General features: G+C 57.0%; 56 protein-coding genes, 1 tRNA gene and 1 pseudogene (2 of these 58 only partly in view). 18 read left to right on the top strand and 40 right to left on the bottom strand.

Annotated features, from left to right (window positions below; translation table 11 throughout):
• From DLM_RS00595 to DLM_RS00580, 4 genes are all read right to left on the bottom strand, one after another.
• Positions 1-401: the beginning of an arginine deiminase gene (locus DLM_RS00595; protein ID WP_119313179.1), read on the bottom strand. The gene continues 835 nt to the left of window position 1, outside the view; the window shows 401 of its 1,236 coding nt (coding positions 1-401); its start codon is at positions 399-401; its stop codon lies off the left edge, out of view.
• A gap of 73 nt (positions 402-474) precedes the next feature.
• Positions 475-1,914 (bottom strand): arginine-ornithine antiporter, encoded by a 1,440-nt coding sequence (arcD, locus tag DLM_RS00590; protein WP_089083136.1) that lies wholly within the window; start codon positions 1,912-1,914, stop codon positions 475-477.
• 381 nt (positions 1,915-2,295) lie between these two features.
• The gene (locus tag DLM_RS00585) at positions 2,296-2,433 is read right to left on the bottom strand and encodes a DUF3149 domain-containing protein (RefSeq protein WP_082086308.1); all 138 of its coding nucleotides are present in this window, start codon (positions 2,431-2,433) and stop codon (positions 2,296-2,298) included.
• Positions 2,434-2,684: 251 nt separating this feature from the next.
• Positions 2,685-3,719, bottom strand: coding sequence for a CDP-6-deoxy-delta-3,4-glucoseen reductase (locus tag DLM_RS00580; protein ID WP_089083137.1), 1,035 nt, complete (start codon positions 3,717-3,719; stop codon positions 2,685-2,687).
• Positions 3,720-3,760: 41 nt separating this feature from the next.
• Here DLM_RS00580 and DLM_RS00575 point away from each other — a divergent pair, with 41 nt between their 5' ends.
• Entirely contained in the window at positions 3,761-4,678 is a 918-nt protein-coding gene (locus tag DLM_RS00575; protein WP_089083138.1) for an NAD(P)-dependent oxidoreductase, read from the top strand.
• Between the two features lie 36 nt (positions 4,679-4,714).
• A complete protein-coding gene (gene trmB, locus DLM_RS00570) occupies positions 4,715-5,395 on the top strand; it encodes a tRNA (guanosine(46)-N7)-methyltransferase TrmB (RefSeq protein ID WP_089083139.1) in 681 nt (226 codons plus the stop codon).
• A gap of 127 nt (positions 5,396-5,522) precedes the next feature.
• On the opposite strand, the gene DLM_RS00565 is transcribed toward trmB, so the two are convergent.
• Positions 5,523-6,017, bottom strand: a complete 495-nt coding sequence (locus tag DLM_RS00565; RefSeq protein ID WP_089083140.1) for a glutathione peroxidase — start codon at positions 6,015-6,017, stop codon at positions 5,523-5,525.
• Between the two features lie 58 nt (positions 6,018-6,075).
• Between DLM_RS00565 and DLM_RS00560 the strand changes: the two genes are divergently transcribed.
• Positions 6,076-6,555 carry a DUF1841 family protein gene (locus DLM_RS00560; protein ID WP_197715478.1) on the top strand — a complete coding sequence of 160 codons (480 nt, stop codon included), beginning with the start codon at positions 6,076-6,078 and terminating at the stop codon, positions 6,553-6,555.
• Positions 6,556-6,625: 70 nt separating this feature from the next.
• On the opposite strand, the gene DLM_RS00555 is transcribed toward DLM_RS00560, so the two are convergent.
• Positions 6,626-7,579, bottom strand: coding sequence for a D-2-hydroxyacid dehydrogenase (locus tag DLM_RS00555; protein WP_089083141.1), 954 nt, complete (start codon positions 7,577-7,579; stop codon positions 6,626-6,628).
• A gap of 10 nt (positions 7,580-7,589) precedes the next feature.
• Positions 7,590-8,372 (bottom strand): DUF2189 domain-containing protein, encoded by a 783-nt coding sequence (locus DLM_RS00550; RefSeq protein ID WP_089083142.1) that lies wholly within the window; start codon positions 8,370-8,372, stop codon positions 7,590-7,592.
• A gap of 159 nt (positions 8,373-8,531) precedes the next feature.
• Here DLM_RS00550 and DLM_RS00545 point away from each other — a divergent pair, with 159 nt between their 5' ends.
• On the top strand, positions 8,532-8,858 hold the full coding sequence (locus tag DLM_RS00545; protein WP_089083143.1) for an FKBP-type peptidyl-prolyl cis-trans isomerase: 327 nt from the start codon (positions 8,532-8,534) through the stop codon (positions 8,856-8,858).
• Positions 8,859-8,918: 60 nt separating this feature from the next.
• Here the strand turns inward: DLM_RS00545 and DLM_RS00540 are convergent, their stop codons facing one another.
• The gene (locus tag DLM_RS00540) at positions 8,919-9,548 is read right to left on the bottom strand and encodes a DedA family protein (RefSeq protein ID WP_089083144.1); all 630 of its coding nucleotides are present in this window, start codon (positions 9,546-9,548) and stop codon (positions 8,919-8,921) included.
• A 116-nt stretch (positions 9,549-9,664) separates the two neighbouring features.
• Between DLM_RS00540 and alr the strand changes: the two genes are divergently transcribed.
• Positions 9,665-10,732 carry an alanine racemase gene (gene alr / locus DLM_RS00535; RefSeq protein WP_089083145.1) on the top strand — a complete coding sequence of 356 codons (1,068 nt, stop codon included), beginning with the start codon at positions 9,665-9,667 and terminating at the stop codon, positions 10,730-10,732.
• 66 nt (positions 10,733-10,798) lie between these two features.
• Here alr and glmM read toward each other — a convergent pair whose 3' ends face one another.
• From glmM to DLM_RS00515, 4 genes are all read right to left on the bottom strand, one after another.
• Positions 10,799-12,133 carry a phosphoglucosamine mutase gene (glmM, locus tag DLM_RS00530; protein WP_089083146.1) on the bottom strand — a complete coding sequence of 445 codons (1,335 nt, stop codon included), beginning with the start codon at positions 12,131-12,133 and terminating at the stop codon, positions 10,799-10,801.
• A 149-nt stretch (positions 12,134-12,282) separates the two neighbouring features.
• Positions 12,283-13,125 carry a dihydropteroate synthase gene (folP, locus tag DLM_RS00525; protein WP_089083155.1) on the bottom strand — a complete coding sequence of 281 codons (843 nt, stop codon included), beginning with the start codon at positions 13,123-13,125 and terminating at the stop codon, positions 12,283-12,285.
• Between the two features lie 68 nt (positions 13,126-13,193).
• Positions 13,194-15,104, bottom strand: coding sequence for an ATP-dependent zinc metalloprotease FtsH (gene ftsH / locus DLM_RS00520; protein WP_089083147.1), 1,911 nt, complete (start codon positions 15,102-15,104; stop codon positions 13,194-13,196).
• An 80-nt stretch (positions 15,105-15,184) separates the two neighbouring features.
• Positions 15,185-15,820 (bottom strand): RlmE family RNA methyltransferase, encoded by a 636-nt coding sequence (locus DLM_RS00515; protein ID WP_231960310.1) that lies wholly within the window; start codon positions 15,818-15,820, stop codon positions 15,185-15,187.
• Positions 15,821-15,939: 119 nt separating this feature from the next.
• Here DLM_RS00515 and DLM_RS00510 point away from each other — a divergent pair, with 119 nt between their 5' ends.
• Positions 15,940-16,272, top strand: coding sequence for a YhbY family RNA-binding protein (locus tag DLM_RS00510; RefSeq protein WP_089083149.1), 333 nt, complete (start codon positions 15,940-15,942; stop codon positions 16,270-16,272).
• A gap of 97 nt (positions 16,273-16,369) precedes the next feature.
• Here the strand turns inward: DLM_RS00510 and DLM_RS00505 are convergent, their stop codons facing one another.
• The 8 genes from DLM_RS00505 to DLM_RS00470 all read right to left on the bottom strand — a co-directional run bounded on the left by DLM_RS00505 (position 16,370) and on the right by DLM_RS00470 (position 26,473).
• Positions 16,370-16,798 carry a DUF4149 domain-containing protein gene (locus tag DLM_RS00505; protein ID WP_045845401.1) on the bottom strand — a complete coding sequence of 143 codons (429 nt, stop codon included), beginning with the start codon at positions 16,796-16,798 and terminating at the stop codon, positions 16,370-16,372.
• 57 nt (positions 16,799-16,855) lie between these two features.
• Positions 16,856-17,332, bottom strand: a complete 477-nt coding sequence (gene greA, locus DLM_RS00500; protein WP_045845402.1) for a transcription elongation factor GreA — start codon at positions 17,330-17,332, stop codon at positions 16,856-16,858.
• Positions 17,333-17,499: 167 nt separating this feature from the next.
• A complete protein-coding gene (gene carB / locus DLM_RS00495; protein WP_089083150.1) occupies positions 17,500-20,709 on the bottom strand; it encodes a carbamoyl-phosphate synthase large subunit in 3,210 nt (1,069 codons plus the stop codon).
• 26 nt (positions 20,710-20,735) lie between these two features.
• On the bottom strand, positions 20,736-21,392 hold the full coding sequence (gene leuE / locus DLM_RS00490) for a leucine efflux protein LeuE (protein ID WP_089083151.1): 657 nt from the start codon (positions 21,390-21,392) through the stop codon (positions 20,736-20,738).
• Positions 21,393-21,415: 23 nt separating this feature from the next.
• On the bottom strand, positions 21,416-22,546 hold the full coding sequence (gene carA, locus DLM_RS00485; RefSeq protein WP_089083152.1) for a glutamine-hydrolyzing carbamoyl-phosphate synthase small subunit: 1,131 nt from the start codon (positions 22,544-22,546) through the stop codon (positions 21,416-21,418).
• Between the two features lie 244 nt (positions 22,547-22,790).
• The gene (locus DLM_RS00480; protein WP_089083153.1) at positions 22,791-24,572 is read right to left on the bottom strand and encodes an acyl-CoA dehydrogenase; all 1,782 of its coding nucleotides are present in this window, start codon (positions 24,570-24,572) and stop codon (positions 22,791-22,793) included.
• A 215-nt stretch (positions 24,573-24,787) separates the two neighbouring features.
• Positions 24,788-25,720, bottom strand: coding sequence for an electron transfer flavoprotein subunit alpha/FixB family protein (locus DLM_RS00475; protein WP_119313178.1), 933 nt, complete (start codon positions 25,718-25,720; stop codon positions 24,788-24,790).
• A gap of 3 nt (positions 25,721-25,723) precedes the next feature.
• The gene (locus DLM_RS00470; RefSeq protein WP_119313177.1) at positions 25,724-26,473 is read right to left on the bottom strand and encodes an electron transfer flavoprotein subunit beta/FixA family protein; all 750 of its coding nucleotides are present in this window, start codon (positions 26,471-26,473) and stop codon (positions 25,724-25,726) included.
• Between the two features lie 241 nt (positions 26,474-26,714).
• Here DLM_RS00470 and DLM_RS00465 point away from each other — a divergent pair, with 241 nt between their 5' ends.
• The gene (locus DLM_RS00465; protein ID WP_089083780.1) at positions 26,715-27,134 is read left to right on the top strand and encodes a MaoC family dehydratase; all 420 of its coding nucleotides are present in this window, start codon (positions 26,715-26,717) and stop codon (positions 27,132-27,134) included.
• Positions 27,135-27,136: 2 nt separating this feature from the next.
• Positions 27,137-27,601 carry a GNAT family N-acetyltransferase gene (locus tag DLM_RS00460; protein WP_089083826.1) on the top strand — a complete coding sequence of 155 codons (465 nt, stop codon included), beginning with the start codon at positions 27,137-27,139 and terminating at the stop codon, positions 27,599-27,601.
• A gap of 66 nt (positions 27,602-27,667) precedes the next feature.
• On the opposite strand, the gene queG is transcribed toward DLM_RS00460, so the two are convergent.
• Positions 27,668-28,756 carry a tRNA epoxyqueuosine(34) reductase QueG gene (gene queG / locus DLM_RS00455; protein WP_089083781.1) on the bottom strand — a complete coding sequence of 363 codons (1,089 nt, stop codon included), beginning with the start codon at positions 28,754-28,756 and terminating at the stop codon, positions 27,668-27,670.
• 6 nt (positions 28,757-28,762) lie between these two features.
• Between queG and tsaE the strand changes: the two genes are divergently transcribed.
• Complete coding sequence (gene tsaE / locus DLM_RS00450) at positions 28,763-29,251, top strand: tRNA (adenosine(37)-N6)-threonylcarbamoyltransferase complex ATPase subunit type 1 TsaE (RefSeq protein WP_089083827.1); 489 nt, start codon at positions 28,763-28,765, stop codon at positions 29,249-29,251.
• Complete coding sequence (locus DLM_RS00445) at positions 29,209-30,450, top strand: N-acetylmuramoyl-L-alanine amidase (protein WP_089083782.1); 1,242 nt, start codon at positions 29,209-29,211, stop codon at positions 30,448-30,450. Before tsaE ends, DLM_RS00445 begins: the two co-directional genes overlap by 43 nt.
• Positions 30,451-30,505: 55 nt before the next feature.
• Here DLM_RS00445 and yacG read toward each other — a convergent pair whose 3' ends face one another.
• The 7 genes and pseudogenes from yacG to DLM_RS00410 form a co-directional block, all read right to left on the bottom strand.
• Positions 30,506-30,703, bottom strand: a complete 198-nt coding sequence (gene yacG / locus DLM_RS00440) for a DNA gyrase inhibitor YacG (protein WP_089083783.1) — start codon at positions 30,701-30,703, stop codon at positions 30,506-30,508.
• A gap of 5 nt (positions 30,704-30,708) precedes the next feature.
• Positions 30,709-31,467, bottom strand: coding sequence for a cell division protein ZapD (gene zapD / locus DLM_RS00435; protein WP_089083784.1), 759 nt, complete (start codon positions 31,465-31,467; stop codon positions 30,709-30,711).
• Between the two features lie 39 nt (positions 31,468-31,506).
• Positions 31,507-32,118, bottom strand: coding sequence for a dephospho-CoA kinase (gene coaE / locus DLM_RS00430; RefSeq protein WP_089083785.1), 612 nt, complete (start codon positions 32,116-32,118; stop codon positions 31,507-31,509).
• A pseudogene (locus DLM_RS00425) lies at positions 32,108-32,976 on the bottom strand (prepilin peptidase). Before DLM_RS00425 ends, coaE begins: the two are co-directional and overlap by 11 nt.
• A gap of 2 nt (positions 32,977-32,978) precedes the next feature.
• Positions 32,979-34,199 carry a type II secretion system F family protein gene (locus tag DLM_RS00420; RefSeq protein WP_089083787.1) on the bottom strand — a complete coding sequence of 407 codons (1,221 nt, stop codon included), beginning with the start codon at positions 34,197-34,199 and terminating at the stop codon, positions 32,979-32,981.
• A 20-nt stretch (positions 34,200-34,219) separates the two neighbouring features.
• A complete protein-coding gene (gene pilB, locus DLM_RS00415) occupies positions 34,220-35,932 on the bottom strand; it encodes a type IV-A pilus assembly ATPase PilB (protein WP_089083788.1) in 1,713 nt (570 codons plus the stop codon).
• 197 nt (positions 35,933-36,129) lie between these two features.
• A complete protein-coding gene (locus DLM_RS00410) occupies positions 36,130-37,212 on the bottom strand; it encodes a porin (protein ID WP_089083789.1) in 1,083 nt (360 codons plus the stop codon).
• A 341-nt stretch (positions 37,213-37,553) separates the two neighbouring features.
• On the opposite strand from DLM_RS00410, the gene DLM_RS00405 reads away from it, so the two are divergent.
• Entirely contained in the window at positions 37,554-38,945 is a 1,392-nt protein-coding gene (locus tag DLM_RS00405) for a cryptochrome/photolyase family protein (RefSeq protein ID WP_089083790.1), read from the top strand.
• A gap of 56 nt (positions 38,946-39,001) precedes the next feature.
• Here the strand turns inward: DLM_RS00405 and DLM_RS00400 are convergent, their stop codons facing one another.
• Positions 39,002-39,361, bottom strand: coding sequence for a ComEA family DNA-binding protein (locus DLM_RS00400; protein ID WP_089083791.1), 360 nt, complete (start codon positions 39,359-39,361; stop codon positions 39,002-39,004).
• Between the two features lie 48 nt (positions 39,362-39,409).
• Positions 39,410-40,261, bottom strand: coding sequence for a cytochrome C assembly family protein (locus DLM_RS00395; RefSeq protein WP_231959958.1), 852 nt, complete (start codon positions 40,259-40,261; stop codon positions 39,410-39,412).
• A 78-nt stretch (positions 40,262-40,339) separates the two neighbouring features.
• On the opposite strand from DLM_RS00395, the gene ffh reads away from it, so the two are divergent.
• From ffh to purB, 3 genes are all read left to right on the top strand, one after another.
• Positions 40,340-41,695 carry a signal recognition particle protein gene (gene ffh / locus DLM_RS00390; RefSeq protein ID WP_089083793.1) on the top strand — a complete coding sequence of 452 codons (1,356 nt, stop codon included), beginning with the start codon at positions 40,340-40,342 and terminating at the stop codon, positions 41,693-41,695.
• Positions 41,696-41,742: 47 nt separating this feature from the next.
• On the top strand, positions 41,743-42,645 hold the full coding sequence (locus tag DLM_RS00385) for an ATP-grasp domain-containing protein (RefSeq protein ID WP_089083794.1): 903 nt from the start codon (positions 41,743-41,745) through the stop codon (positions 42,643-42,645).
• 66 nt (positions 42,646-42,711) lie between these two features.
• Positions 42,712-44,082, top strand: a complete 1,371-nt coding sequence (purB, locus tag DLM_RS00380; RefSeq protein WP_089083795.1) for an adenylosuccinate lyase — start codon at positions 42,712-42,714, stop codon at positions 44,080-44,082.
• Between the two features lie 227 nt (positions 44,083-44,309).
• Here the strand turns inward: purB and DLM_RS00375 are convergent.
• From DLM_RS00375 to DLM_RS00355, 5 genes are all read right to left on the bottom strand, one after another.
• Positions 44,310-44,386, bottom strand: a tRNA-Met gene (locus DLM_RS00375).
• 99 nt (positions 44,387-44,485) lie between these two features.
• Entirely contained in the window at positions 44,486-45,103 is a 618-nt protein-coding gene (locus DLM_RS00370) for a thiol:disulfide interchange protein DsbA/DsbL (RefSeq protein ID WP_089083828.1), read from the bottom strand.
• A gap of 26 nt (positions 45,104-45,129) precedes the next feature.
• Positions 45,130-45,882: an SPOR domain-containing protein gene (locus DLM_RS00365; RefSeq protein WP_089083796.1), complete on the bottom strand. Its 753-nt coding sequence runs from the start codon at positions 45,880-45,882 to the stop codon at positions 45,130-45,132.
• A gap of 73 nt (positions 45,883-45,955) precedes the next feature.
• Positions 45,956-47,455, bottom strand: a complete 1,500-nt coding sequence (locus DLM_RS00360) for a YifB family Mg chelatase-like AAA ATPase (RefSeq protein WP_089083797.1) — start codon at positions 47,453-47,455, stop codon at positions 45,956-45,958.
• A gap of 6 nt (positions 47,456-47,461) precedes the next feature.
• A complete protein-coding gene (locus tag DLM_RS00355; protein WP_089083798.1) occupies positions 47,462-47,749 on the bottom strand; it encodes an accessory factor UbiK family protein in 288 nt (95 codons plus the stop codon).
• Between the two features lie 268 nt (positions 47,750-48,017).
• Here DLM_RS00355 and glnK point away from each other — a divergent pair, with 268 nt between their 5' ends.
• Together glnK and DLM_RS00345 are read left to right on the top strand one after the other, a co-directional pair.
• Entirely contained in the window at positions 48,018-48,356 is a 339-nt protein-coding gene (gene glnK / locus DLM_RS00350; RefSeq protein ID WP_089083799.1) for a P-II family nitrogen regulator, read from the top strand.
• A gap of 30 nt (positions 48,357-48,386) precedes the next feature.
• Positions 48,387-49,697, top strand: a complete 1,311-nt coding sequence (locus DLM_RS00345; protein WP_089083800.1) for an ammonium transporter — start codon at positions 48,387-48,389, stop codon at positions 49,695-49,697.
• A 147-nt stretch (positions 49,698-49,844) separates the two neighbouring features.
• Here DLM_RS00345 and metK read toward each other — a convergent pair whose 3' ends face one another.
• Positions 49,845-51,014, bottom strand: coding sequence for a methionine adenosyltransferase (gene metK, locus DLM_RS00340; RefSeq protein ID WP_089083801.1), 1,170 nt, complete (start codon positions 51,012-51,014; stop codon positions 49,845-49,847).
• A gap of 77 nt (positions 51,015-51,091) precedes the next feature.
• Here metK and DLM_RS00335 point away from each other — a divergent pair, with 77 nt between their 5' ends.
• Together DLM_RS00335 and DLM_RS00330 are read left to right on the top strand one after the other, a co-directional pair.
• A complete protein-coding gene (locus tag DLM_RS00335; RefSeq protein WP_089083802.1) occupies positions 51,092-51,985 on the top strand; it encodes a lysophospholipid acyltransferase family protein in 894 nt (297 codons plus the stop codon).
• Entirely contained in the window at positions 51,982-52,848 is an 867-nt protein-coding gene (locus tag DLM_RS00330; RefSeq protein ID WP_089083803.1) for a lipid A biosynthesis lauroyl acyltransferase, read from the top strand. The genes DLM_RS00335 and DLM_RS00330 overlap by 4 nt, the downstream gene beginning before the upstream one ends.
• A 222-nt stretch (positions 52,849-53,070) precedes the next feature.
• Here DLM_RS00330 and DLM_RS00325 read toward each other — a convergent pair whose 3' ends face one another.
• The 4 genes in view from DLM_RS00325 to nuoL are tightly spaced (at most 43 nt apart) and all read right to left on the bottom strand, a layout consistent with a single transcriptional unit that may run on beyond the window.
• Positions 53,071-53,367 carry a DUF2818 family protein gene (locus DLM_RS00325; protein ID WP_089083804.1) on the bottom strand — a complete coding sequence of 99 codons (297 nt, stop codon included), beginning with the start codon at positions 53,365-53,367 and terminating at the stop codon, positions 53,071-53,073.
• A 15-nt stretch (positions 53,368-53,382) separates the two neighbouring features.
• Entirely contained in the window at positions 53,383-54,837 is a 1,455-nt protein-coding gene (gene nuoN, locus DLM_RS00320) for an NADH-quinone oxidoreductase subunit NuoN (RefSeq protein WP_089083805.1), read from the bottom strand.
• A gap of 23 nt (positions 54,838-54,860) precedes the next feature.
• Positions 54,861-56,357, bottom strand: coding sequence for an NADH-quinone oxidoreductase subunit M (locus tag DLM_RS00315; RefSeq protein WP_089083806.1), 1,497 nt, complete (start codon positions 56,355-56,357; stop codon positions 54,861-54,863).
• Between the two features lie 43 nt (positions 56,358-56,400).
• A protein-coding gene (gene nuoL / locus DLM_RS00310; RefSeq protein ID WP_089083807.1) for an NADH-quinone oxidoreductase subunit L crosses the window boundary here: on the bottom strand, positions 56,401-56,557 show its end. The gene runs 1,874 nt beyond the window's last position; only the last 157 of its 2,031 coding nucleotides appear in the window; the start codon falls outside the window, past its right edge — the gene reads right to left on this strand; the stop codon is at positions 56,401-56,403.

The following is a 56,557-nucleotide window of genomic DNA, read 5'->3' as shown; positions in this document are numbered from 1 at the left end:
TTGGGGTCGAACGGCAGTTCGAACTTGGCGATGCCGCCGATCAGGTGCTCGGCCAGTTGGGTGGACGGCATTTCGTCCAGCCAGCTGCGCAGGTCGGTCAGCATGCCGATACCGACGTTGTCAGCCTTGACCTTGCGGTCCAGCAGCCAGCTGCGGGCGGCCTTGTCGTCCAGCACCTGGGCCAGTGCGTCGTGGGCTTCGATCACATGGATGCCACGGGCGCGCATCTGCTCAACCATGTAGGCGTGGTCTTTCTGGGCGCGTTCCACCCAGATCACGTCATCAAACAGCAGGTCGTGGCAGTTGTCGGGGGTGAGGCGTTTGTGGGCCAGGCCCGGACGGCACACCATCACGCTACGCAGCTTGCCACATTCGGAATGAACACCAAATTTGTTGGTCATGATCAAACTCCTGCAATTGAGGTAAGGGAGTCGGGGAGCGCCCTTGAGACGCTCCTCAGGAATTGTTGTTGTCTTAGAGGGTGAGCTGGCCGGTGATCAGCTCGTAGGCTGCAATCACACCCAGTACCACGATGATGGCGGCCAGTGCGGCTTCTGCACCCTTGAACGGCTTCTCGCCATGTTCTTTCTTGGCCCACAGGTAGAACAGCAGGCCCGGGGCATACAACACCATCGACAGGAACAGGTACTTCAAACCAGCGGCATAGATCAGCCATACACCGTACACACTGGCAATACCGGCAATACTCAGTTCACGGCCCTTGCTTTCACCAGCCTGGTAGCCTTCACCACGCTGAGCCACCATGAAGGAGTACACGGCACACAGCAGGTAAGGAATCAGGATCATCGACGTGGCCAGCGACAGCAGTGCCAGGTAACCGGCCGAGCTGAACAGGGTGATGATCAGGAACAGCTGGATCAGACCGTTGGTCAGCCACAGCGAAGCTGCCGGAGAACCGTTGGCATTGGTGGTGCCGAAGATGCGCGGCATCACACCGTCTTTACCGGCCAGGTAAGGCGCTTCAGCAGCCAGCAGCGTCCAGGCCAGCAGCGCACCACCCACCGAGATCACCAGACCGGCATTCATGATGTTGGCACCCCAGGGGCCAATGGCCTTTTCCAGCACATAGGCGGTGGAAGGGTTCTTCAGTGCGGCCAGTTCGGGTTGCGTCATCACACCCAGCGCCAGTACCGATACCGCTACCAGCAGGGCAATGGTCAGCAGGAAACCGACTACAGTGGCCTTGCCCACATCACTCATTTTTTCGGCACGGCCAGAGAACATCGACGCACCTTCGATACCGATGAACACCCACACAGTCACCAGCATGGTGCTCTTCACCTGGTCGACAATGGAGCCCAGCTTCGGATTACCCCAGAAGTCCAGATTGAAGGTATCGATCTTGAAGGCAAACACCACCAGTACGATGAACAGCGCCAGCGGAACCAGCTTGGCAATGGTGGTGATGGTGTTGATGAATGCCGCACCATGCACGCCACGCAGTACCAGGAAATGCAGGCCCCACAGCAAGATGGATGCGCAGATGATGGCCGTCGGCGTGTTGCCATCGCCAAAAGCGTGGAACCAGAAACCCAGTGCCGAGAACATCACCACAAAGTAGGAAACGTTGCCGATCCAGGCCGAAATCCAGTAACCCCAGGCTGAGTTGAAGCCCATGTAGTCACCGAAACCAGCGCGGGCATAACCATATACACCGCCTTCTACTTCCGGCTTGCGGTTGGCCAGCATCTGGAAGGCAAATGCCAGTGTCAGCATGCCCAAAAAGGTGATGGCCCAACCAATGATGATGGCGCCGGCACCGGCACCTGCCGCCATGTTTTGCGGTAGCGAGAAGATGCCGCCGCCAATCATGGAACCCACTACCAGTGCGGTGAGCGCACCCAGTTTCAGTTTGGGTGCTCCCCCACCTTGTACTTCCGTTTCAGTGGACATTTTCGTTCTCCGTGAAATACATTAACCTGAAAACTATCTGTATATTATTAATTTCTAATTCGTTGATGTGATGATAGTAGCGGATGTAAAAGGCTTCCAGAATCTACAAGCAGATGTTTGACCAGGATCAAATGGAAAAATGGGAGGATGGAACGGCAGAAAATGAAGATGGCTGGGTTATAGGCGGGAAGCTACTGATATCCCAATTGAATTTATAAATTTATCGCCACGGCTTATTAGCAATAAATAAGTACAAATTATTAAATTAAAAGTTACAGATAAAAACAGGCAAAAAAAATGGATACGGCCCACCACCGTATCCACCAACACACACATCAAGAGGAAATCTACACCTACACCTACACCACAATAAAACCGTTATCAGTCATTCGGCCCGGCGTTTTTCACCTTGCGACTGATGACAAAAATCACACCGCATACCACCACGGTAGCAAAGACAATGGTTGCCAAACCCAGAACACCGACATCGTCGGAAAGAAGTTGACCCAGCAGTTCCATCTCCCACTCCTTAGCTGGCGGTTTGCCGCCTTGATTGATTAGTCGATGGTCATAATAACCCTACAAAAAATGTGGATGTTGACGCAAATCAACAATCCGTTCACCACGCATCGCCGCATGGAAAGTTCCAAAAAAACAAAACCATGCTGGCACATTATTCATTTCGGGTAGGGGTGTGCCGGTATCTGCCGATACCGGCAAAGAAAAAGCCCCTGCATGGCAGGGGCTTTGGAATACGGCAGATCTGAGGCTCAGGGCTGCTTGTTGCCGCCCATATCCTTGGACAGGAAGAAGGCATCGGAGAAGAACTCGTCTTCCGGCAGCTTGCGCTCGGTAATGAAGCTGCGATGGGCGGATTCCACCATGACCGGCGCGCCACAGGCATATACCTGATAGCCGGACAGGTCGGCAAAGTCATCCAGCACCGCCTGGTGTACAAAGCCGGTACGGCCTTGCCATGCATCTTCCGGCAGCGCTTCGGACAATACCGGAATCACGCTGATGTTGGCATGCGCAGCCTGCCAGCTGGCGGCCAGTTCGGCCATGTACAGGTCGGCCTTGGTACGTGCGCCCCAGTACAGCACCATCTGGCGCTGGATGCCGTGATGGATGGCGTGCTCAATAATGCCCTTGACCGGCGCAAAGCCGGTACCGCTGGCCACGAAAATGATGGGCTTGTCCGAATCCTCACGCAGGAAAAAAGAACCCATCGGGCCTTTGAAGCGCATGATTTCGCGCTCTTTCATCTGGGTGAAGACATAGTCGGAAAAACTGCCACCGGGCTGATGACGGATATGCAGCTCCAGGAAGGCATCATCATGCGGGGCGTTGGCAATGGAAAAACTGCGTTTCTTGCCATCCTTCATCAGGATATCGATGTACTGACCGGCGCGGAATTGCAGGCGCTCGGACACCGGCAGCTTGAGCTTGAGCACGGCCACATCGTGCATCTTGACCATGCTTTCCACGCGGCACGGCAGGGTCTTGATCTGGATGTCACCAGCACCGGCCACTTCACGGGCTTCAATGGTGATATCACCTTGCGGGCGGGCACAGCAGAACAGGGTCATGCCCTGAACGCGTTCGCTTTCTGGCAGGGCTTTTTCCTGATAGCCATCCTGGCTAACCTCACCCTCTACTACCTTGCCCTTGCAGGCGCCACAGGCACCGTCACGGCAGCCATAAGGCAGGCCGACATTCTGGCGCAAAGCCGCTTCCAGAATGGTTTCATGCGCTTCAACACTGAACGTATGCCCGCTCGGGAGCACTTTGACCTGGGAAGTCATTGGGTACCTTTATTATTCCAAATCTCGGTAAGATGCAGCCTATGCGTACTTTATTGATTGCAGGTATGGGTGATGTCGCCCGGCGGGCCCTGCCCCGACTCGTGCAGCACTGGAAAGTGCTGGTTCTGGCACATCACGCGCAAGCGGCAGAAACCGCCCGCGCGGGCGCTGCCATCCCGATCATGGCCAATCTGGACGATGCCGCCAGCCTGGAACGGCTGGCTGGTTTGGCCGATGAGCTGTGGATAACCGCACCACCACCCAACCACGGACTGCGCGACAGCCGCACGCGCAAGTTGTTGTACGCACTGGCAAAAGCCGACAGGATACCACAGCGAATTAGCTATATCAGCACTACTGGCGTGTATGGAAATAGCGCCGGCAACTGGCTGGATGAATGTTCGCCGCCCATGCCGCAAACCGAGCGCGCCTGGCGCCGGCTGGATGCAGAAAACACCCTGCGTGCCTTTGCCCGCCGCCATGGCAGCCAGCTGAGCATTCTGCGTGCGCCGGGAATTTATGCGCTGGAACGCCTGCCGCTGACCCGTCTTGTGCAAAACACGCCCTTGATCCGCCCCGAGGAAGACAGCTTCAGCAACCATATCCATGCCGACGACCTGGCCAGCCTGTGTATTGCCAGCCTGCAGCAAAACCGTGGCGGCATCCGTGTGTACAATGCCTGCGATCAGGAACCGCTCACCATTACCGACTGGTACGCCATGCTGGCTGATGCGCTGTCTCTGCCACTGCCGCCACGGCTGAGCCGGGCCGAGGTGCAGGCCGCCGTCAGCCCGGCTTTATGGTCTTATATGGCCGAGTCTCGCCGCTTTCGCCACCAGCGCCTGGCAGAGCTGGGCGTGACGCTGCGCTACCCCACGGCACGCGGATTTGTCGCACAACTGGCGGCAAATCCGGCCTGGCAGAGCGTGGCACTCGCTAAGGCCGGCAAGATTCGGTAACATGCGCGTCTTCTTGCAATTATCTGTTTGAATCACATGGAAAATCCGGCATTCGGGCGCGCCATCAGAAGCTTTGTGCTGCGTCAGGGACATCTGTCTGCAGCTCAGCAACGCGCAATGGACGAGGGCATGCCCAAATGGGGCATTGCATATCAGCCCAGCGTCATCAACCTGGAGCAGGCTTTTGGCCGCCAGGCCCCCAAGGTACTGGAAATCGGCTTTGGCATGGGCGGCGCAACCGCCGAAATTGCCGCGGCCAATCCCGACATCGATTATCTGGGCGTGGAAGTACACTCTCCGGGGGTGGGCAATCTGTGCAAGCTGATTGCTGAAAAAGAGCTGAGCAATCTGCGCATCATCCGTCACGATGCGGTGGAAGTGCTGGACAATATGCTGGCCGATGGCAGCCTGGACGGCGTACACATTTTCTTCCCCGACCCATGGCACAAGAAGCGCCACAACAAGCGCCGCCTGATTCAGGCCCCGCTGGTGGAAAAACTGGTGAAAAAGCTGAAGCCGGGCGGCTATCTGCACGCCGCTACCGACTGGGAAGACTACGCCATCCAGATCATGGAAGTGTTCAGCGCCAACAACGATCTGGCCAATAGCGCCGATGGCTATGCGCCGCGCCCGGACTACCGCCCGCTGACCAAGTTTGAAGCCCGTGGCATCAAGCTGGGCCACGGGGTGTGGGACATCATCTTCCGCCGCAAGTAAGCCCCGCAAACAAAACCCCCGCTCCAGCGTTGCGCCTCCTTGCCGTACACCATGTACTGTCTGCGGCGGCGCGCCTTGGTCCGGGTTCTCTACGAGGTTTTGTTAGCGGTTCTAAGCCAGACCGCTTTCAATCGGCAGCAGCACGCCTGCCCAGCAAGACTTCGATGTCCGGCAGCAGCTCATGCGGTGCCACTGCCGGCTCGAAGCGTTTTACCACCCTGCCCTTTCCATCCAGCAGAAACTTGGTGAAATTCCACTTTACCGGGTGCGGGTGCGCGCTATCCGCCTGGGTCAGCCAACGCCACAAGGGATGTGCCTGCGGGCCATTGACCTCCACCTTGGCCGACAACGGCAGGGTCAGTTGAAAGCGGCTGGCACAGAAACTGGCGATCTGGGCATCCGTGCCGGGCTCCTGCCCGCCAAACTGGTTGCAGGGAAAGGCCAGCACCCGCAAACCTTGGCCAGACAGGCTGTCATGCAATTCCTGCAAACCCGCATACTGCCGGGTATAGCCACACTCGCTGGCCGTATTCACCAGTAGTACCACCTGGCCTTGCAGGGTGCTTAGCGCCATGGAGCTGCCATCAGGCAAGGGCATGGAAAAATCGTAAAGCGTGGTCATGGTGGGTTCCCTTCCGTATAATCCGGACTTATCCGAGAAACGTACTCAGGTATTGCGCATGTTGTTTTCACCCAGCCGCCAGGATGCGCGCGGCTTCTTCTTCGACACCTGGAAAAAACACCAGAACGGCAGCGTGCTGACCGATCTGGAAAAGATTGTGCTTTCCATTCTTATAGACCACCCTGAGTACCACTCCATCCTGAATCATCCAGAAAAATACCTGGAACAGGAATGGACGCCGGAAATGGGAGAAACCAATCCTTTCCTGCATCTGGGCTTGCACGTAGCCATTGAGGAACAGCGCTCCATCGACCAGCCTTTTGGCATTCGTTCACTCTACGCCCAACTGGCCCTGCGTCATGGCAACGAGCATCGCGCACAGCACGAGATGATGGAATGCCTGGGAGAGATGATCTGGTATGCGCAGCGCTATGGCGGCGGCCCGGACGTGAACCGCTACATTTCCTGTGTGCGCGGCAAACTGGGCATGGGCGAAGAGGAAACGCCGCGCATCAATCCCAACGATATCCCGGACTGAGCATCTGCAGGCTGGAAACAAAAAAGCAGGCCCACGAGCCTGCTTTTTGCATGTCGGCATCACCAAGCGCTCACACCAGGCGGTTTGCCTCCTGGCCGGCGACAAAAGCTGCAATATTGTCCACCACTTGCTGTGCCAGGCGCTGCATGGCCTGCTGGCTGGCCCAACCGATATGCGGTGTGACGATCAGGTGCGGCAAGCGAGCCTTGAGCAGCGGATTGCCAGCCGTCGGCGGTTCGGTGCTCAGCACATCAAAACCGGCACCGCCCAATTGGCCGAATTTGAGCGCCGCCACCAGCGCTTCTTCATCCACCAGTCCACCACGCGCGGTGTTGATCAGGATGGCACCGGGCTTCATGGCCATCAATTCGGGTTGGGCAATCATGTTGCGGGTTTCTTCGTTCAGCGGGCAATGCAAGGACAGTACATCCGAACTGGCCAGTAGCTGATCAAAGCTGACATAGCCATCGCGCACGGTGGCGACGCCCTTGCGCTCACCAAACTGCACCCGCATGCCAAAGGCGCGAGCACGCTCGGCCAGCGCCTGGCCAATGCCGCCAGCGCCCAGAATACCCAGCGTGGCACCCTTGAGGTCGCGAATGGGCGCGCCAAAATGGCAGAACTGCTTGGCCTGCTCCCATACCCCGGCAGCGACATCGCGCTGATAGGCCGGCAGATTCTTCACCAGTGCCAGCATCAGGGTAAACGCATGTTCAGCCACGGTTTCATCCCCGTAATGGCGGATGTTCGCCACCGCAATGCCTTGCTCGCGGCAGGTGGCAATGTCGATATGGTTATAGCCGGTGGCCGCCACCGCCAGCATCTTCACCCCGGGCAGTTGCCGCAGGGTTTCCCGGCTGAACGGCACCTTGTTGGTGATCACGATGTCGGCATTGCCCACATGCTGGACAATCTGCTCCGGCGTGGTGGCGGAAATTTCGCGATAGGCATGGGCAAAGGGAAAAGCAGGAAGCGGGACAGGCAGGCTGTCCCGGTCGAGGAATACGATGGAAGGTTGGCTCATCGGTCTGGCGTCAGCTTTCGTAAGAAATCATGGCGCGGTAGGCATGCCAACTGGCCAGCCCGAGCACGGGTATGATGACGATGAGGCCAATGAAATAAGTGGCAAAACCCACTGCAGTAAGAGCCACAATCATAGCGGCCCATACCGCCATCGTCAGCAGATTCTTGTATACCGCCTGCACGCTGTTGATCATGGCGGTAACGGTGTCCACATCCCGGTCCAGCATCATCGGAATGGCCACCACGCTGAGCGCGAACACCGCCACGGCAAACAGGAAGCCAACACCAAAATAGGCCAGCAAAAAGGTGATGTTTTCCGGAAGCAGTGCATTGACCAGCAGGCTGTCCAATGACGGCAGCGCAGCGGTATCAAAAAACAGCGCAAACATCAGCAGGGAAACGCGAAACCAGCCAAACACCATCAGCGCCAGCAAGGCTGCGTACAGGGTAAAGCCGGGCAGGTTCACCCGCCACGCGGTCATGCTATGCCACAGGCTGATTCGCTGCTGAGCAAACACATTTTCATGCTGGCGCGCCAGATCATACAGACCGATAGCCAGAAACGGTCCGGCCAGCAGAAACAAGGTGGACAAGGTAAGCACAAACTGCGGTGCGCTGTCGAAGTAGGCAATCAGCAGATAGCCCATCAGCACAAAGACAGCGCCATAGAACATGGCATCGGCTGGGGCGCGGCGCAGGTCTTTCATGCCCTGCAGCAGCCAGACCATGGTTTGGGAAACTTCAACATGATGAACAACCGGGTGCTCCCGGGACGTGCCGTGGGTAATGTCCATGACGAATCCCCTTCTGGTGGTGGGTGGGTAAACCAGACAGTTAATTCTTTATATGTCATTGATTGTAAAATACAAATAAGGAAAAACTATCCGTACACCGCGCGCTACTGGCTGCTGCTACAATGTCGCCTTGCTTGAACCAGATACAAGGAACACAGGATGAGCGAATTGATCATTGAAGATCTGACCGTGGGCGAAGGCGCAGAGGCCGTTGCCGGTCAGGAAGTCACCGTGCACTACACCGGCTGGCTGACCAATGGCAGCAAGTTCGACTCCAGCAAGGATCGCTTCCAGCCCTTCAGCTTTCCGCTGGGTGCCGGCCATGTGATCAAGGGCTGGGATCAGGGCGTGGTAGGCATGAAGGTGGGTGGCAAGCGCAAGCTGACTATTCCTGCCGAACTCGGTTATGGCGCACGTGGTGCCGGTGGCGTGATTCCGCCCAATGCCACCCTGGTATTTGAAGTGGAACTGCTGCAAGTAGGTTAAGCAGCCAGCACCATGAAAAAAGCCACTCATGCGAGTGGCTTTTTCATTTGGACCTTAGGCTCATTTTTTCAGGCCGGAATCCGCACAACACTTTTTGCGCTTGCGCAGGTACAAAATAGCCAGCACGGCCAGCAGTACGCCCACCGCAGAAAGAATGCCCACCTGGCCGCGATGTACCATGTGCATCAGCCATTCGCGCTGGGTGGCTCCGTAATGGCCAAGATAAACCCAGACCGGAACCGAAATGAGAGCGGCAAAGCCATCCATCAGCAGGAAGCGCCAGTAAGGAACACGGCGGGTCATGCCGGCGGTAATGAAAATGGGAGAGCGCAAGCCGGGCAGGAAGCGGGCGACAAACAACACCCAGGTGCCGTATTTTTCAAACTTTTCCTGTACCGCCTCAAAACGCTCTGGCGTCAGAATGCGGGCAATCGGACGAAAGCGCTGCACCTTGTGGCCATAAAAGCGTCCGGCAGCAAACATGATGCCGTCGCCAGCCAGCACGCCTGCCATGCCCACCAGAAACATGATGTCCACATCAGCATAGCCAAGGCCGGAAATGATGCCGCCGGCCACCAGCGTGATGTCTTCCGGAATCGGCACACCAAAACCACATACCAGCAATACGGTGAAGACTGCCACATAACCGTAACCGGTAAAAAAATCGAGAAGTATCTGCAGTATGTCCATAGTGCTCCGCCGACCGGCACAGTCTTGTCCTGTCACAAGATTTGGCCACGGGCTGATTGTCCGAGTGCATGATCGGGCGCTTATAATAGCACACCTCGACCTTATCCTTTCTTGACATGACACGCCCTATACGGGTGGAAATCAATCATTCCGCCCTGCGCCATAACTATCTGCAATCCCGTCAACAAGCCGGACGTCCCGCACTCGCCGTGATCAAGGCCGATGCCTATGGCCATGGAGCCCTTGGCTGTGCCGCAGCACTGGCCGATATTGCCGACGGATTTGCCCTACTGAATATCGAAGATGCCGTTGCACTGCGCCAGGCGGGCATCCAGCAGCCAATTACCCTGCTGGAAGGCCCATTCGACCGGGCTGAAGTGCAAGCCATGGCGGAATACAACATTGCCGGTGCCATTCATTCCTCTGAGCAGATTGCCTGGCTGCAGGAAGGTTCCCTGCCCCGCGCTGTCGAGGTGTGGCTCAAGATCAACAGCGGCATGAACCGGCTGGGTTTCCATCCCGAGCAGGCCGCAGCGGTGATCCAGCAGTTGCACGCCCTGCCTCAGGCGCGGCTGAGCACCATCATGACTCACTTTGCCACCGCCGATGATGCCCGCGGGGTTAGCGCGCAATGGCAGCGCTTCGCCCCGGTGGCGCAAGCCAGTGGCCTGGCGATCAGCGCGGCCAACTCTGCCGCCGTGTTCCGCCATCCGCATACCCACGGTACGGTGGTACGCCCGGGCATTACCCTCTACGGCTGCTCGCCGTTTGCCGACTGCCATGCAGCCGGGCTGGGATTGCAAACCACCATGACGCTGAGCGCCGACATCATTGCGATCCAGCATCTGCAAGCGGGTGATACCGTGGGGTACGGCTTGAACTTCCAGGCCGGCAAGCCCATGCGCATCGGTATTGTCGCCTGTGGCTATGCCGACGGTTATCCGCGCATTGCGGCCAACGGCACCCCGGTGATGGTGGCAGGCCAGCGCAGCGGCACCGTGGGCCGGGTTTCCATGGACATGCTGGTGGTGAACTTGACTCACATTCCAGCAGCCACCATCGGTAGCCGGGTGGAGCTGTGGGGGCCGAACGTGGCCATCGAAGAAGTGGCTGCCGCAGCCGGTACCATTGGCTACGAGCTGATGTGCGCCATTGCCCCGCGCGTGCCACGCCGTTTGATCTGAGCCGGTCGCTTGCACCAATCAAAAAAGCCGCTGGTTTCAGCGGCTTTTTCTTGCGCCAGGACTGAATCAGGCCACGCGCTCAATGGTGGCAGCAATCTCTCTGGCCCACTTCTCGGACAGTGTACGGTCGCTGGCTTCCACCATCACCCGCACCACCGGCTCGGTACCGGAGGGACGCAGCACCACACGCCCTACGCCGGCCAGCGCAGCTTCTGCGGCGGCCAGCGCCTCGGCAGAGGCCGCTTTCCAGTCGCAGCCATTGTGGCGCACATTGATCATGGTTTGCGGGAACGGCGTCCAGTCGCTGCAGGCCTGTTCCAGGCTGATGCCCAGTTCGGCCAGGCTGGCCAGCACCTGCAAGCTGGAGATGATGCCATCGCCGGTGGTGTGCTTGTCCAGGCACAGGATGTGGCCCGACGCCTCGCCGCCCACCTGCCAACCCTTGGCATGCAGCATTTCCAGCACATAGCGGTCGCCCACCTTGGCACGGCCGAACGCTACACCCAGCTTGTTGAGCGCCAGCTCCATCGCCATATTGGTCATGACGGTGCCCACCACGCCCCCCTTCAACTCGCCGCGCGCCGCCCGTGCTTTGGCAATCACGTAGATCAGTTGGTCGCCGTCATACACCTTGCCATGCTTGTCCACCATGATCAGACGGTCGCCATCGCCATCCAGCGAGATGCCGTAGTCGGCATGGTGTTCCAGCACCGCCACCTGCAAGGTCTTGGGATAAGTCGCCCCCACCTTGTCATTGATGTTGTAGCCATTGGGCTCACCGCCGATCACCACCAACTCGGCACCCAGCTCATGGAATACCTTGGGTGCAATGTGGTAGGTGGCCCCGTTGGCACAGTCCACCACCAGCTTCAGTTGCTTGAGGTCGCGCTCACCCGGGAAGGTGCTCTTGCAGAATTCGATATAGCGTTCGGCGGCACCGGAAATACGACGGGCACGGCCCAATTCAGCCGAGCTGTTGGTCGTCATCGGCTGCTCCAGCATGGCCTCGATTTCCAGCTCCAGCGAGTCATCCAACTTCTTGCCACCCTCGGCAAAAAACTTGATGCCATTATCCTGATAAGGATTGTGTGATGCAGAAATCACCACGCCGGCTTCCAAGCGCAGCGCCCGTGTCAGATAGGCAATGCCGGGGGTCGGCAGCGGTCCGGTCAGCAGCACATTGACACCAGCGGCAGTGAAACCGGCCTGGAGGGCGGCTTCCAGCATATAACCGGAAATACGGGTGTCCTTGCCAACCAATACCGTAGGGCGATGGTCCTTATCGTGATCCACCAGCACCCGTCCGGCTGCATGGCCCAACTTGAGAACAAAATCAGGGGTGATGGGAAACTGACCGACTTCCCCACGTACTCCGTCCGTACCAAAATATTTGCGACTCATTTCATCATCCTAGTCTTGCTGCTCAAGCACCTGGCCAGCAGCGGGTAGCTGCAACAAAAACCCCAGCGGAATTTGCGCTATTGTACCTGCCTGCCATATCCGCAGGGCAAGCAGGCCGCTTGCTTATGCATGATATTCCCGCGATGGTTTCAAGCGGCGTAGGGTTGCATCGCATCCCATACTTGCAGTGCCTGCCTGCTGGCCTTGACGTCATGCACTCTGATTATCCTGGCGCCTTGCTGCAAGGAGAGCAGGGCCACCGCCACACTGGCACCCAAGCGCTCTGCCGGTACAGCTTCACCGGTGATGGCACCCAACATGGACTTACGCGACAAACCCACCAGCAGCGGCAAGTCATTGATGGCTTGGATACGGCGCAAACCTGCCAGCAACTGCAGATTATGTTCAAGCGTCTTGCCAAAGCCGAAGCCGGGGTCGATCAGCAAGCGCTCAGCGGCAATGCCCGCATCGAGGCACAACTGCACCCGACGCTGCAGATATTGGCCGACCTCCTCCACCACATCCTGATACACAGGAGCCTGCTGCATGGTGTCCGGGTTGCCTTGCTTGTGCATCAAGCACAGTGCGACGCGAGAACATGCTACGGCATCAACGGCACCTTCATCCTCCAGGGCGGAGACATCATTGATCAGGTCGACGGCACCCAGTTGCAGCGCTGCCTGCATGACCGCGGTACGACGGGTATCCAGCGACAGCACAGCGCCGATATCCTTGAGTTTTTCCAGTACCGGCAACACCCGGTCCATTTCTTCTTGCACACTGACAGCAGGCGCACCGGGACGGGTGGATTCGCCACCGATGTCCAGAATGCCAGCACCATCGGCCAGCATGGCCTCTGCACGCTGCAGGGCGCTATCAAGCGTATTGAAACGACCGCCATCGGAAAACGAATCGGGGGTGACATTGAGTATGCCCATGACCATGGGACGGGAGAGATCGAGCTGGAAGCGCCCGCATTGAAGCAATTGCATGAAGAATTCTGCCAGATAAAAGCAAAACAGGGTGGCAGCCTGCGCTACCACCCTGCAAAAACCAGCGCTTAGAGTTCTTGAGCCGGTGTGGATGTCGATGCTGCCGGCGTGGACTCTGCCGGCTTTTCCTCCGGCTTGACCGGGAAGCCGCTGCCCGGTTTGGGCGGACGTGGCGGCTTGCCATCCATGATGTCGTTGATCTGCTCGGCATCGATGGTTTCCCACTCCAACAGGGCAGCGGTCATGGCTTCCACTTTGTCGCGATTTTCTTCCAGCAGGCGGCGGGCCAGCCCGTACTGCTCGTCGATGATGCGGCGGATTTCCATATCCACTTGCTGCATGGTGGCTTCGGACATGTTCTTGTGCGTGGTGACAGAGCGGCCGAGGAATACCTCGCCCTCGTTGTCGCCATACACCATCGGACCGAGCTTGTCGGACATGCCGTAGCGGGTGACCATATCGCGCGCCATCTGGGTGGCACGCTCGAAGTCATTGGAAGCGCCGGTAGTCATCTGGTTCATGAACAACTCTTCGGCGATACGACCGCCAAACAAGATGGCCAGACGGTCCAGCAAATAGCCACGGTCGTAAGCAAAGCGATCCTGCTCAGGCAGCTGCATGGTCACGCCCAGCGCACGACCACGCGGGATAATGGTGACCTTGTGTACCGGATCGGACTTGGGCAGCAGCTTGGCCACCACCGCATGGCCGGATTCGTGGTACGCGGTATTGCGCTTCTCTTCTTCAGTCATCACCATGCTGCGACGCTCTGCGCCCATCATGATCTTGTCCTTGGCGGATTCGAAGTCCACCATGTCGACCAGTCGCTTGCTGCGGCGGGCGGCAAACAGTGCGGCTTCGTTCACCAGGTTGGCCAGATCGGCACCGGAGAACCCCGGCGTGCCGCGCGCGATGATGGAAGCTTCCACGTCGGCAGCAATCGGTACCTTACGCATGTGAACAGACAGAATCTGCTCGCGGCCACGGATATCCGGCAGCGGCACCACCACTTGGCGGTCGAAACGGCCCGGACGCTGCAAGGCAGGGTCCAGTACGTCAGGACGGTTGGTTGCGGCAATCACGATGACAGTGGTATTGGTTTCAAAACCATCCATTTCCACCAGCAACTGGTTCAGCGTCTGTTCACGTTCGTCATTGCCACCACCCAGACCGGCACCACGCTGGCGACCTACCGCATCGATTTCGTCGATGAAGATGATGCAAGGCGAGTTCTTTTTGGCTTGTTCGAACATGTCGCGAACACGGGCAGCACCCACGCCGACAAACATTTCGACAAAGTCAGAACCAGAGATACTGAAGAACGGTACCTTGGCTTCACCAGCAATCGCCTTGGCCAGCAAGGTTTTACCGGTACCCGGCGAACCGCACAGCAGGATGCCGCGCGGAATGCGGCCACCCAGGCTCTGGTAGCGGGAAGGGTCGCGCAGGTAGTCGACAATTTCCTTTACCTCTTCCTTGGCTTCATCGCAGCCGGCCACGTCGGCAAAGGTCACGGTATTGGTGTCCTGGTCCAGCATGCGCGCCTTGCTCTTGCCAAAGGAGAAAGCCCCGCCCTTGCCGCCGCCCTGCATCTGGCGCATGAAGAATACCCACACGCCAATGAGCAACAGCATCGGGAACCAGCTGATGAAGATGCTCATCAGCATGGACGGTTCTTCTTCCGGCTTGGCGGAGAAGCGGACGTTGTTCTTGATCAGGTCTTCGACCAGTTGCGGATCATAGGGCGCATAGGTGGCAAAAGCCGAACCATCGGTACGCTTGCCCTTCAGCCACTGGCCACGCAGCGGATGGCCCTCAATGCTCAGGGACTGCACCTTGCCGGATTCGACATCGCTGATGAATTGCGAGTACTCGATCTGGTTCTGGGCATCCTGGCGTTTGTTGAACTGATTGAATACAGTCATCAGTACCAGACCGATGATCACCCAGATGGCGATGTTTTTGCCGATATTGTTCACGAGTAGCGGACTCCTCTGTGCCCTGACTTTGCGGTTGCGTATTTCATTGGTATGAATTGTAAACCCCGGGGGGGCGTATGTCAGCGTCGGCCCTTGCCCAGCAGGTAAATTTCGCTGGAGCGATCACGCGAGGCCTTGGGTTTGCGGGTAACTACCTCGTCAAACAGATCCCGCATTGACTGCAGATAGGGCTGGAAATCACTGCCCTGAAACACTTTGACGAGAAAACAGCCCCCGGGTTTCAGGTGATCACGGGCAAATTCGAGCGCCAGTTCACACAGCAGAAAACTTCTGGCCTGATCCATGGCACTCATTCCGGAAATATTGGGTGCCATGTCGGAAATTACAAGGTCTAGTGCACGACCATCCAGCAGATCGACAAACTCGGCCAGCACTTCGTCCTCGCGAAAGTCACCCTGAATGAAATCAACGTCGGCAATCGGATTCATCGGCAAGATATCCAGCGCAAACACCTTGCCTTGCGGGCCGACGATACGCGCCGCCACTTGCGACCAGCTACCGGGGGCGCTACCCAGGTCGGCCAGCACCGTCCCCGGACGGATCAGTTTGTCTTTTTCGTTGATTTCCAGCAGCTTGTACGCTGCCCGCGCCCGGTAGCCATCTTTCTTGGCCATCTGCACATACTGATCGTTAACATGTTCGCGCAGCCAGGTATTGCTGCTGGTACTTCTTGCCATGAGTTGCTTCCTGCCCATTCCACACAGCACAGCCATGCAGGCTATCCTGTTGTTTTTCAGTCTGTTTGTGACCAGAGTTTGGGCTATGCGCCAAACTCTAGTAGAATCCCGTTTTGCTTTGAAACCAAGCCTGTCCAATGAAAATCGAACTGCAACCATTCCAGCGCCAGCACCTCAAGGGCCTGGCTCAGACTCTCAGCCCGGTCGTGATGATCGGCAACAACGGCCTGAGCGACTCCGTACTGCGCGAAATCGCCATCAGCCTGGATGCACACGAGCTGATCAAGATCCGCGTGCAGGGTGATGACCGTGCTGCACGCATTGCTCTGTACGAGCAGATTTGCGATGAGCTGGGCGCGGCACCGGTACAGCATATCGGCAAATTGCTGGTGCTGTGGCGCCCCAGCGACAAGCAGCGCATTGTCCTGCCCAAGAACAAGAAGGCGCTGAAGATCGCCTCCCAATCCTGATACTGCCCTTGGGCGGTATAGCAAAAGCGGTGGCTTGCCACCGCTTTTATTTTGCCCTAAGCGGGCTTGTGGCCACCAGCGTGCATGCACCGCACACTCAATCGCGCCGCAGGATGTAGGCCAGCCCCATCAGGCTCTGTACCAGATAGATCAGGCTGGAAATGGCATGCCAGGTAGCGAAACCGCCGCCAAACAGGCCTTCTGCCGCGTGGTTCATCTGTAATTTGAGCGCCGCGATGATGGGGGTGACGGCAAAATGGTTGATCACGGTACACAGCAGCATGCCGACAATCAGCCAGAAGCTGGCTTCCTTCATGCCACGCACGCCATTGCGCCATACCGCATCCACCAGCAGGAATACACCGCACACCAAGCCCACCCAGGCAATGGCGGCAAACAGTTTGCCGGCAACCATGCCGGCCGTTACCGTGTCCAGTGAGCGGAACAAGACCGGGGCGACGATGATGCCGATCACCCACAGGCCACCGATCCAGAAGGTTCTGGCTATTGCTCGCAATCCGTCCATGCGCGCTCCCTGACTCCACAGCAAAAACGCGCGAAAGCGCGCGTTTGGTTTGTCTGCTTAGATGTATTTGACGTCCAGCACTTCGTATTCGCGAATGCCGCCCGGGGCCACCACTTCGGCCACGTCGCCGCTTTCCTTGCCGATCAGCGCACGGGCAATCGGCGAATTGACCGACACCTTGCACAGCTTGATGTCGGCTTCATCGTCGCCCACGATCTGGTAGGTCACCTGGTCTTCGGTTTCCAGATCCATCAGCTCGACGGTGGCACCAAACACCACGCGGCCATCCGCGTCCAGCTCGGCCGGGTTGATGATCATGGCATTGGAAATCTTGCCTTCCAGTTCGGCAATACGGCCTTCAACGAAGCCTTGGCGCTCTTTGGCAGCATCGTATTCTGCATTTTCGGACAGATCGCCATGCGACCGTGCCTCGGCAATCGCTTCGATCACCGCCGGGCGCTCCACGCTCTTCAGGCGTTGCAGTTCTTCTTTGAGAAGTTCGGCGCCACGCAGCGTCAACGGGACTTTGTTCATTCGGGTGCTCTCCTGAGGCGGTACCCCCGCCGTCATCAAAAACACAAGCCGCCGTACGAGACGGCGGCTTGGCTGTTGCAGTTCAATGTCTGGATTGTAACGGCAAATCGTCCGCGGTTCAAAGCTTCAACGCACAACTTGCCGTCATATTCCGACAGTCCACCACATCAAGGCTTGATGGAGGCGTGCAGTTCCTGAACGCTGTAGACATCAAACTCTTCCACATGGGCCATGCCCACGCACACTGCCTTGGCACCGGCCAGGGTGGTGTACTGCGGAATGCGCGCCTGCAGGGCGCTGCGGCGGATGGAGTGGCTGTCCTGGATGGCCTGACGTTTTTCGTCCACGGTATTGACCAGCACGTCGATTTCGCCGTTCTTGATCATGTCGACGATGTGCGGACGGCCTTCGTTCACCTTGTTGACCACCTGTACCACGATGCCGGCTTCGGCCAGGGTCTTGGCGGTACCGCGCGTTGCGCAGACGCCAAAGCCCAGGCGTTGCAGTTCGCGTGCTACGTCAACCGCGCCGTTCTTGTCGGACTGACGTACCGACAGGAACACCTTGCCGGTGCGCGGCAGCTTGTCGCCGGCGGCCAACTGGCTCTTGACGAAGGCTTCGGCAAAGCTCTTGCCCACGCCCATCACTTCGCCGGTGGACTTCATTTCCGGTCCGAGGATGGTGTCTACGCCCGGGAACTTGATGAAGGGGAATACGGCTTCCTTCACGGCGTAGTACGGCGGAATCACTTCCTTGGTGAAGCCCTGCTCGGCCAGACTGATGCCGGCCATGGCACGGGCGGCAATCTTGGCCAGTGGAGCGCCAGTTACCTTGGACACAAACGGTACGGTACGCGAGGCACGCGGGTTTACTTCCAGCACGAAGATGGTGTCGCCCGGGATAGCAAACTGCACGTTCATCAGGCCGACCACGTTCAGCGCACGCGCCATGGCTTCGGTCTGGCGACGGATTTCGTCCTGTACGGCCGGGAAGAGGCTGTACGGCGGCAGCGAGCAAGCGGAGTCACCGGAGTGGACACCAGCCTGTTCGATATGCTGCATAATGCCGCCGATGACCACGTCCTTGCCGTCGGAGATGCAATCCACGTCCACTTCGATGGCGTCGTTCAGGAAGCGGTCCAGCAGCACCGGGCTGTCGTTGGACACCTTCACCGCTTCGCGCATATAGCGTTCCAGATCGGCCGGTTCGTGCACGATTTCCATCGCGCGGCCGCCCAGTACGTAGGACGGACGCACCACCAGCGGATAGCCGATTTCCTCGGCCAGCTTCATCGCGTCGGCCGGAGTGCGGGCGGTGCGGTTCGGCGGCTGTTTCAGGCCCAGTTCGTTCAGCAGCTTCTGGAAGCGCTCGCGGTCTTCGGCAGCGTCGATCATGTCCGGCGAGGTGCCGATGATGGACACGCCATTGGCTTCCAGTGCACGTGCCAGTTTCAGCGGGGTCTGGCCGCCGTACTGTACGATCACGCCGAACGGTTTTTCGATGCGGCAGATTTCCAGCACGTCTTCCAGCGTCAGCGGTTCGAAGTACAGACGGTCGGACGTGTCGTAGTCGGTCGATACGGTTTCCGGGTTGCAGTTGACCATGATGGTCTCGAAGCCGGATTCGCGCAGCGCCAGCGCAGCATGCACGCAGCAGTAGTCGAATTCGATACCCTGACCGATACGGTTGGGGCCGCCACCCAGCACCATCACCTTCTTGCGGTCGGTGGGCTTGGCTTCGCACTCTTCTTCGTAGCTGGAGTACATGTAGGCGGTGGAGGTGGCGAACTCGGCCGCGCAGGTATCCACTCGCTTGTACACCGGATGCAGGCCCAGCGCCCAGCGCTTGGCACGCACGGCAGCCTGGTCGGTATTCAGCAGCTCGCCCAGACGACGGTCGGAGAAGCCCTTGCGCTTCAGGCGACGCAGTTCGTCAAAGCCCAGTTCTTCCACCTTGCGGCCGGCCAGGGCTTTTTCTTCGCCCACGATGTCTTCGATCTGGGCCAGGAACCACGGGTCGATCTTGCTCAGCGCAAACACGTCGTCACGGCTCATGCCCACGCGGAAGGCATCGGCCACGTACAGGATACGTTCCGGTCCCGGGGTGCTGACTTCGTGACGGATGGTTTCTTCGTTGGTGGTGACCGGGTTGAAGCCGGACAGGCCGGTTTCCAGGCCACGCAGCGCCTTGTGCATGGATTCCTGCAGGGTGCGGCCCATGGCCATCACTTCGCCCACCGACTTCATCTGGGTGGTCAGACGGTTATCGGCCTGCGGGAATTTTTCGAAGGCGAAACGCGGAATCTTGGTGACCACGTAGTCGATGGACGGTTCGAACGAAGCCGGGGTGGCACCGCCGGTGATGTCGTTCTTCAGCTCGTCCAGGGTGTAACCCACGGCCAGCTTGGCAGCGACCTTGGCAATCGGGAAACCGGTGGCCTTGGAGGCCAGTGCCGAGGAACGCGATACACGCGGGTTCATCTCGATCACGATCATTTCACCGTTCACCGGGTTGGTGGCGAACTGCACGTTGGAACCGCCGGTGTCCACGCCGATTTCACGGAGTACCGCGATCGATGCATTACGCATGATCTGGTATTCCTTGTCGGTGAGGGTCTGTGCCGGGGCCACGGTGATGGAGTCACCGGTGTGTACGCCCATCGGGTCGAAGTTCTCGATGGAGCAGATGATGATGCAGTTGTCTTTCTTGTCGCGTACCACTTCCATTTCGTACTCTTTCCAGCCGAGTACGGACTGCTCGATCAGCAGTTCATGGGTGGGGGACGCTTCAAAACCGCGCTCGCAGATCGCCAGGAATTCTTCCTTGTTGTAGGCGATGCCGCCACCGGAGCCGCCCATGGTGAAGGACGGACGGATCAGCGTGGGGAAGCCCACCTTGGATTGCGCTTCCAGCGACTCTTCCATGGTGTGGCAGACGAAGGACAACGGGCAGGACAGGCCGATCTTGGCCATGGCTTCCTTGAAGCGGCCACGGTCTTCCGCCTTGTCGATGGCGTCTTCGGTGGCACCGATCAGCTCGACATTGTACTTTTCCAGCACGCCGTGCTTGGCCAGGTCCAGCGCACAGTTCAGTGCGGTCTGACCGCCCATGGTGGGCAAGATGGCGTCCGGGCGTTCCTTGGCAATGATTTTTTCCAGAACCGGCCAGGTGATGGGTTCGATGTAGGTGACATCGGCCATGTTCGGGTCAGTCATGATGGTGGCCGGATTGGAGTTCACCAGGATGACTTTGTAACCTTCTTCACGCAGGGCCTTGCAGGCCTGGGCGCCGGAGTAGTCAAACTCGCAGGCCTGGCCAATCACAATGGGGCCAGCGCCGATGATGAGAATACTCTTGAGGTCGGTACGTTTCGGCATGTTATCGCTCAGTCAATTTCAATTGTTCAGTTCAGGCTGGCTGCCGCCAGTTTGGCCCCGAAGCCCAGAAACAGCGCGCCCACTCCGCCAGACATGGCAGAGGACAGTTTGCGGCGGCGGCGGAAGGCTTCGGCCAGTCTTGCGCCGGACACGATGATGGTGGCCAGATACAGGGCACTGCACAACTGCAGCAGCGTGCCCAGCACAAGAAAGGTCAGCACCGGGTGCGGATAGGCCGGGTCGACGAATTGCACGAAGAAGGACACGAAGAACAAGATGGCCTTGGGGTTCATCAGGCTGATGACCAGTGCCTTGACGAAGGGACGGCTGGCGTCCACTTCGCGGCGGGCTTCCGACGCAGCGGCTTCCCCGTGGGAAGCATTGCGCCAGGCACGCCAGGCACCACGCAGCATCTGCAGCCCCAGCCAGGTCAGGTAAGCACCACCGGCGTACTTGACCACGGCAAACAGGGCCGGATTGGCCTTGAGCACCCCTGCCGCCCCTGTGGCGGCCAGCGTCATCAGGATGGCATCACCGGTAAATACCCCGCAGGCACCCACAAAGCCGCGACGGATGCCGCGTTGTGCCGCCACCGACAGCACATACATGGAGTTAGGGCCTGGCAGCAGCACGATGATGATGGTGCCGATCAGGTAGGTGGTGATATCGGTAATGCCCAGCATGCTTGTTCTCCGTTCTGGTCCGTTTACTTCGCCTGGCTCATCGCCGTGATGAAGCGGTCAAACAGATAGGCCACATCTTCCGGGCCGGGGCTCGCTTCCGGGTGACCCTGGAAGGAGAAGGCCGGGCGGTCGGTCAGCGCAATACCCTGCACGGTCTGGTCGAACAGGCTGCGATGGGTCACGCGCACATTGGCCGGCAGGGTGGATTCGTCCACCTGGAAGCCGTGGTTCTGGCTGGTGATCATCACGCGGCCGCTGTCCAGATCCTGCACCGGGTGGTTGGCACCGTGGTGGCCGAACTTCATCTTGCTGGTCTTGGCACCGGTGGCCAGGCCCAGCAACTGGTGACCCAGACAGATGCCGAATACCGGCAGACGGGTTTCCAGGATTTCGCGGATGGCAGTGATGGCGTAGTCACACGGTTCCGGATCGCCAGGGCCGTTGGACAGGAACACACCATCCGGCTGCAGTGCCAGCACGTCCTTGGCCGGGGTCTGGGCCGGCACCACGGTCAGCTTGCAGCCACGTTCGGCCAGCATGCGCAGGATGTTGTGCTTCACGCCGAAGTCGTAAGCCACCACATGGAACGGGGTTTGGGCCTGTTCGCTGTAGCCGCTGCCCAGTTTCCATTCGCCCAGCTTCCACTGGTAGGACGCGGTGCAGCTGACTACTTTGGCCAGATCCTGACCGGCCATGGAACCGAAACCGCGTGCCAGTTCCAGTGCGCGGGCTTCGTCCAGATCGGCACCGGCCATGATGCAGCCGGCCTGTGCGCCCTTTTCGCGCAGAATGCGGGTGAGGCGACGGGTGTCGATATCGGCAATGGCCACGACATTGTTCTTGGCCAGGTAGTCGGACAGCGAATCTTCCGCGCGGAAGTTGCTGTGCAGCAGCGGCAGATCACGAATGATCAGACCGGATGCGAAAACGGCGCGGGATTCGGTATCTTCCGAATTCGCGCCGACATTACCGATGTGGGGATAAGTCAGGGTGACGATTTGTTTGGTGTAGGAGGGATCGGTGAGGATTTCCTGATACCCGGTCATGGCGGTATTGAATACCACTTCGCCGACCGTATGGCCGGTGGCTCCGATGGCACTGCCCTTGAAGAGGGTACCGTCAGCCAAGACGAGGATCGCTGGTACGGTTGACACTGACTAGCTCCTGTTGCGTTTCGCTTGTATGTTTTTGCGGATTTTTATGTGAATAACGGGACACGACGTTTTGCGCCTGTCCCGTTTGGTTAAACCTTACCATCATACCGCTTTCGGCCAGTTGAAACAAGTCACAAGCACCTGTTTTTGCATCACTTCCTGATTTGTCCTGCCTTGTTTCCAATACTTTTACATAAAGAAACAGCCACCCGCAGGTGGCTGTTCAGCACCATAAAACGCAAGATCAAAACAGGGTATCGTCCAGCTCCAGCACGCTGTCAGCCCCATCCACAATGGCTGCAGCCAGGCCGCCAACCTGCGGCAGCAGGTGCTCGGCAAAGAAGCGGGCGGTGGTGATCTTGGCCTTGAGGAAATCTTCGTCCACACCATCTTCACCCAGCTTTTCGCGTGCGATCAGCGCGGCGCGGCCCAGCTGCCAGCCACCCAGCACAATGCCCATCAGCTTGAGGAAAGGTACCGAACCGGCGGCCGCCAGCTGCGGCTGCGTGCCAAAGCTGCCCAGGATGAAGGCAACGCAGCGCTCAGCCTCGGCAGCAGCCTGCTGCAGATTGTGCGCCATGCTGGCATAACCGGCAGCCGCCAGCTTGTCGGCAGTCGCTCGTGCTTCTTCCAGCAGCGCACGGGCCGTGGCGCCGCCCTCGCTGAAGGTTTTGCGGCCAATCAGGTCCAGCGCCTGAATGCCAGTGGTGCCTTCATAAATGGCGGTGATGCGGGCATCGCGGTAGTACTGTGCCACACCGGTTTCTTCGATGAAGCCCATGCCGCCATGCACTTGCACCGCCAGGCTGGTCAGCTCGTTGGCCTGCTCGGTATTCCAGCCCTTGACGATGGGGATGAGGAAGTTCACCAGCGCCTGATTGCGCGCAGCTTCGCTGGCCACCGGGTGGCGCGAGGCGCGGTCCAGTGCCGCAGCGGTGTAGAAGGCCAAGGCACGCTGGGCTTCGATCTGGCTGCGCATGGTCATCAGCATGCGACGGATATCCGGGTGCTTGATGATGGCCACACCAGCCGGGTCGGGCGAGCCGATGGCGCGGCTTTGCACGCGGTCACGCGCATACTCGACCGCCTTCTGGTAAGCGCGCTCGGATACCGACATGCCTTCCACCCCCACCCCGAGACGGGCGTGGTTCATCATGGTGAACATATAGCCCAGACCCTTGTTGGCCTCGCCCACCAGGTAGCCGGCCGCACCACCGTTATCGCCAAAGCTCATCACCGCTGTCGGGCTGCCATGAATGCCCAGCTTGTGTTCCAGCGAGACGCAACGCACATCGTTACGCGCACCCAGGCTGCCATCGGCATTGACCAGGTACTTGGGCACGATGAACAGGGAAATACCCTTCACCCCGGCCGGTGCATCCGGCAGGCGGGCCAGCACCAGATGGACGATGTTGTCGGCCATGTCGTGCTCACCCCAGGTGATGAAAATCTTCTGGCCGGTCACCAGATAGCTGCCATCCTCCTGCGGTACGGCACGGGAGCGCACCTGGGCCAGGTCAGAACCGGCTTGCGGCTCGGTCAGGTTCATGGTGCCGGTCCATTCGCCACTGGACATGCGCGGCAGGTAAACTGCCTTGAGTTCTTCCGAGGCATGGTGGTGAATGGCCTCTACCGCGCCCAGCGTCAGCAGCGGGGCCAGCGAGAAGGCCAGATTGGAGGAGCACCACATTTCTTCGGCGGCAATGGCCACCAGGGCCGGCATGCCCTGCCCGCCAAAATCAGCCGGAGCACGCAGGCCCACCCAGCCCGACTCCACATATTGCTGCCAGGCGTCCTTGAAACCGGGAGCGGCGGTCACTTCGCCGTCCTTCAGCGTGGCACCCTTGTCACCCTGCTTGTTGATGGGTGCCAACACGCCTTCGGCAAACTTGGCGGCTTCTTCCAGAATGGCATCCACCAGTTCTACCGAGCAGTCTTCATAACCCGGCAGGCTGCACACCGAGGTCAGTTCGGCCAATTCATTCAGTACAAAACGGATTTCCTTGACTGGCGCGTTATAGATCATGAATCTCTCCTCATTCTTGCTGCACAACAATCGTCGTAGATATGAAAAAACCGGCACGCCGTCTACCTGATGCATGAGCACGCCCTCCCGTCACCTGGTAACGGGAAAGCTGGCTCCTCCACGAAGCAGACCGGTCGTTGCCGGTTGTTTTTTGTTTTGATCCGGCGGCTATCTTGCCTGCTCGGATGGGGAGGGTGTCCCCTCCCCGCACACCATTACTTGGACAGCTCGGCCAGCAGTTCCGGCACCACGGTGAACAGGTCACCGACGATGCCGTAATCGGCTACCTGGAAGATCGGCGCTTCTTCGTCCTTGTTGATCGCTACGATCACCTTGGAGTCCTTCATGCCGGCCAGATGCTGGATGGCACCGGAAATGCCCACGGCGAAGTACAGTTGCGGCGCAACCACCTTGCCGGTCTGGCCAACCTGGTAGTCGTTCGGTGCGTAGCCGGCGTCAACCGCAGCGCGGGAAGCACCCACGGCAGCACCCAGCTTGTCAGCCAGCGGCTCGATCACGGACTTGAACTGCTCTTCCGAGCCCAGCGCACGACCACCGGATACGATGATCTTGGCAGCGCCCAGTTCCGGACGGTCAGACTTGGTCAGCTCCTGGCCGACAAAGCTGGACAGTTGCGGATCAGCAGCCACGGCAACGCTTTCCACGGCGGCACTGCCGCCCTGAGCTGCTGCGTCAAACGCAGTGGTACGTACGGTGATCACCTTGATGGCATCTGCCGACTGTACGGTGGCCAGCACGTTGCCGGCATACACCGGGCGCACGAAGGTGTCAGCGGATTCGATGGCGGTGATTTCGGAAATCTGTGCCACATCCAGCAAGGCAGCCACGCGCGGCAGCAGGTTCTTGCCAAAGGAGCTGGCCGGAGCCAGTACATGGCTGTAGCCCTTGGCCACTTCCACCACCAGGGCAGACAGCGATTCGGCCAGGCCGTGCGCGTACTGGGCGGCATCAGCCAGCAGTACCTTGGCCACACCGGCCACGCTCTTGGCCGCATCGGCAGCGGCAGCGGCGTTGTGACCGGCCACCAGTACGTGTACTTCGCCCAGCTTGGCAGCGGCAGTTACGGTATTCAGGGTGCCTGCTTTCAGGCTCTGGTTGTCGTGTTCAGCGATAACGAGAATGGCCATGGCTTACAGCACCTTTGCGTCGTTTTTCAGTTTGGCTACCAGCTCGGCAGCGTTGGCTACCTTGATGCCGGCAGAGCGCTTGGCCGGTTCGGCCACTTTCAGCGTTTTCAGGCGCGGCGTGACATCCACTCCCAGATCGGCCGGGCTGGTCTTGTCCAGCGGCTTCTTCTTGGCGGCCATGATGTTGGGCAGCTTGATGAAGCGCGGCTCGTTCAGGCGCAGGTCGGCGGTCACCACGGCCGGCAGACGCAGCTTGACGGTTTCCAGGCCACCGTCGATTTCGCGGATCACGTCCACGGTTTCGGCAGCGACATCCACCTTGGAGGCGAAAGTGCCTTGTGCCCAGCCCAGCAAGGCAGCAGCCATCTGGCCGGTCTGGTTGGCATCATCGTCAATGGCTTGCTTGCCAACGATCAGCAGTTGCGGTTGTTCCTTGTCAGCAACCGCCTTGAGCAGCTTGGCCACGGCCAGGGGCTGCAGTTCGGTTTCGGTTTCCACCAGGATGGCGCGGTCGGCACCCATGGCCAGGGCGGTGCGCAGGGTTTCCTCGCACTGCTTGACACCCATGGACACGACTACGATTTCGCTGGCCTTGCCGGCTTCTTTCAAACGCACGGCCTCTTCAACGGCAATTTCGTCAAAGGGGTTCATCGACATCTTGACGTTGGCCACATCGACATCGGACCCGTCAGCCTTCACGCGGACCTTCACGTTGTAATCGACAACGCGTTTAACAGCGACTAGAACTTTCATATTCCTCCAGCGAATAGCTCTCTGGGTTAATCGAACTCGGAAAGGGACTTGCTACCGTGGTGTTTCCCGATTATGCCCCAACGCCATTTCAAACGAGCGTTTGGTTGAATTTTCATGTGTGGCACGTAGCAAAAAAACAACTGATTGCAGATACTACGTCATTTCCGCTTAATTTGCATTTCGTCTGCTGCATGGCACAATGCAGTGCAGCAATTTCAACGTCATAGCCGGAGAAACATGCATGACAGTCTACTTTGAAGACATCAAGGTCGGCGATTCAGCCGAGTACGCCAAAACCATTACCGAAGCCGATATCCTGATGTTTGCAGCCGTCTCCGGTGATGACAACCCGGTACATATCAACCAGGAATACGCCGAGACCACCCCGTTCCAGACCCGCATTGCCCACGGCATGCTGACCGCCAGCCTGATCTCCACCGTGGTGGGCACCAAGTTGCCCGGCAACGGCACCATCTACCTGTCGCAATCCACCCGCTTCAAGGCACCGGTACGCATTGGCCAGACTGTCACCGCCCGCGCCACCGTGGTGGAAATTTTCCCCGAGAAAAAGCGCGTCAAGCTGGCCACCCAATGCCTGGTGCAAGGCAAGGTGATTCTGGATGGCGAATCGCTGGTCATTGCCCCGTCCCGCCCCGCATGACCATGGCCGCCACGCTACGCATCCAGCCCTTGACTGACGAAGCAGGCAAGGTCACCGAACCGGAGCTGCTGGCGCGCTGTAGCGCTTTGCATCGCCAGTTGCGGCCCATGCTGCCAGAGCATGGCCACAGTTATGCGGCAAAAATGCAACGTGTCTGTGCTTTTGGTGCCCGCATGGTGGTGGCGCTGGATACCGATGGCACCCCGCTGGGGCTGGCACTGTACCGGGTATATGAAAATACCTACGAGGACCTGCGGCTTTATATTGACGACCTGGTCAGTGACGAAGCACATCGCTCACGCGGCATCGGCAGCCTGTTGCTGGACTGGTGTGCAACAGAAGCCCGTCGGCTGGGATGCGGTTTCCAGGTGCTCGATTCCGGCACCTGGCGCACGGAAGCCCACCGTCTGTACTTCCGCAAAGGTTTCAGCATCACGTCCTTTCATTTCACCAAACCACTGAACTGAAGCGCTTGCGCGGAAACAAACCTGGCACAACAGCCCACACCAAAGGGAGCACAACGCTCCCTTTTTCTATTCATCCAGTTGCCGCAAGCGCTGCTGCTGCAAGGCCCAGCGCACTGGCTCGGCCACCAGTTCATCCGGGTAATCCAGCCGCTGCTGCAACGCAAGCACGATCTGCGGATCATACGGCGCATTACCCAAACCCACGGCCAGATTGGAGAGCCATTTGGCATAGCCGATACGGTATATCGGGCTGCCGGCCAGCTTTTCCTTGAACATGGCCTCGCTCCAGCCAAACAACTCCAGCAGGCTGACCTGATCCAGACCGTGACGCACAGCAAAATCCGGCTCCACCGTATTGACGGCAAAGCGGTTCCACGGACAGGTCAACTGACAATCATCACAACCATAGACACGGTTGCCAATCATGGAACGAAACTCAGGCGGTATGGCCGTTTTCAACTCGATGGTGAGATAGGAGATGCAGCGCCGCGCATCCACCTTATACGGCGCAGTGATGGCCTGGGTCGGACAGATATCGATACAACGGGTGCAACGGCCGCAATGACCTTCTTCTGCAGGATCGGCAGGCAAGGGCAGATCAGTAAACAACTCTCCCAGGAAAAACAGCGAACCTTGTTCGCGGTTTAACAGCAAGGTGTGCTTGCCGCGCCAGCCCAGCCCGGACTGCGCAGCCAGCGCCACTTCGGCCACCGGCGCACTATCGGTAAACACGCGGTAGCCAAACGGACCGATGTGCTCGGCCACCTTGTCCGCCAGCTTCTGCAAGCGTGCGCGCAACACCTTGTGATAATCCCGTCCCAAGGCATAGCGTGACAGATAGGCAAGGCGGCCATCCGCCAGCACCTCTTCGCTGGCCTGCGCCTGCGCCGGCCAGTAAGGCAGACGCACGCTGACAATGGACAGGGTGCCGGGTACCAGGTCCGCCGGTTTGACCCGCAGGCTGCCATGCCGGGCCATGTAATCCATCTGGCCATGACAGCCCTCGTCCAGCCAGGCTTGCAACTGAGCCTCGGCCTGTGGCGGCAGCGCGGCCTTGCTGATCCGGGCTGCGGCAAAACCCAAATCTTGCGCCCAGGCTTTGATTTGCCCGGCCAATTCGGGATAATCCAGTTTTTGATAGGATTTCTCAGTCATATGGTCATGGATGATACCAGCGTTCGCAGTGGCAACCTGTCCGATGAATCGGCAACCCTTGCGCTTGGCGCAAGCATGGCTGACGCCCTGCAGGCGGGCGTGGTCCTGTTTCTGCAGGGCGATCTGGGCGCAGGAAAAACCACATTTACCCGTGGCCTGCTGGCTGGACTGGCCTATCATGGCAAGGTGAAAAGCCCCACCTACACCCTGGTGGAAAGCTATCCGCTTGCTCACTTCACCGTCCACCATTTTGACCTGTATCGTTTTGCCGACCCGGAAGAATGGGATGACGCCGGTTTCCGTGATTATTTTGGAGCGGACAGCATTTGTCTGGTTGAATGGCCGGACAAGGCTGGCGGATTGCTTCCGCCGCCCGATCTGACACTGGAACTTGAAGTCAGCGGCACAGGTCGCACGTATCGTTTAACTGCAAGAACAGAAACCGGACAGTCATGCCTGACTCGACTTTCGATCCCACCCGCCGCCGTCTGCTAGGCGCAGCGGCCGCCACCTTCCTGCTCAGTGTCAGCAAACTTGGCTTTGCCGGCAGCAGTCAGGTGGTTGCCATCCGCATCTGGCCCGCCTCCAGCTATACCCGCATCACACTGGAAGCCAGTGATGCCATCAAGTTCAGACAGTTCACCATCAGTAATCCCGATCGACTGGTGATTGACCTGGAAGGCGTGCAGCTCAACAGCGTGCTCAAGGATATCAGCAGCCAGATTGCTGATGCCGATCCGTATATCAAGACAGCCCGCGCCGGGCAATTCAGTCCGGATACCGTCCGCCTGGTGCTGGAACTCAAAACCGATGTCAAACCGCAGGCTTTCACCCTCAATCCGGTGGCGGAGTACAAACACCGTCTGGTGATCGACCTCTACCCCTCCAGTGGCGCACAAGATGACCCGCTGATGGCTTTGCTCGACGATTACAACAAGGGCAAGCTCACCGAGCCGCCGCCACAGGTAAAGCCGAAGAAAAACGACAGCAACCGCCCCATCGTGGTGATGCTGGACCCAGGCCATGGCGGTGAGGACCCGGGCGCCATCGGCATGAATGGCACCCGCGAGAAAGACATCGTGTTACGCATAGGCAAACAGTTGAAACGCATGATTGATGCCGAGCGCAATATGAAGGCCTTCATGACACGGGAAGAAGACATTTTCATCCCGCTGGGAGTCCGGGTAGCCAAGGCACGCAAGCTGAATGCGGACTTGTTCATCTCCATCCATGCCGATGCTGCGCCCAACCGTAGCGCCCGTGGTTCTTCGGTATTTGCCTTGTCCGAGAAAGGTGCTTCCAGTGCTTTTGCCAAAACTATGGCGCAATCGGAAAACAGCTCGGACCTGATTGGCGGAGTGAAGATTGCCAGCAAGGACAAATTCCTGGCGCATACCCTGCTAGACCTGACCCAGACCGCCACCATCAATGACAGCCTGAAACTGGGCAAGATCATGCTGGGCAAGGTAGGTAGCCTGAACAAGCTGCACAGCGCCCAGGTGGAACAAGCCGGTTTTGCGGTACTCAAGGCACCAGACATTCCATCCATCCTGGTGGAAACTGCCTTCATCAGCAATCCGGAAGAAGAGCAACGCCTGCTGGACAGCGACTTCCAGCAACAGATGGCGGGTTCTATCCTGAGTGGCGTGAAAACCTACTTCACCCAGGGTGCCGCGCTGGCTGCTCGGGCCTGAACCATAGCTGCTCGGCATGAAAAAGCCCGCTTAGGCGGGCTTTTTCACATTTTGATCAGCGGTAACGGGCAGGGTCGACCTCGCTATCAGGGCTTTCCTCGACAGCAGGCACACGGTAGGTTTCATTCGCCCACTCGCCCAGATCAATCATCTTGCAGCGTTCGCTGCAAAAAGGGCGATACAGACTGGCAGGCTCCCACCTCACGGCAGTGCCACAGGTGGGGCAGGCAACGGTACGGACAGCTTGGGACATGGCACTCAGAACTTGCAGTTGGTCAGGGTAAACTCAACATCCGACTCGGTCTGGCGCGGCCGGCTTTCTCCGGTAACCGCACTGACAAAACGAACATTGATCGCATATTTATTGGCAGAAAGCTCGGGCAGGACATTGAGCGCCGGATCGTAAGCAATGCATATCATCTGTACCACCTTGCCGCCGGACATCTGCTGGAATGCACCATTGCGTGCAACATAATGGTGGGTCTTGCCACTATCGCGCAGCAGGTGCAACAGGATGCGGGCAGCTTCAGCAGTCGGCATCAGCGGGGCCGCCCAGCGACGCATGTCACGCCGACGTTCTTCCGCCGGCTTTTGCTGCCACAGGTAGTAGGATGGCAGATCGAACTGGCAAGTCCCACCGGGGATACCGGCACGCTGCTTGATTGCCATCAGCCATTCGTTCTCGCGCAAGTGCTGGCCAAACTTTCCCGTTACACCCAACAACTGGCTGGAGGAAACTTCAATCTCGTCCAGCACCTTGTCCAGACTGTCCTCAGCCACATTCGGGTTTTCACGCAGTGCTTCAAGCACCTGCTTCTGACGCTCCAGTTCTTGCAGCAAATCAGCCTTCAGGTCTGCGCGCGACGCGGTTTCCAGCAGCTCGAACAACACCAGCAAGGCCGCATGATGATCCAGCGCATGGTCTTTGCCCAGAAAATAGGCCAGCCGATCATACAGCTGCTCCAGGCGCAGCAACGTACGGGTTCGTTCGGTGACAGGAAACTCGAAACTGATCACAAGACGTCTGCCCTTCTTGGTGGCTTGTAAAAGGCCTTGTCACTGGCCGTGGGCAAGGTTTGCAAGATAATACTGGTGTTTGGCCTCGACTTGAAGCTGCAATGCAGCAAGCGTGCCGCCATTATCAATGACATCATCCGCCAGCGCCAACCTTTGTGCGCGCGTCATCTGCGCTGCCATGATGGCACGCACGGCATCTGCGCTCAAACCACTCCTGGCCTGAACGCGAGCAAGCTGCACTTCCTCAGGGCAATCCACCAGCAAACTACGGCGTACCAGCGTCAGATAAGCCGACGTCTCGAACAGCAGTGGCACCACCAACATGGCATAAGGGCCGCGCGCTACTGCCAGTTGACGCATGCTTTCGGCGTGGATCAACGGATGCAACACACTTTCGAGCTTGCGCCGACAGGATGTATCGGCAAACACCAGCGCCCGCATGCGCGCCCGATCCAGCGCACCACTGGCAGACACAAGATCTGCACCAAAGCTTGCAGCAATGGCCGGCATGGCGGCACCGCCTGGCCCGGTCAGTTGATGGGCAATCAGATCAGTATCCACCACCGGTATACCAAGTGCCGCAAAGTGATTGGCGGCTGCCGTCTTACCGGAGCCTATACCACCAGTCAAACCAACAATTTCAATGGGCATAGCTACCCAAGTACCAAGCGACAATATCCTTGCCCCACAACAGCGCAATCCAGCCTGCCGCAGCCAGGTAAGGTCCAAAAGGCAGTGGCTGGCCACGGCCAAGCCGTGCCAGCAAGATCAGCACCACGCCGACGACGGCACCCACCAAGGATGACAGCAAGATAATCAGCGGCAGCATGCTCCAGCCCAGCCAGGCACCAAAAGCGGCCAGCAACTTGAAGTCGCCATAGCCCATGCCTTCCTTACCGGTGAGCAGCTTGAACAGCCAATAAACCAGCCACAGGCTGAGATAACCGGCCATTGCGCCCAGCACAGCGTCCGGCAACGCCACCGTACCGGACCACAGATTGAACAACAGCCCCCCCACAACAGGGGCAAGGTCAGGTCATCCGGCAGCAACTGGGTGTCGGCATCAATAACAGCCAACGCCACCAGCACCGCGGTCAGCGCCAGATAGCCAAGCAGCTGCACACTCCAGCCGAAACGCCAGGCCAGCATGCCAAACAGCAAACCAGTCAGCATCTCCACAGCAGGGTAGCGCAGGCTGATGGCGGTCTGGCAATGCTGGCAGCGGCCACGCAGCAAAACATAGCTCAGCAAGGGAATATTCTGCCAAGCCCGCACTTCTGCCTTGCATCCCGGGCAATGCGATGCCGGCGTCAGCAGATTGTAGCGCTCCCTAACGCCGGGCTCTCGCCCAAGATAAGCATCACATTCCCGCTGCCAGGCACGCTCCATCATGATGGGGAGGCGGTGGATAACCACGTTCAGGAAACTGCCAATCAACAAACCGAATAACAGAACCACTACGATTAACAAGCCAGCATTGCTTGCCAGCAGATTTGCCATCTCAACCATGCTTATCCTACCACCTGGCCCATCTTGAAAATCGGCATGTACATGGCGATAACCAGACCGCCAATCAACACGCCAAGGATGACCATGATGGCCGGCTCGAGCAAACTGGACAAAGATGCAACCGCATTATCGACCTCCTCTTCATAGAAGTCGGCAATCTTGTCCAACATCTGGTCGAGTGAGCCCGACTCTTCACCGATGGATGTCATCTGCAGCACCATGTTGGGAAACAGACCGGTACGCTGCATGGAGTAACTCAGGCTGGAACCCGTACTGACATCATTCTGGATCAGCTTGGTGGCCTCGCTGTACACCTGATTGCCGGAGGCACCGCCCACCGAATCCAGCGCTTCAACCAGCGGCACCCCGGCAGCAAACAGCGTGGACAAAGTACGCGACCAGCGTGCAATGGTTGCCTTGCGGATGATATCGCCAATCACCGGCAGCTTGAGCAGGATGCGGTCAAACTGTTCCTGCAGCTTGGGTGTGCGCTTGAACGCGTAGAAAAAGGCAAAAATGGCACCAAAGATGCTGCCAAATATCAGCCACCACCAATGCACAAAAAAGTCGGACAGCCAGATCACCACTAATGTCGGGGCCGGCAAATCAGCACCAAAGCTGGAAAACAGATCCTTAAACGCAGGGATCACGTAAATCATGATCACGGCGGTAATAATGAAGGCCGTGGCAACAATCGCAGTAGGGTAAATCATGGCGGACTTGATCTTGCCCTTGATCGCCATGACCTTTTCTTTGTAGGTGGCCAGTTTATCCAGCAGGGAATCCAGCACACCACCGGTTTCACCTGCTGCAATCAGGTTACAGAACAGCTTGTCGAAATAGAGCGGTCGCTTGCGAAACGCCTCAGCCAAAGACAGGCCGGTTTCCACATCAGCGCGGACTTCCAGCAACATTTTGGTAACCGCCGGATTGCCATGCCCCTTGGCGGCAATGTCAAATGCCTGCAACAAGGGAACCCCGGCACGCATCATGGTGGAGAGCTGACGCGTGAACAGGGTGATATCCTTCTCCGTGATCTTGCGACCGAATCCGCTGCGGCGCCGTTTCACCTTGACGACATTGATGCCCTGCCGGCGCAACTGCGTTTTGGCAACCGCTTCGGTTTCTGCGCGCAATTCGCCGCGAATCACCTTGCCGGATCGGTCCTTGCCTTCCCATTCCCAGATAAACCCAGGGTTTACCTTTTTCGCCACGCTTGCCATGGTGCGTATCTTTCTTATACTCAGTCGTTGGTCACAGCCTCGATTTCGGCCAAGGAGGTCAGCCCTTTCTTGACTTTCAGCAGACCAGCATGTCGCAGATCGATCATCCCTTCTTTAAGGGCCAGATCATTGATATCGATTGCCGTGCCATTTTGCATGATCAAACGTGTCATCGCATCACTGATCGGCATGACTTCATAAATGCCAGTACGGCCTTTATAGCCGGAACCACGACACTCATCACAACCGACAGGCCCGTACGGTTTCCAGCTACCATCCAGCTCTTCAGGACGGAAGCCGGCCCTGAGCAGAGCTGGCTCCGGAATATCAACCGGTGCCTTGCAATGATTGCACAGGCGGCGCGCCAACCGCTGCGCCATGATCAGCAATACCGAGCTGGCCACATTGAACGGTGCCACGCCCATGTTCAGCAAACGGGTCAGCGTAGCCGGCGCATTATTGGTGTGCAAGGTGGAAAAAACCATATGACCTGTTTGGGCCGCCTTGATGGAAATATCGGCGGTTTCAAAGTCCCGGATTTCACCCACCATGATGACATCCGGATCCTGACGCAGGAAGGCTTTCAGTGCCGAGGAAAACGTCAGCCCAGCCTTCTCGTTGACGTTGACCTGATTGATACCAGGCAAGTTGATCTCGACCGGATCTTCCGCCGTGGAAATATTGATATCCGGCTTGTTCAGGATATTCAGGCATGTATATAGCGATACCGTCTTGCCACTACCGGTCGGACCAGTTACCAGCACCATGCCATATGGCCGGCCAATGGCATCCAGCAGCATCTGTTTCTGTTCCGGCTCAAACCCCAGCTGCTCAATGTCCAACGATGCTGCCGAGGAGTCCAGAATACGCATCACGATTTTTTCACCGAACAAGGTCGGCAAGGTGCTGACACGGAAATCAATGGAATGCGATTTGGATAATACCAGTTTCAGACGGCCATCCTGCGGTACGCGCTTTTCAGAAATATCAAGCCGTGAAATCACCTTGATCCGGGAAGCAATTTTCTCTTTCAGCAGCAAAGGAGGCTGGGCAATTTCCTTCAACTGGCCATCGACACGGTAGCGGATGCGGTAAAACTTTTCGTAAGGCTCGAAATGTACATCGGAGGCACCGCCATTGATGGCATCCAGCAAGACCTTGTGGATGAATTTGACCACAGGGGCATCATCCACATCGGGTTGATTGGTTTCACTGTGTGGCGTTGGTGCATCCGGATCAACAAACTCCAGATCGCCAAAATCTTCATTCTCCAGCGCTTTGATGGCCGCAGACGCATCTTCGGTGTACTTGCCGATCACCTTGGATAGCTTGTCATCCTCAACCACCACTACCTCGACGGTCAGTCCCGTCTTGAAGGTGATGGCATGAAAAGCGGAGGTCTGGGTAGGATCGGAAGTGCCGATGAACAGTTTGTTACCACGCTTGAATAAGGGAACCAGCCGACGACTGCCAATCAGCTCCTCATCCACCAAGCCCTTGGGTAGCTGCGTCGGATCGATAGACCCCATGTCCAGCAAGGGATAGCCAAACACTCGGGAAGCAAATGCAGCCACATCGACTGCGGACATCTTCTTGCTGACAATCAACTGCTCAACGAAACTGATGTTTGAAGCCTGTGCTTGACGCTGAATAGCCTCGGCATCCTGCAACAGCAGTGCATTGTTTTGTACCAGCGCCCGCCCAAGGCCGGATATCCCCGCAGAAGCTTCCATACCATCCCTTTGCAAATTCCTACCTGCATGCCTGACCATACCGCATGCTCGCCATTATATGTGCTGTAAGGACAAAGTGGCAGCACCATCGGTAACAGGCCTCATCGCCCGGCAAACCTTGGCAGCATAATGCAACTGCATAAAAAAAGGACTGCCGAAGCAGTCCTTTTTCTTAAGTTTAACTCTCTAAACGAGAATTAGAACTTGTGCTGAACGCCAACGGCAACAGTGTGCTCGTTAGAGTACTTGGTGTCGGTGGAATCACGATAGGTGTTCTGAACGTAGCCGTAGGAAGCGTAAGCAGTGGTACGCTTGCTCAGAGCATAGTCAGCACCCAGTACGTACTGGTTCAGGTGACCCTTGATATCGGAGCCGCCTTCAACCGAAGCGCCCCATACACGACCGTAGGAGAACTTCGGAGTAATGGCACCGATGGTGTAACCCAGGGTCAGACCAGCTTCTTTGTGGGTCACGCCAGAAGTACCAATAGTGGTCGAGCCAGCAAAGTTACTGGAGATAACATCGGAACTCAGCTTGGAATGACCGTAGTAAGCAGCAGCCAGGATGTTGTTGGCGTTGTAGCCACCTTCCAGACGCCAGTAGTTGGAAGCCTTGTCAGTACCGATGGCATTAGCAGTGCGTACGTAGCCGAAAGTACCGAAGTAACCGGAGTTGGTGTAAGAAGCACCAATGCTCCATTGGTTCTTCTTATTGTTTACGGTGGTTTCATCAACACCGTAAACAACAGCGCCGCTCAGACCAGCAACAAACTCAGGGATGTCGTAACGGATGGCGTTGTTAACGCGAGTATCCAGCTGATTGATGGAGCTGTAGGACAGACCATTCACACCTTGGTTACCGTAGATCCAAGCGTCCGGAGTACCAGCATCAGAGTTCAGGAAGGTGCTCAGCTTACCCAGGCGTACCTTACCGAAAGCGCCTTGCAGGCCAACGAAGGAATCGCGGCTTGCAAAAGTATTGCTGCCGCCGTTACCGGAATTATCACCGGAAGTGCCGTCGATGTTCAGAGCTTGCTCAACCTGCCAGATGGCCTTCAGGCCGTTGCCCAGGTCTTCGTTGCCCTTGAAACCGATCAGGGAGCCGGTATCGTCAATACGAGTATTGGACTTCAGCTTGCCAGTGTTACCAGCAGCCTTGTTTGCAGCAAAAGTCTTGCTGCTTTCCATATCGGCTTCGATGGTGCCGTAAATGGTTACATCAGCCATTGCGTGGGCTACCGGCAGAGCGGCCAGAGCCAGGGCGATCAGCTTCTTGTTCATCGCTAATTCCTTTCGAAGTCAGTTAATGTAGTCCTGTTAGATTGCCTTGATACCGCAAAGGCTCCCGGACATTTTTTCACCGCCGAATGATCGGCTGGTTGCTGGCTGAAATATAAAGCGCTCGTTGCAAAAATACAAAACATCGCAGCAGCACCTGCCACTCACCACGCAGCAAACCCCACAAAAAAACATAGCAAGTTAATGATTTAATTGATTTTTTACAAAAATAAAACCTGAAAACACACTAAACCAAAAATACAACAAACCCTGCAAAGTGTTGCAAAAATGCTAATAATCACCGGGATACATTCCACAACACGACAGAACCGGCATCAATCATCATGTCCAAACCACTCATCTTCTGGTTCCGCCGCGACCTGCGCCTTGACGACAATGCAGGCCTCTACCATGCCCTTAAAGCAGGATACCCTGTTCGCTGCCTGTTCGTTTTTGATACCGACATTCTCGATCACCTCGATGCATCAGACAGGCGTATCGACTTTATCTGGCAATCCGTAAGCGCACTACGACAAGACCTGCAAGATGCCGGTAGTGACTTGCATGTAGCCCACGGCTCCGCGGAAACAGTGCTCCCGATGCTGGCGCGGCAATGGAATGCCTGCGCCGTATTTGCCAATCGTGATTACGAACCACAGGCAACCCTACGTGATACAAGAGTGGCCCAAGCACTGGAGCAACAGGGATGCTCCTTACAACTTTTCAAGGATCAGGTCATTTTTGAAACCGATGAGGTACTCACCACCACGCACCGCCCGTACACGGTGTTCACACCTTACAAGAACGCCTGGCTGAAAAAGGCAAACAGTTTCTTTTTGCAAAGCTACCCCACCCGCTATTACTTGCGACAGCTTGAAAAGTGGCAAACACCAGCCACCGTCTCACTTGCCGAGTTAGGCTTTGCAGAAGGCATGAGTCGCTTGCAAGGCGGAAGCCAGGCCGCCGAGCAGCTCCTTAGCGACTTCATGAGGCGCATTGATCACTACAAGGAATGGCGTGACTTCCCGGCAAGCAAGGGCGTGTCTTATCTTTCAACACACCTGCGTTTTGGCACGATTTCAATCAGAACGCTGGCACAACTGGCCTGGCAACAAGGTGGAGATGGCGCCCAGTGCTGGCTTGGAGAGCTGATTTGGCGGGATTTCTACCAGCAGCTGCTGTGGCATTACCCCGTCGTAGCGCAAGAGAGTTTCAAAGAAGAGTACCGGTCGCTGACATTTGAGAACAAAGCGGATTGGCTGTTGGCTTGGCAAGAGGGGCGTACCGGCTACCCGATTGTAGACGCAGCCATGCGTCAACTGAACCAAAGCGGTTACATGCACAACCGCTTACGGATGATTACAGCGAGCTTTCTGGTCAAAGACTTACTGATTGACTGGCGTAAAGGAGAGGCCTACTTTGCTGCCAAACTGCTTGATTTCGATCTGGCGGCTAATAATGGCGGTTGGCAATGGGCCGCTTCAACCGGCTGCGATGCCCAACCCTACTTCCGCATTTTCAACCCGGTTACACAATCAGAAAAATTCGACCCGGAAGGCAAGTTCATTCGTCGCTATCTGCCGGAACTCGCACAGCTGAACAACAAAGACATCCATGCGCCTTGGCTAGCCAAGAGCCTACCCATGGGATTCCAACTAGGACGGGACTATCCCAAGCCACTGGTTGACCATGCCACACAGCGGCAAAGGGCTTTGGCACTTTTTGGCAAAACCTGATCCCGACATGAATAAAGCGCCCTGCGGGCGCTTTATTCATGCAATCAAAGCCAGAACTATTTCTTGGCTACGGGCTTGGAGGCATCTTTCTTTAGTGCCGCCGACTTCGCAGCAGGAACTGCTGGCTTGGCCGCTACCGCAGCGCCTGGGACAGCAGAGCTGGAACCGCTGATACTGATATCTTTCTTCAGCTTCTCCAACGTCTTTTCACCAATGCCGGAAACGTTCTTCAGGTCATCCACTGATTTGAATGCACCATTCTTGCTTCGATAATCAATGATGGCCTTGGCCTTGACTGGCCCAATGCCGTTCAGGCTTTCCAGTTGCTGCTGTGTTGCAGTATTGATATTGATGGCAGCCAGTGCCGATGCGCAGACAAAAAACAAACCAACCATCATGGCCAATAGTTTTTTCATGTAGCAGCTCCTTCATATGCAGATATTTAAGAAAACAAGACCGACAAATCAGGCACGATGCAACAACAACTCCAGCACAACCTTGCTACCGATGTAGGCAAGCAGCAATGCACCAAACCCGGCCAGGGTCCAGCGGATTGCCACCTTGCCACGCCACCCCTTGAAACGACGACCAAGCAACAAGGCGGCAAACAACAGCCATGAAATCACCGAAAAAACAGTTTTGTGGCTGATAGCCACAGCCTTGCCAAACACTTCCTCTGAAAACACGACTCCGGTAAACAGGGATACGGTCAGCAGCATGAAGCCAAGGCCAATCACCTGAAACATCATTTTTTCCAGTGACAACAACGGTGGCAGTTGACGTACCAGTGCCAGCCAGCGCTTGCCATGCAAGGCCTTCTCAAGAAACAGCATCAGGACAGCCAGCAGGGCAGCAATGGCAAACAAACTGTAAGCCACAATCGAGACTAATACATGCAGTGCAAAAGCAGGGTTGCCCAGATCATGCATGATGTGCTCACCAGGAAAAACCAAGGCAAAAGCCAGGGTCAGCATGGCAAGTGGCATCATAAACAGCTGTAATCCTTCAACCCGGTAAAAGAAACTGCATGTCCAATAAATGACCAGCATCATCCACACAACAACAGACAGGGCACGCCCTACGCCCAGGGAAATCATCGCCCCTTCGGTGAGCGGCGACATCACCGCATAGGCATGCAGCAACAGCAACACGCCCAGCATGGTGTGCTCGAAACGAGGATTGCGCGGCAAACTGGCAACACCTTTCCAGTTGCCGATGAAATGCCATGAAAGACCGCCATAGGCGAAGATCAGCAGTATTGTCAGTACAAAGAGAAAGGCAGTCATGGTGTTAGCGCCATCATTTGCGGGCGTCAACCCGGCAGCTCGTGGTAAAATCGATAGTTTGAAAGTCTACACCAACCTGTCCCTTGTTGGCAGACAGAAGGACTCAGCATGTTAGACAACCTGACCAACCGCCTGTCCGGCGTCATCAAGAACCTGCGCGGCAACGCCCGCCTGACAGAAACCAATATCCAGGACGCCCTGCGCGAAGTGCGAATGGCACTGCTGGAAGCAGACGTCGCACTACCCGTCGTCAAGGCCTTCATTGCGCAGATCAAGGAGCGCGCCCTTGGCCAAGAAGTAATGGGCAGCCTGACGCCAGGCCAGGCGCTGGTTGGCGTAGTCAATGACGAACTGGTCAAGTTGATGGGCGAAAAGAACGACGCCCTCAATCTGGCCGCCGTACCGCCTGCCATCGTCCTGATGGCCGGTCTGCAGGGTGCCGGTAAAACCACCACGGTTGGCAAACTAGCAAAACTGCTTAAAGAGACACAGAAGAAAAAGGTTCTGGTTGTTTCTGCCGACGTTTACCGCCCGGCGGCCATTGAGCAATTGAAGCTGCTGGCAGAACAGGTAGGCGTCGAATGGTTTCCGTCGGATGGAAACCAAAAGCCTGTAGATATTGCCCGTGCCGCAGTGGACCACGCCAAGCGACATTTCTTTGATGTCCTGATGGTGGATACGGCGGGTCGCCTAGCGATTGACGAAGCCATGATGGCGGAAATCAAGGCGGTCCACGCGGCAATCAACCCGGTGGAAACCCTGTTCGTGGTGGATGCCATGCAAGGCCAGGATGCAGTCAATACTGCCCAGGCCTTTAACGAGGCATTGCCGCTGACCGGCGTGATCCTGACCAAGATGGATGGCGACTCCCGTGGCGGTGCGGCGCTGTCCGTACGCCACATTACTGGCAAGCCGATCAAATTCATTGGCGTTGGTGAAAAAGTCAGCGGCCTGGAACCCTTCCACCCGGATCGCATTGCCAGCCGTATCTTGGGCATGGGCGATGTGCTGTCTCTGATCGAGGAGGTCCAAAAGGGCATCGATCAGGACGAGGCCGCGGCCATGGCCAAAAAGCTGAAGTCCGGCAAAGGATTCGATCTGGAGGACTTCAAGGCACAAATGCAGCAGATGAAAAAAATGGGCGGCATGTCGAATCTGCTGGAAAAAATGCCGGGGCAACTGGGCCAGATGGCCAAGGGTATTCAGGGGGCAGAGGCCGAAAAATCCATGCGTCGCATTGAGGGCATCATCAACTCGATGACCATGGAGGAGCGCCGCAAGCCGGAATTACTCAAGGCAAGCCGCAAGCGTCGGATTGCTGCGGGTTCGGGTGTGACGGTGCAAGAGGTAAACCGCTTGCTCAACCAGTTTGAGCAGACGCAGAAAATGATGAAACAGTTTTCCGCCAAAGGCGGGCTGATGAAAATGATGCGTGGCATGAAAGGCATGATGCCGGGAATGTAAGCAAAACGGGTGCGAGTCACCCGTTTTTCTTGATATGAAGGAAATGCATGCACTTTGATGTAGTCGTTTTGACCAAGCAAGCACTGCTGGAGCTGGATGCCGCTGACTGGTACAGCAAGCAGGTCCACCAAGAAGACGGGCTGGTAATAAACGCCTTGGAAAAACAGGGACTGCGTGTGACGCGCAAAGCCTGGGATGACCCGGATTTTGACTGGCAACACACCAGCAGCCTGCTGTTTCGTACCACTTGGGATTACTTTGACCGCTACACCGAATTCAGCCACTGGCTGAAAAAGGTGACTAGCCAGACACGGCTCTTCAACTGTGCGGAACTCATCCAGTGGAACATCGACAAGCACTATCTGCGATTCATTGCAGAAAAAGGCATCAATATAGTGAAGACCCACTACATTGAAATGGGTGATAGACGCACGCTGGCACAATGCCTGGCGGAAACCGGCTGGACGGATGCCATTCTCAAGCCCGTCGTTTCCGGCTCTGCGCGGCATACCTATCGTATTTCATCAGCAAACGTGCAGGAACTGGAAGCTACTTTTGCTGAACTGCTTCAACAGGAGTCCATGTTGTTGCAACCCTTTCAACACGCCGTTCTGGCCGAAGGTGAGTTATCACTGATGGTGATTGACGGCTGTTTCAGCCATGCTATCCGCAAGACACCACAAAAAGGTGACTTCCGGGTACAGGATGATCATGGCGGCAGCGTCCATCCGCACATGGCCAGCCATGAAGAGCAGCAGTTTGCGGAAAAGGCCATTGCGGCGATTCCGTTTGATGTGTTGTATGCACGTGTTGACATCATTCGCGATAACGCAGGAAAGCTGGCCATCATGGAAATGGAAATGATTGAGCCAGAACTGTTTTTCCGCTATCGGCCTGAAGCCGCCGATAGCCTGGCCAGTGGATTAGCACGCCGCTTGGTCTCGCTGTAAAACCGATTTGTTATGTACTGAAACCTGCCGGCATGTCTGGCATACCACGCTTGGAAATACCTCGTCATGAATCTGAACCCGCTGATCGCCCTGAGTCCTCTGGATGGCCGTTACGCCGCCCAGGTTGAAGGCTTGCGCAACCTGTTCTCCGAATATGGCCTGATGAAATTCCGTATCAAGGTTGAACTGGAATGGCTGAAAATGCTGGCTGCCGAGCCGGGCATCGAGGAAGTGAAACCTTTCTCCGAAGCGACCATCCGTGAAATCGATGACGTCATTGCCAACTTCACTGTGCAGCACGGCGAAGAAGTCAAGGCCATTGAAGCCCGCACGAACCATGACGTCAAAGCGATCGAATACTGGCTGAAAGAACGCCTGTCCGGCAATGCCGAAGTGATGGCAGCCAGCGAGTTCATTCACTTTGCCTGCACCTCCGAAGACATCAACAACCTGTCACATGCCCTGATGCTGAAGACAGCACGCAATACCGTGGTATTGCCGGCCCTGGACGAAGTGATTCACAAGCTGCAACAGCTGGCACACGAACTGGCCGACCTGCCGATGATGTGCCGTACCCATGGTCAGCCCGCCACACCGTCCACCATGGGCAAGGAGTTGGCCAACACCGTTTATCGCCTGAAGCGTCAACGCGAACAACTGGTGTCGCAGGAAATCCTGGGCAAGATCAACGGCGCGGTTGGCAACTACAATGCGCATCTGGTTGCTTATCCGCAAATCGACTGGGAAAGCCTGTGCGGTCGCTTCGTCTCCGGACTGGGCCTCACCTTCAACCCCTACACCATCCAGATCGAGCCGCATGACTACATGGCCGAGCTGTATCAGGTGGTGGGCCGTATCAATACCATCCTGATCGACCTGAACCGCGACATCTGGGGCTATATCTCGCTGGGCTACTTCAAGCAAAAAGTGAAGAAGGATGAAGTAGGCAGCTCCACCATGCCGCACAAGGTCAACCCGATCGACTTCGAAAACTCCGAAGGCAATCTGGGCATGGCCAATGCCATCCTGCAACATCTGGCAGAAAAGCTGCCGGTTTCCCGCTGGCAGCGCGACCTGACCGACTCCACCGTACTGCGCAATATGGGCGTGGGCTTCGGCTACACCATGCTGGGCTTCAAGGCCTGCCTGAAGGGCTTGAACAAGCTGGAAATCAATCCGGCAGCCATTACCGAGGAATTGGGTCGCAGCTGGGAATTGCTGGCCGAACCGATCCAGACCGTAATGCGCCGCTACGGTGTACCCAACCCTTACGAACAACTGAAAGAGCTGACCCGCGGCAAGGATGGCATTACCCGCGAAACACTGTCCGCCTTCATCAAGGGTCTGGAAATTCCGGAAGCCGAAAAGGTACGCCTGCTGGAGCTGACCCCGATTGCCTACGTTGGCAAGGCGGCAGAACTGGCAAAACGCATCTGATCATCCCTGATTCAGACAAGCAAACCGCCTTCGGTGAAGGCGGTTTTTTATTGCCCATTGCCTTACGCATGCATCAGAAAAAGAAATGAGCCATCTTCCAAAGAAGACGGCCCGAAAATATGACTCGAGGGAATACGTTCCTGAACAGCAAACTGAACGCATGTAAAGCTGTGCTTACGCACACACAAGAAAAGACCACTCAATAGAGTGGTCTTTTCTTGAAAACTTGGTTGCGGGGGCAGGATTCGAACCTACGACCTTCGGGTTATGAGCCCGACGAGCTACCAGACTGCTCCACCCCGCGTCAGAGAAATGAATAGTACCTGTTATTTCTCGAAGCGTCAAGCTTTCGTCCGAAAAAAGCAAACGCCTGCGAATGCAGGCGTTGCCATCGGGACATGCATTACTTGATATTGCTTTCCGCCTTGGCTTTGGCAATGACGTCATTAAGCACTTCGATCAGACGCTCCGGAGCAGCTGGTGACAGCGCATACTTGCCATTCACGACAATGGTAGGCGTTCCTTCGATGTTGTAGGCGCGTGTGATCTGGCTGGCGCGTGCAACCTGACTGTTGATACCGAAGGAGTTATAGGTTTGCATGAACTTGGCCAGATTGACGCCAGGCTGCTTCTTCAGCCAGTCATTCAGCACAGCCGGGTCTGCCAGGTTGATTTTTTGCTGCATCACTGCATCAAAAACCGGCGCATTCAGCTTCTCCATGTAACCAGTCACGTTCAGCGTGGCAAACAGGCGGGCAAATCCTTCCATCGGTTTTTGCCACACGATTTGCTCACGTCGGAAATCAACATAAGCCGGCTTCTTCTTTGCCCAGGCGGTGATCAGCGGGTCCAGATGAAAACAATGGATGCAGGTGTAGGAGAAAAACTCGATTACCTCAACCTTTTTCGGATTGGCCACCGGCTGCGGCTTGCCCATCAGTACATAATCCTTGCCAAGCTCGGATGCAGCATTTGCCAAACCACTAGCCAGCAGCAATGCCATCAACAACCACTTTTTCATTTTTTGTCCTTTGACGTTCATTTTGTTCACTCTGCCCTGACTACAGCAGCATTGATTCCATCCTGCTTCAACTGGGCACGCACACGATCGACATCTTCCTGCTTGCTTAGCGGGCCGACACGGACACGATGCACCATTCCCTTGTCAGGGGTCGAAACGGACTGGATCTTGGCTTCTACCCCCAACAAGGCCAGCTTGGCCTTCAGGTTGTCCGCTTCATTCTCGTTCTGGAACGCACCCAGTTGCAGAAAGACCTTTTTGGCTGGCGCAGCAGCAGAAGGTTCCCGATCTTTGGCAGCAGGCTTGCCGTCTGCAGGCACTGCATCAACCTGGCCCGGCAGTATCTTGTAGAAGTCGAAGCGCTGCTCATCCTTGCCAGTATTGGTCGATGGACTGGCAGGCTTGGCCTTGGTGGCAGGCACGGTGGTGGTTGCGGCAGGGGTCTCCGGCGGCATCGCAGGTGCTACCGGGGCTTCCACTTTTACAGGTGCAGATGCAACCGGAGGCGGTGCCTGCACATCCGCGATCTTGGTTCCCGGCTCCAACAGCTCAGTTGATGGCGACGAGGCTGCTGCCGCCTTGTGATCTAGCTTTTCCAGATTGGAAAACGGTGTTGCCGAGCGGTTGAGGTACATCGCCAGACCAACCGCGACGGCCACGCCTACAATCAGGCCGATGACAATCCCTGCCACCATGCCGCCGCCACCGCTCTTGCCGGCAGCACGCGCACGCCCGGATGAGGACGAGCGGGACGAATTCTTTACATCACGATTAGCCATGTACCACTACCATTTCCATTCAAGCAATCCGATCATTATCTATTAAAACCAGACGAAAATATATTTCACGAAATCACAAAGCCAGGCCGCTACGGCGTAATTGAATCGCCTGGAGCATGTGCTGCCGATTTAAACCCAAATCGCCGTTCATATCAGCAATAGTCCGGGCAATGCGCAGGATGCGGTGATAGCTTCTTGCTGACAATCCAAGCCGATCCAGCGCATCGGCCAGTAAGGCCAGAGCCGCTGGCTCCGCGGAGGCGTGCTGCTCCAGCGCCAAGCCACTTAACCTGGCATTACAGCAGCCCTGTCGTTGCAACTGCCGGTCCCGAGCCTGCTGCACACGCAAGCGTATCTGAGGGCTGGCTTCACCTGTGCTGACTGACGCAAGTTCTCCTGCGGCCAAGGCAGGAACCTGTACATGCATATCAATCCGGTCCAGCAGCGGGCCAGACAGCTTTCCCACATAGCGGGCAATTTGCTCCGGGGTACACTGACATCGCCCGGAAGCATGCCCCATATAACCGCACGGGCAGGGATTCATGGCAGCCAGCAACTGGAAGTCAGCAGGAAAACAGGCTTGCCTCCCGGCACGGGAAATATTGATTACCTGTGACTCCAAAGGTTCACGCAATACTTCAAGCACCTTACGTTCGAATTCCGGCAACTCGTCCAGAAACAATACCCCGTGATGTGCAAGACTTACTTCTCCCGGCCGCGGATCTGATCCGCCACCGACCAAGGCAACCGCAGACGCGGTATGGTGCGGTGCCCTGAAGGGACGCTGGCGCCACTTCTCCGCTCTAAAGCCCTGAGACCCCAAGGACTGTATCGCGGCAGAAGCCAGAGCCTCTTCCTCACTCATCTCGGGCAATATGCCTGGAAGACGCGCCGCCAGCATGGATTTGCCGGTACCCGGAGGCCCGACAAACAACAGGCTATGCCCGCCAGCGGCGGCCACTTCCAAGGCATAGCGCGCAGCCATTTGCCCTTTGACGTCAGCCAGATCAGGATAAACGTCCTGGCTTGCATCCAGGTTGACTTCGGCCAGATCACAAGCCTGCACACCATTCAGATGCGCACAGACCTGCAACAGACTGTCAGCGGCATAAACCTGGCCAGATCCGACCAGCGCCGCTTCGTTAGCACTTACTCTGGGAAGAATGAAGGACTTGCCTGCCCTGCTGGTCTGACACGCCATGGCAAGTGCGCCGCGGACGCCGCGCAATTGTCCGCTAAGCGCAAGTTCACCGGCAAACTCATAGTCAGACAAGTGGGGACACTGGATGATTCCTGCCGCCACCAGAATCCCGACGGCAATCGGCAGATCAAACCGGCCAGAATCTTTGGGCAGGTCTGCAGGAGCCAGATTGACGGTGATGCGGCGTGCCGGAAACTCGAAACCGGAATTGATGATGGCAGCACGTACCCTGTCGCGACTCTCTTTGACCTCGGTATCAGGCAAGCCAACGATGGTGAACTGCGGCAGCCCATTGGCCAGATGGACTTCCACCGCAACCTCCGGGGCTTGCAAGCCGGCCAGGGCGCGACTTGCAACCAGTGCTAGCGCCATGCGGTATCAGGAATGACCCAGCTCTGCCTGAGCTTCTGACTTGGCCAGTGCTTCTTCAGGAAAGACCTGAGACTCAAGCTTGGCCAAACGCGCTTCCAGCGCAGCCAGCTTTTCACGGGTACGCACCAGCACCTCTTGTTGCACATCGAATTCTTCGCGGGTCACCAGATCCATGCGGGAGAAAGTGGATGCCATCATGGCCTTGATGTTTTTCTCGATATCCTTGGCCGGACTGGCGGCAATGGTATCGCTGATCTTGTTGCTGATTTCTTCAAAAATCTTTTGACTCAACATTTCGATGCTCCTTGGGATGGGGACACAAGCTGCTGTTGAGTTTAGCAAAATCCCCTGGCCACTGCAGTTTCACTCGCCGCACCAATACAGTGCAAAACGCTCATCATAAATGCTCCGGCATGGTGCCAAGGCTGAATCAAACCATGGAAATACGTTTTTTGATCAGGAAAATTCTTTAGCAACAAGCAGATAGCAAGCTGGCACGGTTTGTGCAGTAGTGAGATCAGCAACGCAAACACCTATCTGGATCCATTGCAAAGGAGTGAACATGAAACTGGTCACCGCCGTGATCAAGCCATTCAAGCTTGATGAAGTACGTGAAGCACTATCCGCCATCGGCGTACAAGGGATTACCGTCACGGAAGTCAAGGGGTTCGGCCGGCAGAAGGGCCACACCGAACTGTATCGTGGTGCGGAATACGTGGTGGATTTCCTGCCGAAAGTAAAGTTGGAAATTGCCATTGATGACAGCCTGCTGGACCAGGTGGTTGAAGCCATCGAAAAGTCGGCGCGTACCGGCAAAATCGGCGATGGCAAGATTTTTGTCTTCGAACTTGAACAGATCGTGCGGATCCGGACCGGAGAAACCGGTATTGATGCGGTTTAAGCCACGGCATAGCCATACAGGGGAAATCAAATGAAGAAGAAACTTGCTGCATTGGGTAGCGGCCTGCTTGCACTGGCTTTGCCGGTACTGGCCGATGCACCTGCCGGGCCGGCCATGGCCGATTTCAAGGTGATCAACTCCGGCGATACCGCCTGGATGCTGACCTCCACCGCGCTGGTGCTGTTCATGACCATTCCGGGTCTGGCGCTGTTCTACGGCGGCATGGTGCGCAAAAAGAACGTGCTGTCCACCTTGATGCAAAGCTTTGCCATCACCGCGCTGGTCACCGTGCTGTGGGCTGTGGTGGGTTACAGCCTGGCCTTCACGGTCGGCACACCTTACCTGGGCGACTTGAGTCGCGTCTTCCTGGACGGCATGGATTACATTGCCGACACCAAGAAAGTAGCCGTTCACCCGTCCGCTGGTTCGATTCCGGAATCAGTGTTCATGATGTTCCAGATGACTTTTGCCATCATCACCCCGGCGCTGATTACCGGTGCCTTTGCTGAGCGGATGAAATTCTCTGCCCTGCTGATTTTCACTGCGCTGTGGTCCTTGCTGGTTTATGTACCGGTTGCCCACTGGGTATGGGCACCAGGCGGCTGGATGAGTGGCCAAGGCGTACTGGACTTCGCTGGCGGCACCGTGGTGCATATCAACGCAGGTATTGCTGGTTTGGTTTGTGCACTGGTGATGGGCAAGCGCGTGGGCTTTGGCAAGGAAGCCATGCCGCCGCACAACCTGATCCTGACCCTGATTGGCGCTTCCATGCTGTGGGTGGGTTGGTTCGGCTTCAATGCCGGCTCCGCAGTCGCTGCTGATGGCCGTGCCGGCATGGCCATGGTGACTACGCAGGTTGCCACTGGGATTGCTGCGCTGGCCTGGACCTTTGCGGAATGGATCCACAAGAAAAAGCCGTCGGTACTGGGTATTGCTTCCGGTGCAGTGGCAGGTCTGGTAGCCATCACCCCGGCTGCTGGTTTCGTGGATGTCAAAGGTGCTCTGATTATTGGTGCTGTAGCTGGCGTGGTTTGCTTCTGGGGTGCCACTGGCCTGAAGCATATGCTGGGCTACGATGACTCGCTGGATGCCTTCGGTGTACACGGTGTTGGCGGTATCGTTGGCGCCTTGCTGACCGGCGTGTTTGCGGTGAAGAGCATTGGCGGTGCTGAAGGCAGCCTGGCCACCCAGGCCATCGGTGTGGGTGTGACCGTGGTGTACTGCGCCATCATCACCTTCATCCTGCTGAAGATCATTGATGTAGTGGTTGGTCTGCGTGTGGCTGAAGACGAAGAACGCGAAGGCCTGGACGTGGTACTGCACGGCGAACGTGTGGAGTAAGCCACGCGCTTAGACAGATTTTGTGGTAAGGGACTTAGGGGCGCTTCGGCGCCCTCTTTTTTTGCCTGCCGGCAGGCGCTGCGGATGAATAAAAAAAGCACCGGATGACCGGTGCTTTCTTGATTGTGGCAATGAATACAGACTGGCTTACAGCCCTGCATCCTTGCGCAGCGCTTCCACCTTGTCGGTGCGTTCCCAGGTGAATTCCGGCTCTTCGCGGCCGAAGTGGCCGTAAGCGGCGGTCTTGCCGTAGATCGGGCGCAGCAGGTCCAGCATCTGGATAATGCCTTTCGGGCGCAGGTCGAAGTGCTTCTTCACCAGTTCCACGATCTTTTCGTTCGGGATCTTGTTGGTGCCGAAGGTATCCACCGCAATCGAGGTGGGCTCGGCCACGCCAATGGCGTAGGAAACCTGGATCTGGCACTGACGGGCAAGGCCGGCAGCCACGATGTTCTTGGCCACGTAACGACCGGCATAGGCTGCCGAGCGGTCTACCTTGGACGGGTCCTTGCCGGAGAAAGCACCACCACCGTGCGGCGCGGCACCACCGTAGGTGTCGACAATGATCTTGCGACCGGTCAGGCCGCAGTCGCCCATCGGGCCGCCAATGACAAAGCGACCGGTCGGGTTGACCAGGTATTTGGTTTCGGCAGTCAGCATTTCCGGCGGCAGGACCGGCTTGATGATGTCTTCGATGACGGCTTCGGTCAGGGTCTTGTGGTCGATTTCCGGGCTGTGCTGGGTGGACAGCACCACGGTGTCGATGCGCTTGGGCAGGCCGGTTTCACCGTCGTACACGCAGGTGATCTGGCTCTTGGCATCCGGACGCAGCCACGGCAGGCGGCCATCCTTGCGCAGTTCGGCCTGGCGCTGTACCAGACGGTGGGCGTAGTAGATGGGGAAAGGCATCAGCGTCGGGGTTTCGTCGCAGGCATAGCCGAACATCAGGCCCTGGTCGCCAGCACCCTGGTTCAGGTCCAGGCCTTCGCCTTCGTTCACGCCCTGGGCGATGTCTTGCGATTGCTTGTCGTAGCAGGCCATGACGGCGCAGCCGTGGTAGTCGAAGCCCAGCTCGGAGTTGTCGTAACCGATGCGCTTGATGGTCTCGCGTGCAATCTTGATGTAGTCGACATTGGCCGAGGTGGTGATTTCACCAGCCAGCACCACCAGGCCGGTGTTGACCAGGGTTTCGGCTGCTACGCGAGCGTATTTGTCTTCGCGCAGGATGGCATCGAGGATGGCATCGGAGATTTGGTCGGCTACTTTGTCCGGATGGCCTTCCGATACCGATTCCGACGTAAACAGATATTCGCTCATTTGTTTGTTGATTCCCGAATAAAGCAAAACAGTGTGATGATAAAATAGGCCGCTTTACGATCACCACTGACTAAACCATGTCCAAGCTGGTCCAACTCGTGTTGTCCTTGCTGGCGCGTTTGCCGCTGTCGTGGCTGCAATGTCTCGGCGCCATTCTGGGGCGGCTTACTTACCTTTCATCCCCCCGCTACGCAGAGCGGATGAGAAGTAATCTGGCGTCGAGTAAAATCTGTGAAAATTATCAGGTTTTACAAGGACTAGTCAAACAATCCGCACTGGAAACCGGTAAAGGTGCATTGGAATTGTCAATAGCCTGGTGCCGGGAGCCCGAAGACATTGCCGCACTGGTAAAAGCCTGCCATGGCTGGGAGCATGTGGAACGTGCTTTGCAGGCTGGTCACGGCATTGTTTTTGTCACCCCGCACCTGGGCAGCTATGACATTGCCGGGCGTTACATCAGCTCACGTCTGCCCTTTCCGCTGACCGCCATGTACCGTCCTCCCAAGCTGACCTGGCTGGAGCCGGTGATGCAGGCAGGCCGCGCCCGTGGCAAGGGCAAGACTGCACCGGCAACCGGTGCCGGCGTGCGCATTCTGATGAAAGCGTTGAAATCGGGCGAAGCCACCATCATTCTGCCCGATCAGGTTCCCGGCAACGGCGAAGGGGTGTGGGCTCCATTTTTTGGCAAACCCGCCTACACCATGAGCCTGGTGCCGCGGCTGGCACAGGTTGCCGGTGTGGAGGTGTTGTTTTTCGTCGGTGAGCGCCTGCCCCGCGGTGAAGGCTTTGTTGTGCATATCGAAGCCATGCCGCAGCCTTTCAGTGGTGACAAGGACGCTGACTGTGCGCTGCTGAACCAGACCGTGGAGAATCTGATCCGCCGCTTTCCCAGCCAGTACCTGTGGAGCTACAACCGTTACAAATGCCCGGCAGGTGTCACTCCGCCGGACCATCAGCAAGGAAACCCATGAAGATTGCTTTTGCCCTGTTATGGCTGATTCGCCTGCTGCCCATGTGGGCCATCGGCATGCTGGCTGATGCCCTTGGCCTGCTTGCTTATCATCTGGCGGCCGATCGCCGCAAGGTTGGCCTTACCAATCTGCGGCTTTGCTTTCCGCAGATGAGCGAAAAAGAGCGCGAACGGCTGATCAAGGCCAATTTTGGCTACATGATCCGCCTTGCACTTGAGTATGGTGTGGCATGGTGGAGTTCTGCCGAGCGCATCCGCAAGCTGGTCACCATCAAGAATCTGCACATCGTGGAGGAGCTGCGCGCCAAGGGTGAGGATGTGATCCTGTTTTACCCGCACTTTGTCGGCTTCGAGATGTGTGTTTTCGCGCTGAACCAGGTGCTGCCGCTGGTGAGCGTTTATTCGCAGCAAAAGAACGATACGCTGGATGCCCAGATCTATGCTGGCCGCCAGCGCTATAACAATTGCTATATCGTGCCGCGCAATGAAGGCCTGCGTTCCATCATCAAGGCCATGCGCAAGGAACACACCCCTTTCCTCTACCTGCCCGATCAGGACTTCGGGGTGCGCGATTCAGTGTTTGTGAAATTTTTCGAGAAGGATGCCGCCACCATTACCGGACTGTCGCGCATCAGCAAACTGGCGCGCGCCCGGGTGGTCCCGTTAATTGCGCGGCGCGTAGGCAATCGCTTCGAGCTGGAATTCTACCCCGCGTGGGAAAACTACCCGACTGATGATGTGGTGGCCGATACACGGCGCATGAATGCCTTTCTGGAAGAGCGTATTCGCGAGATACCCGACCAGTACTTCTGGCTGCACAAGCGTTTTAAAAACCGCCCGGAAGGCGAAGCACGCGTCTATTGATGACGGTATTACGCTGAACCAGATCACACCCGGCGCAAGCCGGGTTTTTTCTGCCTGCCCTACGACACCAGTCCCCACCGCTTATTGGCTGCACACGCATTGTTGTGCTGGTGATGCTTGCGCTGCGCCGGCCTGCCGCAACATGCCAATAGTGCGCTGCAGCCCGCATCCACATAAAAAAACCCGGCCAAGGCCGGGTTTTGCTTTCACATTTGATGGCGTTTAACTGCCGCGCTTTTTCCAGAACATCTGGTAGACGAAACCTGGAAAAGCAAAGACCAGAAACAAAGCGATGGTGGTGACATAAAACTGCCAGTGCTGCTGCTGGACCGGCATCTGCTTGGCCTCAAGAAAACGGGCAAACAGACCAACCAACAGAAACAGCAGCGCCATTTCCAGCAGACGCCAACCAAAATGCTTGTTGGCAATCGGCAGCACCCCTGCCAGACGCGAGGTCAGGAATGGCAGGTTTGCCGCCAGAAAGGCGATAATCAGCAAGGTGACAACACTGGCTTGCATATGCAGGACTTTCGCTTAGATTACTGTCAGCGATTGTTTCATCGCTTGCAGGCAGAGCACGATTACACGCTCCGGTACCACACCCAGCACCAGTAGGGCGATGGCATTGACCGACAACACCAGCTTCATGTCGGCACGCATCACGATGGCGGAGCTGTCCTGTGCTTCATCAAAGTAGATGTTCTTCACTACACGCAGGTAGTAGAAAGCACCAATCAGCGACATCATCACGGCAATAATGGCCAGCCAATACAGGTGAATGTCCACAATCGCCTTGATGACGGCAAATTTGGCATAGAAACCAGCCAGCGGCGGCACACCTGCCATGGAGAACATGGTCAGCAGCATCAGCAGTGCATACCAGCTGTTGCGGCTGTTCAGGCCCTTCAGATCATCCAGGGTTTCGCATTCAAAGCCGGCACGGGACAAGCCCAGCAGCATGCCGAAGCTGACCATGGACATCAGCACGTAGATCAGGGAATAGAACAGTGCTGCGGCATAGCCATCCGGCGTACCGGCCAGCAGGCCCAGCAGCAGGAAACCCATGTGCGAAATGGTGGAGTACGCCAGCATGCGCTTGATATTGGTCTGGGCAATGGCAGTAATGTTACCGATGGCCATCGACAGCACGGCCACCAGCGCCAGCATCGCTTGCCAGTCAGCCACCATGGCTTCCAGGCCCTGTACCAGAATACGCAGTACAAAGACGAAGGCAGCCAGCTTGGGAGCAGCACCCACCATCAAAGTAACCGCGGTTGCCGAACCTTGGTACACATCCGGAACCCACATGTGGAACGGTACGGCACCCAGCTTGAAGCACAAGCCAGCCACGATGAACACCAGACCAAACACCAGCAGCATGTCATTGGCGGTATGCGCCTTGACTGCCTTGGCAACCAGCGTCAGATCAAGCGTGCCAGTGGCACCGTAGATCATGGAAATACCGTACAGCAGCAAGCCGGAGGCCAACGCGCCGAGCACGAAATATTTCATGGCCGACTCGGTTGCCTTCACCGAATCGCGTTGCAGTGCAATCAGCGAATACAGCGACAGCGACAGCAGCTCCAGGCCCATGTACAGCGACACAAAGCTGGATGCGGACACCATGAAGTTCATACCCAGCAAGGCAAACAGTGCCAGGGAGAAGAACTCGCCGCGCAACAGGCCGCGGTCAGCAATGTACTGACGGCTGTATACCAGAACGATGGCGGTACTGCCGTACATGGCCAGCTTTACCAGACTGGACAGCGCATCGCTGACAAACATGCCGGAGAAGGTATGCACTGGCACTGCCGTGTAGGTTTGCACCTGCAAAACGGCACAGCCTGCCAACGTCAGCAAGGCGAGGCCGTAGTGCAGGCCACGCTTTGCATCCGAGATAAAGGCATCGAGCATGAGGATGACCAGAATTGCCCCGGACATAAACAGTTCGGGCAATGCAGGCATCAGGTTCAGATCAGCCCAATTCATTATGTTTTCCTTATGGCCTTAGCTTAGAGCTTGGTCTGCGCAACATGCGCAATCAGGTCATTCACCGACAGGTGCATCTTCTCGACGAAGCCTTGCGGATACAGACCCATGCCCAGCACTGCAATGGCCAGAACGACCAGCACCAGGAACTCGCGTTTGTTCACGTCAGCCATTTCTTCAACGTGATGATTGCTCACCTCGCCAAAGATCACCCGCTTGTACATCCACAGGGTGTAAGCAGCGCCGAAGATCAGGGTGGTGGCAGCCAGTGCGGCATACCAGAAGTTCACCTGTACCGCGCCCATGATCACCATGAACTCACCGGCAAAACCGGAAGTCGCCGGCAGACCGGAGTTGGCCATGGCAAACAGCATCATGAAGGCAGCAAAAATCGGCATCTTGTTGGCCACGCCACCGTAATCGGCGATGTTGCGGCTGTGTACGCGGTCATACATCACACCGATGCAGAAGAACATGCCGGCAGATACGAAACCGTGCGACACCATCTGTACCAGCGCACCTTCAACCGCCCACTGGTTCAGATGCGAACCGGTGAACATGAACATGCCCAGCGTGACAAAGCCCATGTGAGAAATGGAGGAGTAAGCCACCAGTTTCTTCATATCGGTCTGCACCAGCGCTACCAGGCCGATGTACACCACAGCCACCAGCGACAGGGCCACCATGATCCACGACAGTTCACGTGCAGCATCCGGCAGGATGGGCAGGGCAAACCGCAGGAAGCCGTAAGCACCGATCTTCAGGGTGATGGCAGCCAGCACCATGGAACCGCCAGTCGGCGCTTCCACGTGAGCATCCGGCAACCAGGTATGCACCGGCCACATCGGTACCTTCACGGCAAACGACAGGAAGAAGGCGATGAACAGCAGGATCTGCACATTCAGCGGAATCTTGGCAATCGCCTGGAAGGCCTGGATGTCGAAAGTCTTGCCAGCCTGGAAGTACAGGTAGATCAAGGCAACCAGCATCAGCAGCGAACCGAGCAGGGTGTACAGGAAGAACTTGAAGGATGCATACACACGACGCGGACCACCCCAGACACCGATGATCAGGTACATCGGGATCAGCATGCCTTCAAAGAAGACATAGAACAGGATGGCATCCAACGCGGCAAATGCACCGTTGATCAGGCCGGACATGATCAGGAAGGCTGCCATGTACTGGGACTGGCGCTTCTTGATGACTTCCCAGCCCGCCAGCACCACCATCAGGGTGGTGAAGCTGTTGAGGATGACAAACAGCATGGAAATGCCATCAACACCCAGATGGTACTGGATACCGAAGGAGGCAATCCACGGCTTCACTTCCTCGAACTGCATGCCGCCGTTCAGGTTGTCAAAGCCGGTAAACAGCGGCAGGGACAACAGAAAACCGATCAGGGCACCGGCTACGGCGACCCAGCGAGCCAAGGTGGCCCGTTGGTCTCCTCCCGTAGCCAGTACCAGCAACCCGGCCACGATGGGGGCCCAGATCACCAGACTTAACTGATTTGTGAACATAGTCAAAACCTAAGTAGTTATTCCAATTCCAGAGGTCTGGGCCTTAGCGCAGGATGATCTGTGAGAACCACAGCGTCATCAGAGCCAGCACGCCAATGATCATTGTCATGGCATAACTGTAGATGAAGCCGGTCTGCAGCTTGCGTACCACTCTGGAGAAGGTTCCCACCAGCTTGGCTGCACCATTCACCACCAGGCCG

The sequence above is a fragment of the Aquitalea magnusonii genome (genome assembly GCF_002217795.2).
Classification (GTDB): Bacteria; Pseudomonadota; Gammaproteobacteria; order Burkholderiales; family Chromobacteriaceae; genus Aquitalea; species Aquitalea magnusonii_B.
The sequence above is the reverse complement of the archived record's forward strand: the minus strand, read 5'-3'. Positions and strand labels throughout refer to the sequence as shown.

Excerpts from the sequence above, each read along its gene's own strand:
- arcD (WP_089083136.1), bottom strand. The coding sequence starts at position 1,914 with ATGTCCACTGAAACGGAAGTACAAGGTGGGGGAGCACCCAAACTGAAA.
- DLM_RS00585 (WP_082086308.1), bottom strand. The coding sequence starts at position 2,433 with ATGGAACTGCTGGGTCAACTTCTTTCCGACGATGTCGGTGTTCTGGGT.
- DLM_RS00580 (WP_089083137.1), bottom strand. The coding sequence starts at position 3,719 with ATGACTTCCCAGGTCAAAGTGCTCCCGAGCGGGCATACGTTCAGTGTT.
- DLM_RS00575 (WP_089083138.1), top strand. The coding sequence starts at position 3,761 with ATGCGTACTTTATTGATTGCAGGTATGGGTGATGTCGCCCGGCGGGCC.
- trmB (WP_089083139.1), top strand. The coding sequence starts at position 4,715 with ATGGAAAATCCGGCATTCGGGCGCGCCATCAGAAGCTTTGTGCTGCGT.
- DLM_RS00565 (WP_089083140.1), bottom strand. The coding sequence starts at position 6,017 with ATGACCACGCTTTACGATTTTTCCATGCCCTTGCCTGATGGCAGCTCC.
- DLM_RS00560 (WP_197715478.1), top strand. The coding sequence starts at position 6,076 with ATGTTGTTTTCACCCAGCCGCCAGGATGCGCGCGGCTTCTTCTTCGAC.
- DLM_RS00555 (WP_089083141.1), bottom strand. The coding sequence starts at position 7,579 with ATGAGCCAACCTTCCATCGTATTCCTCGACCGGGACAGCCTGCCTGTC.
- DLM_RS00550 (WP_089083142.1), bottom strand. The coding sequence starts at position 8,372 with ATGGACATTACCCACGGCACGTCCCGGGAGCACCCGGTTGTTCATCAT.
- DLM_RS00545 (WP_089083143.1), top strand. The coding sequence starts at position 8,532 with ATGAGCGAATTGATCATTGAAGATCTGACCGTGGGCGAAGGCGCAGAG.
- DLM_RS00540 (WP_089083144.1), bottom strand. The coding sequence starts at position 9,548 with ATGGACATACTGCAGATACTTCTCGATTTTTTTACCGGTTACGGTTAT.
- alr (WP_089083145.1), top strand. The coding sequence starts at position 9,665 with ATGACACGCCCTATACGGGTGGAAATCAATCATTCCGCCCTGCGCCAT.
- glmM (WP_089083146.1), bottom strand. The coding sequence starts at position 12,133 with ATGAGTCGCAAATATTTTGGTACGGACGGAGTACGTGGGGAAGTCGGT.
- folP (WP_089083155.1), bottom strand. The coding sequence starts at position 13,125 with ATGCAATTGCTTCAATGCGGGCGCTTCCAGCTCGATCTCTCCCGTCCC.
- DLM_RS00515 (WP_231960310.1), bottom strand. The coding sequence starts at position 15,820 with ATGGGCAGGAAGCAACTCATGGCAAGAAGTACCAGCAGCAATACCTGG.
- DLM_RS00510 (WP_089083149.1), top strand. The coding sequence starts at position 15,940 with ATGAAAATCGAACTGCAACCATTCCAGCGCCAGCACCTCAAGGGCCTG.
- DLM_RS00505 (WP_045845401.1), bottom strand. The coding sequence starts at position 16,798 with ATGGACGGATTGCGAGCAATAGCCAGAACCTTCTGGATCGGTGGCCTG.
- greA (WP_045845402.1), bottom strand. The coding sequence starts at position 17,332 with ATGAACAAAGTCCCGTTGACGCTGCGTGGCGCCGAACTTCTCAAAGAA.
- carB (WP_089083150.1), bottom strand. The coding sequence starts at position 20,709 with ATGCCGAAACGTACCGACCTCAAGAGTATTCTCATCATCGGCGCTGGC.
- leuE (WP_089083151.1), bottom strand. The coding sequence starts at position 21,392 with ATGCTGGGCATTACCGATATCACCACCTACCTGATCGGCACCATCATC.
- DLM_RS00480 (WP_089083153.1), bottom strand. The coding sequence starts at position 24,572 with ATGATCTATAACGCGCCAGTCAAGGAAATCCGTTTTGTACTGAATGAA.
- DLM_RS00475 (WP_119313178.1), bottom strand. The coding sequence starts at position 25,720 with ATGGCCATTCTCGTTATCGCTGAACACGACAACCAGAGCCTGAAAGCA.
- DLM_RS00470 (WP_119313177.1), bottom strand. The coding sequence starts at position 26,473 with ATGAAAGTTCTAGTCGCTGTTAAACGCGTTGTCGATTACAACGTGAAG.
- DLM_RS00465 (WP_089083780.1), top strand. The coding sequence starts at position 26,715 with ATGACAGTCTACTTTGAAGACATCAAGGTCGGCGATTCAGCCGAGTAC.
- DLM_RS00460 (WP_089083826.1), top strand. The coding sequence starts at position 27,137 with ATGGCCGCCACGCTACGCATCCAGCCCTTGACTGACGAAGCAGGCAAG.
- queG (WP_089083781.1), bottom strand. The coding sequence starts at position 28,756 with ATGACTGAGAAATCCTATCAAAAACTGGATTATCCCGAATTGGCCGGG.
- tsaE (WP_089083827.1), top strand. The coding sequence starts at position 28,763 with ATGGATGATACCAGCGTTCGCAGTGGCAACCTGTCCGATGAATCGGCA.
- DLM_RS00445 (WP_089083782.1), top strand. The coding sequence starts at position 29,209 with ATGCCTGACTCGACTTTCGATCCCACCCGCCGCCGTCTGCTAGGCGCA.
- yacG (WP_089083783.1), bottom strand. The coding sequence starts at position 30,703 with ATGTCCCAAGCTGTCCGTACCGTTGCCTGCCCCACCTGTGGCACTGCC.
- coaE (WP_089083785.1), bottom strand. The coding sequence starts at position 32,118 with ATGCCCATTGAAATTGTTGGTTTGACTGGTGGTATAGGCTCCGGTAAG.
- DLM_RS00420 (WP_089083787.1), bottom strand. The coding sequence starts at position 34,199 with ATGGCAAGCGTGGCGAAAAAGGTAAACCCTGGGTTTATCTGGGAATGG.
- pilB (WP_089083788.1), bottom strand. The coding sequence starts at position 35,932 with ATGGAAGCTTCTGCGGGGATATCCGGCCTTGGGCGGGCGCTGGTACAA.
- DLM_RS00410 (WP_089083789.1), bottom strand. The coding sequence starts at position 37,212 with ATGAACAAGAAGCTGATCGCCCTGGCTCTGGCCGCTCTGCCGGTAGCC.
- DLM_RS00405 (WP_089083790.1), top strand. The coding sequence starts at position 37,554 with ATGTCCAAACCACTCATCTTCTGGTTCCGCCGCGACCTGCGCCTTGAC.
- DLM_RS00400 (WP_089083791.1), bottom strand. The coding sequence starts at position 39,361 with ATGAAAAAACTATTGGCCATGATGGTTGGTTTGTTTTTTGTCTGCGCA.
- ffh (WP_089083793.1), top strand. The coding sequence starts at position 40,340 with ATGTTAGACAACCTGACCAACCGCCTGTCCGGCGTCATCAAGAACCTG.
- DLM_RS00385 (WP_089083794.1), top strand. The coding sequence starts at position 41,743 with ATGCACTTTGATGTAGTCGTTTTGACCAAGCAAGCACTGCTGGAGCTG.
- purB (WP_089083795.1), top strand. The coding sequence starts at position 42,712 with ATGAATCTGAACCCGCTGATCGCCCTGAGTCCTCTGGATGGCCGTTAC.
- DLM_RS00370 (WP_089083828.1), bottom strand. The coding sequence starts at position 45,103 with ATGAAAAAGTGGTTGTTGATGGCATTGCTGCTGGCTAGTGGTTTGGCA.
- DLM_RS00365 (WP_089083796.1), bottom strand. The coding sequence starts at position 45,882 with ATGGCTAATCGTGATGTAAAGAATTCGTCCCGCTCGTCCTCATCCGGG.
- DLM_RS00360 (WP_089083797.1), bottom strand. The coding sequence starts at position 47,455 with ATGGCGCTAGCACTGGTTGCAAGTCGCGCCCTGGCCGGCTTGCAAGCC.
- DLM_RS00355 (WP_089083798.1), bottom strand. The coding sequence starts at position 47,749 with ATGTTGAGTCAAAAGATTTTTGAAGAAATCAGCAACAAGATCAGCGAT.
- glnK (WP_089083799.1), top strand. The coding sequence starts at position 48,018 with ATGAAACTGGTCACCGCCGTGATCAAGCCATTCAAGCTTGATGAAGTA.
- DLM_RS00345 (WP_089083800.1), top strand. The coding sequence starts at position 48,387 with ATGAAGAAGAAACTTGCTGCATTGGGTAGCGGCCTGCTTGCACTGGCT.
- metK (WP_089083801.1), bottom strand. The coding sequence starts at position 51,014 with ATGAGCGAATATCTGTTTACGTCGGAATCGGTATCGGAAGGCCATCCG.
- DLM_RS00335 (WP_089083802.1), top strand. The coding sequence starts at position 51,092 with ATGTCCAAGCTGGTCCAACTCGTGTTGTCCTTGCTGGCGCGTTTGCCG.
- DLM_RS00330 (WP_089083803.1), top strand. The coding sequence starts at position 51,982 with ATGAAGATTGCTTTTGCCCTGTTATGGCTGATTCGCCTGCTGCCCATG.
- DLM_RS00325 (WP_089083804.1), bottom strand. The coding sequence starts at position 53,367 with ATGCAAGCCAGTGTTGTCACCTTGCTGATTATCGCCTTTCTGGCGGCA.
- nuoN (WP_089083805.1), bottom strand. The coding sequence starts at position 54,837 with ATGAATTGGGCTGATCTGAACCTGATGCCTGCATTGCCCGAACTGTTT.
- DLM_RS00315 (WP_089083806.1), bottom strand. The coding sequence starts at position 56,357 with ATGTTCACAAATCAGTTAAGTCTGGTGATCTGGGCCCCCATCGTGGCC.